This is a genomic window from Sphingomonas sandaracina (genome assembly GCF_036663695.1).
Classification (GTDB): Bacteria; Pseudomonadota; Alphaproteobacteria; order Sphingomonadales; family Sphingomonadaceae; genus Sphingomonas.
Genome location: NZ_JAXOJK010000007.1, coordinates 1 through 57671, shown reverse-complemented (window position 1 = coordinate 57671; position 57671 = coordinate 1). Strand labels below are relative to the sequence as shown.

Annotated in this window: 53 protein-coding genes and 6 pseudogenes (1 of these 59 running past the window's edge); 24 read left to right on the top strand and 35 right to left on the bottom strand. The window is 59.0% G+C overall.

What is annotated here, in order from left to right; all coding sequences use genetic code 11:
- Nucleotides 1–230, top strand: the 3' portion of a protein-coding gene (locus tag U1707_RS17285) for a hypothetical protein (RefSeq protein ID WP_332801298.1). It extends 160 nt beyond the left edge of the window; only the last 230 of its 390 coding nucleotides appear in the window; its start codon lies beyond the left edge, outside the window; the stop codon is at nt 228–230.
- A gap of 33 nt (nt 231–263) precedes the next feature.
- On the opposite strand, the gene U1707_RS17280 is transcribed toward U1707_RS17285, so the two are convergent.
- The 4 genes from U1707_RS17280 to U1707_RS17265 form a co-directional block, all read right to left on the bottom strand.
- Nucleotides 264–1073 (bottom strand): SirB1 family protein, encoded by an 810-nt coding sequence (locus U1707_RS17280; RefSeq protein ID WP_332801297.1) that lies wholly within the window; start codon nt 1071–1073, stop codon nt 264–266.
- 413 nt (nt 1074–1486) lie between these two features.
- Nucleotides 1487–2359: a D-alanyl-D-alanine carboxypeptidase family protein gene (locus tag U1707_RS17275; protein ID WP_332801296.1), complete on the bottom strand. Its 873-nt coding sequence runs from the start codon at nt 2357–2359 to the stop codon at nt 1487–1489.
- 68 nt (nt 2360–2427) lie between these two features.
- Nucleotides 2428–2697: a hypothetical protein gene (locus tag U1707_RS17270; protein ID WP_332801295.1), complete on the bottom strand. Its 270-nt coding sequence runs from the start codon at nt 2695–2697 to the stop codon at nt 2428–2430.
- A gap of 59 nt (nt 2698–2756) precedes the next feature.
- On the bottom strand, nt 2757–2978 hold the full coding sequence (locus tag U1707_RS17265; RefSeq protein ID WP_332801294.1) for a hypothetical protein: 222 nt from the start codon (nt 2976–2978) through the stop codon (nt 2757–2759).
- 218 nt (nt 2979–3196) lie between these two features.
- Here U1707_RS17265 and rpsU point away from each other — a divergent pair, with 218 nt between their 5' ends.
- Nucleotides 3197–3397 (top strand): 30S ribosomal protein S21, encoded by a 201-nt coding sequence (gene rpsU, locus U1707_RS17260; protein ID WP_332801293.1) that lies wholly within the window; start codon nt 3197–3199, stop codon nt 3395–3397.
- Nucleotides 3398–3972: 575 nt separating this feature from the next.
- On the opposite strand, the gene U1707_RS17255 is transcribed toward rpsU, so the two are convergent.
- The 9 genes from U1707_RS17255 to U1707_RS17215 form a co-directional block, all read right to left on the bottom strand.
- A complete protein-coding gene (locus U1707_RS17255; protein ID WP_332801292.1) occupies nt 3973–4305 on the bottom strand; it encodes a helix-turn-helix domain-containing protein in 333 nt (110 codons plus the stop codon).
- On the bottom strand, nt 4302–4649 hold the full coding sequence (locus U1707_RS17250; RefSeq protein ID WP_332801291.1) for a type II toxin-antitoxin system RelE/ParE family toxin: 348 nt from the start codon (nt 4647–4649) through the stop codon (nt 4302–4304). Before U1707_RS17250 ends, U1707_RS17255 begins: the two co-directional genes overlap by 4 nt.
- Nucleotides 4650–4664: 15 nt before the next feature.
- Entirely contained in the window at nt 4665–5726 is a 1062-nt protein-coding gene (locus U1707_RS17245; protein ID WP_332801290.1) for a hypothetical protein, read from the bottom strand.
- Between the two features lie 3 nt (nt 5727–5729).
- Entirely contained in the window at nt 5730–6428 is a 699-nt protein-coding gene (locus U1707_RS17240) for a DUF6118 family protein (protein WP_332801289.1), read from the bottom strand.
- A gap of 9 nt (nt 6429–6437) precedes the next feature.
- The gene (traA, locus tag U1707_RS17235; RefSeq protein WP_332801288.1) at nt 6438–9323 is read right to left on the bottom strand and encodes a Ti-type conjugative transfer relaxase TraA; all 2886 of its coding nucleotides are present in this window, start codon (nt 9321–9323) and stop codon (nt 6438–6440) included.
- A gap of 670 nt (nt 9324–9993) precedes the next feature.
- Nucleotides 9994–10161 carry a hypothetical protein gene (locus tag U1707_RS17230; RefSeq protein WP_332801287.1) on the bottom strand — a complete coding sequence of 56 codons (168 nt, stop codon included), beginning with the start codon at nt 10159–10161 and terminating at the stop codon, nt 9994–9996.
- Between the two features lie 1846 nt (nt 10162–12007).
- Nucleotides 12008–13207: a replication initiator protein A gene (locus U1707_RS17225; RefSeq protein WP_332801286.1), complete on the bottom strand. Its 1200-nt coding sequence runs from the start codon at nt 13205–13207 to the stop codon at nt 12008–12010.
- A gap of 103 nt (nt 13208–13310) precedes the next feature.
- Complete coding sequence (locus tag U1707_RS17220; RefSeq protein WP_332801285.1) at nt 13311–14351, bottom strand: ParB/RepB/Spo0J family partition protein; 1041 nt, start codon at nt 14349–14351, stop codon at nt 13311–13313.
- 62 nt (nt 14352–14413) lie between these two features.
- Entirely contained in the window at nt 14414–15610 is a 1197-nt protein-coding gene (locus U1707_RS17215; protein WP_332801284.1) for an AAA family ATPase, read from the bottom strand.
- 648 nt (nt 15611–16258) lie between these two features.
- On the opposite strand from U1707_RS17215, the gene U1707_RS17210 reads away from it, so the two are divergent.
- Nucleotides 16259–16843 (top strand): recombinase family protein, encoded by a 585-nt coding sequence (locus U1707_RS17210; protein WP_332801283.1) that lies wholly within the window; start codon nt 16259–16261, stop codon nt 16841–16843.
- Nucleotides 16844–17026: 183 nt separating this feature from the next.
- On the opposite strand, the gene U1707_RS17205 is transcribed toward U1707_RS17210, so the two are convergent.
- Complete coding sequence (locus tag U1707_RS17205; RefSeq protein WP_332801282.1) at nt 17027–17533, bottom strand: Ros/MucR family transcriptional regulator; 507 nt, start codon at nt 17531–17533, stop codon at nt 17027–17029.
- 371 nt (nt 17534–17904) lie between these two features.
- Between U1707_RS17205 and U1707_RS17200 the strand changes: the two genes are divergently transcribed.
- Nucleotides 17905–18255, top strand: a complete 351-nt coding sequence (locus U1707_RS17200) for a response regulator (RefSeq protein ID WP_332801281.1) — start codon at nt 17905–17907, stop codon at nt 18253–18255.
- A gap of 10 nt (nt 18256–18265) precedes the next feature.
- Here the strand turns inward: U1707_RS17200 and U1707_RS17195 are convergent, their stop codons facing one another.
- On the bottom strand, nt 18266–18991 hold the full coding sequence (locus U1707_RS17195) for a Crp/Fnr family transcriptional regulator (RefSeq protein WP_332801280.1): 726 nt from the start codon (nt 18989–18991) through the stop codon (nt 18266–18268).
- Between the two features lie 176 nt (nt 18992–19167).
- On the opposite strand from U1707_RS17195, the gene U1707_RS17190 reads away from it, so the two are divergent.
- The 4 genes from U1707_RS17190 to U1707_RS17175 all read left to right on the top strand — a co-directional run bounded on the left by U1707_RS17190 (nt 19168) and on the right by U1707_RS17175 (nt 22311).
- Nucleotides 19168–19449, top strand: a complete 282-nt coding sequence (locus tag U1707_RS17190; protein WP_332801279.1) for a hypothetical protein — start codon at nt 19168–19170, stop codon at nt 19447–19449.
- A gap of 414 nt (nt 19450–19863) precedes the next feature.
- Entirely contained in the window at nt 19864–20424 is a 561-nt protein-coding gene (locus tag U1707_RS17185) for a sigma-70 family RNA polymerase sigma factor (protein WP_332801278.1), read from the top strand.
- Complete coding sequence (locus U1707_RS17180; protein WP_332801277.1) at nt 20421–21455, top strand: sensor histidine kinase; 1035 nt, start codon at nt 20421–20423, stop codon at nt 21453–21455. The genes U1707_RS17185 and U1707_RS17180 overlap by 4 nt, the downstream gene beginning before the upstream one ends.
- Nucleotides 21456–21567: 112 nt before the next feature.
- Nucleotides 21568–22311, top strand: a complete 744-nt coding sequence (locus tag U1707_RS17175) for a Crp/Fnr family transcriptional regulator (protein WP_332801276.1) — start codon at nt 21568–21570, stop codon at nt 22309–22311.
- Between the two features lie 300 nt (nt 22312–22611).
- Here the strand turns inward: U1707_RS17175 and map are convergent, their stop codons facing one another.
- Both map and U1707_RS17165 read right to left on the bottom strand, forming a co-directional pair.
- A complete protein-coding gene (gene map / locus U1707_RS17170) occupies nt 22612–23391 on the bottom strand; it encodes a type I methionyl aminopeptidase (RefSeq protein WP_332801275.1) in 780 nt (259 codons plus the stop codon).
- A 1-nt stretch (nt 23392) separates the two neighbouring features.
- A complete protein-coding gene (locus tag U1707_RS17165; protein ID WP_332801274.1) occupies nt 23393–23599 on the bottom strand; it encodes a ParD-like family protein in 207 nt (68 codons plus the stop codon).
- A 286-nt stretch (nt 23600–23885) separates the two neighbouring features.
- On the opposite strand from U1707_RS17165, the gene U1707_RS17160 reads away from it, so the two are divergent.
- A complete protein-coding gene (locus U1707_RS17160) occupies nt 23886–24785 on the top strand; it encodes a DUF3829 domain-containing protein (RefSeq protein ID WP_332801273.1) in 900 nt (299 codons plus the stop codon).
- Nucleotides 24786–24983: 198 nt separating this feature from the next.
- On the top strand, nt 24984–25436 hold the full coding sequence (locus tag U1707_RS17155; RefSeq protein ID WP_332801272.1) for a HEAT repeat domain-containing protein: 453 nt from the start codon (nt 24984–24986) through the stop codon (nt 25434–25436).
- A 25-nt stretch (nt 25437–25461) separates the two neighbouring features.
- On the opposite strand, the pseudogene U1707_RS17150 reads toward U1707_RS17155, so the two are convergent.
- Nucleotides 25462–25844, bottom strand: a pseudogene (locus U1707_RS17150) (integrase core domain-containing protein); the annotation flags it as partial.
- On the opposite strand from U1707_RS17150, the gene U1707_RS17145 reads away from it, so the two are divergent.
- Nucleotides 25752–26657: an IS110 family RNA-guided transposase gene (locus tag U1707_RS17145; protein WP_332801271.1), complete on the top strand. Its 906-nt coding sequence runs from the start codon at nt 25752–25754 to the stop codon at nt 26655–26657. The pseudogene U1707_RS17150 and the gene U1707_RS17145 sit on opposite strands and share 93 nt — an antisense overlap.
- Nucleotides 26658–27139: 482 nt before the next feature.
- Here U1707_RS17145 and U1707_RS17140 read toward each other — a convergent pair whose 3' ends face one another.
- Complete coding sequence (locus U1707_RS17140) at nt 27140–27349, bottom strand: hypothetical protein (RefSeq protein ID WP_332801270.1); 210 nt, start codon at nt 27347–27349, stop codon at nt 27140–27142.
- 495 nt (nt 27350–27844) lie between these two features.
- Between U1707_RS17140 and U1707_RS17135 the strand changes: the two genes are divergently transcribed.
- Together U1707_RS17135 and U1707_RS17130 are read left to right on the top strand one after the other, a co-directional pair.
- Nucleotides 27845–31981, top strand: a complete 4137-nt coding sequence (locus U1707_RS17135) for an RHS repeat domain-containing protein (protein WP_332801269.1) — start codon at nt 27845–27847, stop codon at nt 31979–31981.
- A gap of 14 nt (nt 31982–31995) precedes the next feature.
- Entirely contained in the window at nt 31996–32211 is a 216-nt protein-coding gene (locus tag U1707_RS17130; protein ID WP_332801268.1) for a hypothetical protein, read from the top strand.
- Between the two features lie 236 nt (nt 32212–32447).
- Here U1707_RS17130 and U1707_RS17125 read toward each other — a convergent pair whose 3' ends face one another.
- The 9 genes from U1707_RS17125 to U1707_RS17085 form a co-directional block, all read right to left on the bottom strand.
- Nucleotides 32448–32822 (bottom strand): TrbC/VirB2 family protein, encoded by a 375-nt coding sequence (locus tag U1707_RS17125; RefSeq protein ID WP_332801363.1) that lies wholly within the window; start codon nt 32820–32822, stop codon nt 32448–32450.
- A 19-nt stretch (nt 32823–32841) separates the two neighbouring features.
- Nucleotides 32842–33831, bottom strand: coding sequence for a P-type DNA transfer ATPase VirB11 (virB11, locus tag U1707_RS17120; RefSeq protein ID WP_332801267.1), 990 nt, complete (start codon nt 33829–33831; stop codon nt 32842–32844).
- Nucleotides 33831–34508 carry a TrbI/VirB10 family protein gene (locus U1707_RS17115; RefSeq protein WP_332801266.1) on the bottom strand — a complete coding sequence of 226 codons (678 nt, stop codon included), beginning with the start codon at nt 34506–34508 and terminating at the stop codon, nt 33831–33833. Before U1707_RS17115 ends, virB11 begins: the two co-directional genes overlap by 1 nt.
- A 431-nt stretch (nt 34509–34939) precedes the next feature.
- Nucleotides 34940–35626 carry a TrbG/VirB9 family P-type conjugative transfer protein gene (locus U1707_RS17110; protein WP_332801265.1) on the bottom strand — a complete coding sequence of 229 codons (687 nt, stop codon included), beginning with the start codon at nt 35624–35626 and terminating at the stop codon, nt 34940–34942.
- A gap of 14 nt (nt 35627–35640) precedes the next feature.
- Nucleotides 35641–36426: a VirB8 family type IV secretion system protein gene (locus U1707_RS17105; protein ID WP_332801264.1), complete on the bottom strand. Its 786-nt coding sequence runs from the start codon at nt 36424–36426 to the stop codon at nt 35641–35643.
- Nucleotides 36423–37664 (bottom strand): TrbL/VirB6 family protein, encoded by a 1242-nt coding sequence (locus U1707_RS17100; protein WP_332801362.1) that lies wholly within the window; start codon nt 37662–37664, stop codon nt 36423–36425. The genes U1707_RS17105 and U1707_RS17100 overlap by 4 nt, the downstream gene beginning before the upstream one ends.
- Nucleotides 37664–40030: a VirB4 family type IV secretion/conjugal transfer ATPase gene (locus U1707_RS17095; RefSeq protein WP_332801263.1), complete on the bottom strand. Its 2367-nt coding sequence runs from the start codon at nt 40028–40030 to the stop codon at nt 37664–37666. Before U1707_RS17095 ends, U1707_RS17100 begins: the two co-directional genes overlap by 1 nt.
- Entirely contained in the window at nt 40009–40293 is a 285-nt protein-coding gene (locus U1707_RS17090; protein ID WP_332801262.1) for a VirB3 family type IV secretion system protein, read from the bottom strand. Before U1707_RS17090 ends, U1707_RS17095 begins: the two co-directional genes overlap by 22 nt.
- A complete protein-coding gene (locus U1707_RS17085) occupies nt 40290–40616 on the bottom strand; it encodes a TrbC/VirB2 family protein (RefSeq protein WP_332801261.1) in 327 nt (108 codons plus the stop codon). The genes U1707_RS17090 and U1707_RS17085 overlap by 4 nt, the downstream gene beginning before the upstream one ends.
- A gap of 78 nt (nt 40617–40694) precedes the next feature.
- Here U1707_RS17085 and U1707_RS17080 point away from each other — a divergent pair, with 78 nt between their 5' ends.
- The 3 genes from U1707_RS17080 (at nt 40695) to U1707_RS17070 (ending at nt 42059) form a co-directional block, all read left to right on the top strand.
- Nucleotides 40695–40937: a hypothetical protein gene (locus U1707_RS17080; protein WP_332801260.1), complete on the top strand. Its 243-nt coding sequence runs from the start codon at nt 40695–40697 to the stop codon at nt 40935–40937.
- Nucleotides 40938–41018: 81 nt separating this feature from the next.
- Nucleotides 41019–41129 (top strand): AAA family ATPase, encoded by a 111-nt coding sequence (locus U1707_RS17075; RefSeq protein WP_332801259.1) that lies wholly within the window; start codon nt 41019–41021, stop codon nt 41127–41129.
- A gap of 678 nt (nt 41130–41807) precedes the next feature.
- Entirely contained in the window at nt 41808–42059 is a 252-nt protein-coding gene (locus U1707_RS17070) for a hypothetical protein (protein WP_332801258.1), read from the top strand.
- A 64-nt stretch (nt 42060–42123) separates the two neighbouring features.
- On the opposite strand, the gene U1707_RS17065 is transcribed toward U1707_RS17070, so the two are convergent.
- The 5 genes and pseudogenes from U1707_RS17065 to U1707_RS17040 all read right to left on the bottom strand — a co-directional run bounded on the left by U1707_RS17065 (nt 42124) and on the right by U1707_RS17040 (nt 49133).
- Nucleotides 42124–42372 (bottom strand): hypothetical protein, encoded by a 249-nt coding sequence (locus U1707_RS17065; RefSeq protein ID WP_332801257.1) that lies wholly within the window; start codon nt 42370–42372, stop codon nt 42124–42126.
- Nucleotides 42373–42375: 3 nt separating this feature from the next.
- Nucleotides 42376–45222, bottom strand: a complete 2847-nt coding sequence (locus tag U1707_RS17060) for an RHS repeat-associated core domain-containing protein (protein ID WP_332801256.1) — start codon at nt 45220–45222, stop codon at nt 42376–42378.
- Nucleotides 45223–45256: 34 nt separating this feature from the next.
- Entirely contained in the window at nt 45257–46399 is a 1143-nt protein-coding gene (locus U1707_RS17055; RefSeq protein ID WP_332801255.1) for a hypothetical protein, read from the bottom strand.
- 1271 nt (nt 46400–47670) lie between these two features.
- Nucleotides 47671–47883, bottom strand: a pseudogene (locus tag U1707_RS19060) (IS3 family transposase); the annotation flags it as partial.
- Between the two features lie 605 nt (nt 47884–48488).
- A complete protein-coding gene (locus U1707_RS17040) occupies nt 48489–49133 on the bottom strand; it encodes a recombinase family protein (protein ID WP_332801253.1) in 645 nt (214 codons plus the stop codon).
- Between the two features lie 786 nt (nt 49134–49919).
- On the opposite strand from U1707_RS17040, the gene U1707_RS17035 reads away from it, so the two are divergent.
- The 4 genes and pseudogenes from U1707_RS17035 (at nt 49920) to U1707_RS17020 (ending at nt 53734) form a co-directional block, all read left to right on the top strand.
- Complete coding sequence (locus U1707_RS17035) at nt 49920–50516, top strand: response regulator transcription factor (RefSeq protein ID WP_332801252.1); 597 nt, start codon at nt 49920–49922, stop codon at nt 50514–50516.
- A 338-nt stretch (nt 50517–50854) separates the two neighbouring features.
- A pseudogene (locus U1707_RS17030) lies at nt 50855–50980 on the top strand (transposase domain-containing protein); the annotation flags it as partial.
- Nucleotides 50980–51231 carry a hypothetical protein gene (locus tag U1707_RS17025; protein WP_332801250.1) on the top strand — a complete coding sequence of 84 codons (252 nt, stop codon included), beginning with the start codon at nt 50980–50982 and terminating at the stop codon, nt 51229–51231. The pseudogene U1707_RS17030 and the gene U1707_RS17025, both read left to right, overlap by 1 nt.
- Before the next feature lie 679 nt (nt 51232–51910).
- Complete coding sequence (locus U1707_RS17020; RefSeq protein WP_332801249.1) at nt 51911–53734, top strand: diguanylate cyclase; 1824 nt, start codon at nt 51911–51913, stop codon at nt 53732–53734.
- 462 nt (nt 53735–54196) lie between these two features.
- On the opposite strand, the pseudogene U1707_RS17015 reads toward U1707_RS17020, so the two are convergent.
- Together U1707_RS17015 and U1707_RS17010 are read right to left on the bottom strand one after the other, a co-directional pair.
- A pseudogene (locus U1707_RS17015) lies at nt 54197–54512 on the bottom strand (transposase); the annotation flags it as partial.
- A gap of 105 nt (nt 54513–54617) precedes the next feature.
- Nucleotides 54618–54875 (bottom strand): annotated as a pseudogene (locus tag U1707_RS17010) (M24 family metallopeptidase); the annotation flags it as partial.
- A gap of 77 nt (nt 54876–54952) precedes the next feature.
- Here U1707_RS17010 and U1707_RS17005 point away from each other — a divergent pair.
- The 4 genes and pseudogenes from U1707_RS17005 to U1707_RS19050 form a co-directional block, all read left to right on the top strand.
- Nucleotides 54953–55369 (top strand): IS5 family transposase, encoded by a 417-nt coding sequence (locus U1707_RS17005; RefSeq protein ID WP_332801248.1) that lies wholly within the window; start codon nt 54953–54955, stop codon nt 55367–55369.
- A complete protein-coding gene (locus tag U1707_RS19055) occupies nt 55261–55698 on the top strand; it encodes a transposase (protein WP_443025723.1) in 438 nt (145 codons plus the stop codon). Before U1707_RS17005 ends, U1707_RS19055 begins: the two co-directional genes overlap by 109 nt.
- A 188-nt stretch (nt 55699–55886) precedes the next feature.
- Nucleotides 55887–56837 (top strand): GGDEF domain-containing protein, encoded by a 951-nt coding sequence (locus tag U1707_RS16995; RefSeq protein ID WP_332801246.1) that lies wholly within the window; start codon nt 55887–55889, stop codon nt 56835–56837.
- A 337-nt stretch (nt 56838–57174) separates the two neighbouring features.
- Nucleotides 57175–57527, top strand: a pseudogene (locus U1707_RS19050) (hypothetical protein); the annotation flags it as partial.
- Between the last annotated feature and the right edge of the window lie 144 nt (nt 57528–57671).

Sequence of the window (57671 nt, the reverse complement as noted above, 5' to 3'; positions counted from 1 at the left end):
TCAATCTGGATCCGAGCGGCGGTTGGCACAGCGAACTCGTTCACCGGCTTCCCGGCGAGATCTACCATGTCGATGCCGCGCATATTCACCGCATCGTCGAGCTGCCAACCGGCGAGTGCTGGACTCTCGTTCGTGCTGGTTCCCGTGCGCGGGAAACCCGGTTCTGGCGGTTCGGGGACATGGTTCAGTCCCGGGCCTGGCATGAGCGACGGTGGACGCGCTTTGGATAAGCCGTCACGGCGAGAGCCAGTCCACCGCGACGTTCAAGACGGCGTTGGCCGGGGAAGGGCATCGAGCGCTGCCGATACCTGCAGCCGCAGATCGTCGTCCCGGGTGATCTCCAGCATCGCGCTAAGGCTGCTGCGGGCGCCGGCCACATCTCCTGCGACCAGCTGCAGTCTGGCTCGCTCCCACCAACCATGGGCGTGCGTGGGCGCCACGATCGTCATGCGCTCATACAGGACCAGCGCGCGCGCGGGATCGCCAGCTTGCTCGGCACGGGTCGCTTGATTGAGCAGCAGTCGAACAAGCGCCGATCGGTTCGACAAAGGAAGCATCCCGTCGGAAAACCGTGCCGGGCCGGTCATCTGCTCCAACAAGGCTTCCACCTGTCCAGGGGCGGCGATGCGACCGTCGTTGAAGGGATCGATGATCAGCGCATCCGATGCGTCGCCGAGGCGGACCAAAACATGGCCGGGGGTATTGAGCGGCATAGCCGACCAACCCAAGCGGCGTGCCATTGCCACATAAAGGATGGAGAGACTGATCGGCAGGCCGAGCCGTCGATCGACGACGGCGATCAGATCTGCATTCCGGGGATCGTCGTAGTGCGTGCGGTCGCCGGAGAAACCGAACTCTTCAACCATCACGCTGCTCAGTGCCTCGGCCTGAGCGGCGGTGCCTGCTGCGTCACCTTCGGCAGCGCGGAGAGCTATTTCTATGTCGGTAAGCTCGTCGATATATTCATCGAGATCGACACCGGGATGATCGAGCGCTGCAAGTTCTAGGGCGGCCAGATCGAGCTCGATCTCCGTGTCTTCCATGAGCCCGAGATGAAGAATGGTGTTGGTCATAGGGCGGTAGATGGGGGCTATTCCGATCGTTCCTATGACAGCGCAGGATACGGTTAGCCGGTCCCCCGTCTACGATATGAGCGCCTCGTCGTGCGGCACATGGGGGTCTGCCTCGTCCCTTGCCAAGTGGTTCAGGAAATTGCGGATCTTGGTTCGTCGGCGCTTCATCGGCAAGCTCAGCGTCGACGCCGAGCATCCACCATAAGGAACAACGGGCAGGATCACGGCGTAGGGCAGTCAGCTCGCCTGCGCGCGTTTTTACATCGCCGCAGGACTATGCGACCCAGTCATTACCAAGTGCCTTGCCCGGACATTGTATTGGATGAGGCAGGTATGAGACAATTTAACATAACATTTATTATCGATCCGATTTGCACTGGTGACCCTGAAGCTTCGAAACCGCGTTCATAACGCTACCGACGTCGTGTTCGACGCGCCTTCGATCTCGACCCGGTAAAACCCAGCTCGATCAGATTGGCAACGCGCGCATCACGCGCTGAAACACTGGTCTCGCCCAGCACGACGACCACGATACGCCGACCTCGACGCATCGCCGACGCTGCGAGATTGTAGCCAGCGTCGGACGTGTACCCGGTCTTGATGCCGTCGACGCCCGCAACCCGACCGAGCAGATGGTTGTGATTGCCAATGCGGCGCGATCGCCACTGGATCGAACGCCTGCTGAACCGGGCATATTGCCGCGGAAATCGCCTGACGATGGCGCGCGAGAGCTTCGCTATGTCGCTCGCCGTCGTCACGTTCCCCGCGCTCGTTAGCCCGGATGCGTTTGCAAACCGCGTGTTCCGCATCCCAAGCTGGCGAGCCTTTGACGTCATCATTCTGGCAAATTTTGGCTCACTGCCAGCAATGCGTTCGGCCACGGCAACAGCCAGGTCGTTCGAAGAGATTGCTGCGATAGCATCCAGCGCCTTGCCGACCGTGATCCTCCCACCTGCGGCTATGCCTAAATGCGTAGCCGGCTGGCGGGCGGCCCGGCGGGATATCGGCAAAGGGTCACTTGGTCGTAAGCGGCCATCGGCAAGCGCTTCGAACGCGAGATAGAGCGTCATCAGCTTGGTCAGCGACGCCGGCCGTCTCGCCGCATCCGGCGCCTGCGAAAACAGAACGGTACCGGTTGAGGCATCGACGACGATCTGAGAGACGCGTGATCGGGCATATGCAGCCTGCACAGGCAGGCCGAATGCCAAGCTGGCAACGATAAGACCGATCTGCAAACGCCGTAGGGAACTGAAAAACATGCCGAGGTTGGTATCCTCAATGAGCATTGAAGATGCCAACTCTCACCTGACTGCTGCCTTAAGCGGCACGCTTCGAAGGGCGCCTCGGAGCGCCGCTACTCGAGGTCACTTTCGGTCACTGTTATCAGGTTGGCCGCTGGCCGAAGCTCAGCAAGATCGGCGCAGATCTCGAGAATTTCGTCGCTAAACCGCACGAACAGTTCCAGGGCGTCATTGTCTGGTTCGTCGCCGCCCACTTCACGCAACACGGCGTATTTCACGGCAAAATCGCGGTCGTCGCTATCCATTTCGGCCGTAAACTCGACCTGCTTTTCGCTGTCGTTGTCGACCAGACTGTCTTGGTCAATCGTGAGACGGTTCGCCATGTATCACTGCTTCCTTGGTTGGCAGGCTCCCCTGCCCCAAGGCTACGCGACGCGCAAACTCAGCAAAGGCTGATCCCCCGGTACGTTGCGTCCTCAACGATGATCTCGGCAGTTCCCGGCCCGACGATCGTGTTCACCTTCCCAAGCGTCGTATCGATCGTATCTCCCGGAAATACGATCTCGACCACATGGGAATTGGCGACTGGGAGGCCATCGGCGTCGATTACCATCGGCGCCGGCAGGAGCTGAACACGATAGGCAGTTACGTCGGATTTGGTCATGAAGCCTTCTGTAGCCTAGTGGATCAGTGTCAATGCCGGGGAACTGCAGCCTAGAAACCGTTCCAGCATGGGGCAGCATTACATAGGCGAGATTAAACGCACTCGCGTAAGATAACTGCCTTTAAAGCCAGCAAGTTAATCACGCACTTGGCACATCACCCAACGGCTTATAGGAGTGACCGTCTTAATCATCGACGCAATCCCGAAAGTCAGGTTTCATGCAGGTCATCGTCCGCGACAACAACGTCGACCAGGCTCTTCGCGTTCTGAAAAAGAAGCTGCAACGCGAAGGCGTGTACCGAGAGATGAAGCTGCGCCGCCATTTCGAGAAACCGTCGGAGAGGCGAGCTCGCGAACACGCAGCGGCCGTTAGCCGGGCGCGCAAGGCCGATCGCAAGCGCGCGGAAAAGGATCAGTAAGCCCAGGGTTTAGTAAGACCGTCACGGTATTGGTGCGTTCTGTTTGTTTAGGCGCCGGACAATGGAGACGAGCGTCGCCGTTGCAGGGTCATGGATCGGCTTGGCGGAGCCATTCCTGCATCTGTCCGGCGCCTCCCCCTCCCTCCTTGAGCCATGCGTCCATCGGTTAGCCTAGGGAAAGGTCAGTCACGATGACGCCTATTCGTAGTGAGGACGCTGCACGGCGTCAGAATATAAGACGGACCCAGATACGCTAAACGCATACGAGTCGGGTCAGACGGCGCAAAATACCTCAGAGCGTCCGAAAACGCATCTTGGCAGATGCGAACTCGATCGGGTGTCGAACCGTCGCATAATAGTGACACTATGCTGTCGTTTCAAAAAACGTAAACTGGGTGCTCACGAGTACCGATAGATCATAGCGTGAGAGATCAGCTGACGCGACGAATGCGTCGGCTCCCTTATCGCTCACAAGATAAGGCAAGGGCTTTCCCAGACCGGTATTTCTACTCCCATCCGCGACAGGTTCGCTGGAACGGTAACTGCCACCAGTCATGTTTGCCATCTCAGCCTCGCTATGCCGACAATGCCACTGGCTGTGCCGCCTGCGGCCGGGCTCGAACCGACACGGATACCTCGACCTCGCGATCGAGACGGCCAAGAATCGAAATGAGACGGTCAATTGTGAACCGACCTAGATTGACGTTGCGGATACGCGAAAAATCGGCTGCGGCGATGCCGGTGACACCGTGGGCAGCGCGGACGCTGAGCTTGCGCTCGTCCAGCGTCTTGATGATCTCCGCCGCCAAAAGCGCCTTTGTCTGGCGGACTTCCGGGTCAGGCAGGTCAAGATCAAGGAACACATTACCGCTTCCTTCGATGATGGTCATATCGTCGTCGCTGGTCATCGCTTCAGTTCCTCTTTCAGACGCTTGATCCGCTCCGCCACGACATCGATCTCGGCCTTCGGGGTGGCAATTCCGCTTTTCGACTTCTTCTGAAAGGCGTGGACGACGTAGATCGACTCGCCGATCTGAAGGGCATAGACGACGCGGTAGGCATCGCCACGCTCCCGCAATACGAGTTCCCAGACACCCGACCCGAGACCGGTAAGCGGCTTGGCAATCCCCGGTGTCGCACCATCGGCAACGATCGTTAGCGCGTCGACCGCCTTACCTTGAGCCGTCTCAGGAAACCGCTGAAAGTCCCTGAGTGCACCTCTCACCCAGTTGATCTGTCGCGTGTTCCTCATGCTATCGCTCTGTTGTCATATATGACAACACATGTCAACTTCTCCGAAGTTACTGTGGACTGCATGTGAGGATCCAAGGGCGCGTACCACTGCGTCGTCGGGTTGCTTGTCATTCATCGCCGGCAGGCTCTTCCTCCGAGGACTCCCCGCCGCAAGCATTGCGGTTATCCAGTCGCTGCCCTGCTTTGTAGGCGTTCCGCGCTTCGCTGAACCCCAGCCCGCAGCTGCCACGGGGGTAGTCTGGGCAACGACGCCGCGGGCGCCCAGCGCAGTCGCATAGGCTTCCCGATAGCGGCGAAGGTCCGCCGGACCTGACGACAGCGCCCGGCCATCTTCGTCCCGATATTCGATCAGCATTTTGACGAATGGACCTTCATGTTCGCCGGCCACCCACACCCTGTCATGTCCCGCGAACACCCTGCCCGCTAAGGCCAACACGGCCGCTTCGTTGACTGCAGGGTCCGTGCCTACCGGCATCGAGAACGTAAGTGCTAACGCGATTACGGACTGTTCATGTCCGTTTCCCCCGGCATCGATAAGCTGCCAGCCCTCCACGAAATCCCGCACCATGTCCGGCCAAAGATTCCGCGGTTCGGCATCCGCGTCGTAGGAATCAGGATAACGCGGCTGACCCTGGTCGAACATCCGGAGCAGATGGCGCTTCAACGCCTTGGAATCGGATATGCGCTGCACCCGGACGACGGCTTCTGGCGGACCTGGCGCTACGTCTTCGGCCCGGTCACCCACCCTTTGACCTCCCGTCAGCCGGTCGATCGCCGCCTGGATCGCCGGCCACTGCGCCAGCGAGTGGCGGGGATCGCACACATACTCCTCGTTCGCGGGCGGCCCTACGCTCACAACCATCCGCCAGAATACCAGCGCCCGCGGCACCCACCCGGTTGCGGCGGGGCCGCGCGTGATCCAGCCATTCTCGTCCGGCTCGGGTATTTCGAAACTGCCATACAGCCAGTCGCCTTCCTCGCCAGCCGCGGGCGGATTTGTCCGTTCTCCGTTGCACAGCGCCTGATCCAACATCGCCAAGAGCGCAGCGCGGTCTTGTTCGGACATATCATCCATGTCTCAGCCCTCCGGCTTGATCTCGATTGCACAGTGCACAGTCTTCCCTGCCCGGACAGCCCGCTTGCGACAGACCACCAGCGTCTCGCGATTGGCGGTCGCTAGCCGGTTGCCCGCCAAGATTCCGGCGAACGCCTGTGGCGACGCCGCCCGCATCAGGCGCTGTCCGCCTTCCCACATCGGCATGCGTAACGTGCGCGCGGCCATCCGCTCCGGCCACAGCCAGTCGGGCGGCATGGCCCGCGCGAGTGGGCCCGCCAGCGTCGCCCACACGACCATCCCCAGCACCAGGCCAAGCACGAGCCCGATCAACCCGACATGACGCACCCGCCTGCCCTGCTCTTCCGCCATGACATGCGAGTCCAGCTGACGACCGAGCTTCGTTGCGACCTCCTCGATCACCTGCCGGGCAGCGGCGATGGCACGGCGATCCTCGCTCCGCCCCGCAGTACCGACCTCTATGATCTGCCGGCCGAATTCATGCGGAGTAAGCGCTAGCGCCGGACTGTTTACCACCGCATCGATGCGCTGCGCCGTCGCGGAGAGGTTCCGGGATATGATCCCCAGCGTCTCGGCATAGTCCGGCGTGTCCGACGGTTCGGCGCGCTCGGCCGCCAGCCGCTCGACCGCGCGACGCATCAACGACACCTCGGCACGAAGGTCCTCGAATGCCCGTGCCGCCTCGTCTTCGCCGTTCGCCATCCGCCCCTCCTATCGGCTCAAATCATGATCCTGCTGCCGGTCGCGCTCCAATTGCCTCTGGCGATCGAGCACCTGCTCGATCGACGGCGCCCTCTCGATGCGGATCCCCAGCTCGGGTGCGCGGCGGGCCAGCTCTTCCTGCAGCATGGGGTCGTGGCGGAGGTCGTCGACCATGACGGCCATGCGCTGCGCGACAGGCCCCATGCGTGCGTCACCGCGTTCGGCCTCCAGCACCCGCCAATCCTCCATGAACCGATCGGCACGCAGTGCCGGATCGGCCCGGACGCGGGCTTCCTCGGCCAGGGCACGGGACGCCGCCCGCATGTCGCCAGCCGCGACATCCCGGGCAAGCTGCGGATTGCGCGCGAACGCCGACGCAAGATCGCTGCTGCCGAGATAGCGAGCCCTGTCCAGCGCCTCGCCGGCACGCGCCAGCGCGGTTTCCTGGTGCGGCAACACCGGCAGGTCTTTGTCCTGCATACGGGCGATATCGACCGCGGCCCGCGCATAACGCTGGATCGCCTTCGTCTCACCCGGCCGGCTCGTGCTTTCGGTCACATGGTCAGGCACCTCCCGTGGCTTCGGCCTGAACCCGGCGAACATCGAGCGCGCCTTCGCCTCCACCTTCTCGATCACCGCTCCCGCCCGCTCCGGCAGTCGGATCTCGCGCCTGTCGGCAAAAGTACGAACCGCCTCCTCAGGCTCGACCGCATAGTCGGCCGCCATGTCCTTCGACCGGTCGCGTGACAGCACCGCGGCGAGCTTCGCGTCGTTCGCGAAGTCGTCGCGCCCATAATGCAGTTGCACCCCGTCCCGGTGCCGCGACAGGGCGACATAGGCCGCGTGCCGGTCCATGCCCGGCGTAGCGAGCACGTCGACGCGGTCGACCGTCACCCCCTGCGATTTGTGGATGGTGGCGGCATAGCCATGATCGACATGGGCATAATCCTTGAGGTCGAACCCGACCTCACGCCCGTTATCGAGACGCACATCCATATGCTCGGCCGATACCGCGTCGATCGTGCCCAGCGTGCCGTTCTTCACCCCCAGCCCGCGCTCGTTGCGCAGGAACATGATCCGGTCACCGGTCGCGAACTGCCGCTCGCCACGCTCCGCCTGCACGGCAACGTCATCACCCAGGTCGCCAGTTGCCCGCAGCCGCTCGCGGGCTTCGCCATTGAGCGCGAGCACCTCGGCGTTGGTATGGGTGAGGATCATACGGGTCGAACCCGGCTCTGCCTGCCGCTGCCTGTCCCAGCCCTCGACAAGTGCGGCTCTGGCCGCCTCGCGCGTCTCCGCCGCGTGCACCATGCCGTGCTCGCGGTACGCGCCGATCGCCTCGGATGTCATACCGGTTGCAAGCCACCGGGTCGCGTCGCGCTGCCATGCCGCGCGCTGCCGGCGGATCTCCGTAATTTCGGCAGCTCCATGACGCTCGCTGATCGACCGGAATGCCGCCCCCGCCTCGATCGCCTGCAACTGCTCGGGGTCACCCACCAGCACCACCTTGGCACCGGCCTGGTCCGCGGCCGACAGCAACCGCTCCATCTGCCGCGTACCGATCATGCCGGCCTCGTCGACCACCAGCACGTCGCGGGGCCCGAGCTGTTCACGGTCCCGGTCCCAGGCATATTCGAGGCTGGCGATGGTGCGCGACGTGATGCCGGAGCCCGCTTCCAGGTTCTCCGCCGCAATCCCGGACAGTGCGGCGCCGCGCACCGTGTAGCCGGCATCCTCCCACGCCTCGCGCGCAACCCCCAGCATCGCCGACTTGCCGCTGCCGGCATAGCCCACGACGGAGGCCAAGCCTTCGCGTTCGGTTATCCGCCCGAGCGCGTCCCGCTGCTCGTCGGACAAGGTAAGCCCCCTGCCCTGCGCCTCATCCAGCGCGCGCTGGACGCGCGTTGCAGCGACGAAGTGATCCCTGCTCCCGACAAGCCGGTCGGATGCCCGTTCCAGCCGCGCTTCCGTTGCGATCATTTCACGGCTCGTGAACCGCTCGTTGCCACGCCCGTCCCTGCCCAGCGCGACGAGGTCTGGCGACGTCTTTGCAGCCGCCATCACCCGGTCATACTGATCCTTGCCCTCCGAATGCCGGAACGCGAACATGGCAAGGTCGCGGTTGGTGAACGTCGCCTGCGTCCGCGTGATCGCATCGAGCGCGATATTCGGGTCGGCAATGATGCGCTCGCCATTCTCACGCGCGATGCGGTCGTGATCCTCGAGCCGCTCGGCTTCGAGCCCCTGCCCCGGCCGCCTTGATGCAGCCGGCCCGATCTTGTGTTGCGGCTCGAGCTTTATGCCCTGTTCGGCATAGGAGCGATGGTCGATCCGCGCATCGATCCCGAGCTCCGCCAGTCGCTCGTTGACGTGCGCACCCCACGCCTCCCGCCAGTGCTGCAACAGTTCGTTCCGATTCCAGTCGCGCTCCTTCTGGCCAAAGCCGTCAGGCCCCACTTCACGCATCGCCAGCATGACATGTGCGTGCGGCTTCGGGCTGCCGTCCTCGGCCTTGTCCCAGTGTACATTCAGATCCGCGACCATGCCGCGCTTCACGAACTGCTCCGCGACAAAATCGCGCGCCAGCGAAACGCCCTGCTCGCGGTTCATCTCGCGTGGAATCGAGAACTCGATTTCCCGGGCAAGCTGCGCGTCCTTGCGCTTCTCCGTCGCCTCCACTTCGTTCCACAGCGTCGTGCGATCCTGCAACCGCTCGGGCGCGCCTTCCGGCAACATCACTTCGGAGTGAACAACGCCGCTTTTGTTCGTGAAGTTGTGATGCCGTTCCAGACGGTTATCGAACAGTTCCGAAGCAGAGCGATACGCAGCCGCAGCAACGGCGCTCGATCCCTTCGCGCGGCTGATGACCTTGGCGGAGAAATGGTAGATCGCCATGACGCCGCGTCTTTTACACTTCTGAGCGCACGTCGGCAACGACGTATAAGCGCGCACTCACGACCACTTCGTTTGGTCGCTCATGACTTGATGCTTTAACGCGTGACAGGCATAGTCTGCCTTTGTGATGCGCCATGCAGGTCGAGAAATGCGGACCCGTCTCAAACCAATGTCCAAGCCGCAACGCCGTATCCCCGGTGATAACCCGCAAGCCCTTCATCATATGGGTTAGCCGGTTAGCTGGAACATTGTTTTTCCTGAAAGCTCGGCTGCTTTCACATCTAGGATTGCCCGCTTTTCACGCAAGATCTCACCCGGACAGATTAAGGCAGCTTCATCGCGGACCCTGCTTGCAGAGGCTGTTAACTCGACGCTCACCGGCTTTCCGCGGGATCCTGTACGCTTTGCGGGAGGAGAACTGGAACAACCTCGTCGCCCTCGCGGCGATAGCGAACTAGTTCGCGCCATCGGTCCGAGTGATGTTTGATCGTGTGACGATGGGGTGTATCGTCTTCCTAAGTGTAAGCCCGACGACCTGCGGTAGAGAGCTCCCGCACAGCAAAATCACCGTCGCGCTCCAGCTCCTCGACGATCACATCCCCAAGTCGATCTCGTCGCCGAAAGCAATCGGATCTAGCATTAGAATTTCCTTTCGATGACGGTCATCCCATCAGCCGGATTTAATATCAGCGAAGCGCTGCCGAGCTTGCCCGTACACATCGGTCGAAATTGATAACGACGCCGCCTGGCGATCACGTAGATCGCCCAGACGGACGAGCACTTCGTAGGCGCCGTCTTGGCCGAGTTCGATAGCGGGTTCCTCCAAGTTGCGTACCATGCTGCCTCCTGGTTTTGAATGGAGGCAGACCCGGCTCGATGAGCCGGGCATTGGAAACCCTCCACAAGCACAAGGCGATGCCACTTTCGTGCAAGCCACGGACATGCGTGACAGCCGCCCGGCCGAATAGTTCGACCGGTGCTTGTGATTGTTGGGGTTTCGACGCCCCACGGAGGGAATTTGGCCGTGCCGCGCGCTCTTGATTGCGAAAGCGGCCGTTGCGCGCAAGACATGCTTGAGGAAGCAACCTGCGCAATGATGCCAGTTAGGAGATTGCCCATGCTGTCCGTCAGCGCCTTTTCCGTTGCTGCGGCCATATTGGTTATCGCTTATCGAGCCAAGACGATCAGGCCATGGAGCGATGCCCTCCCGAGTTTTTCGCATGCCCGCGGAGCAAGCCGTCTAGAGTGCCCTGCTATGCGACCTTGCCAGCCGCGATCGAAGAAATGAAGCAGTCTTGGTTTTCTTGAGCGAAGCGACTCAGACGCGGCGGTGGTCGCCGATGCAACGGTCCGTACCGGCAGTGTCAGCGATGCGCTATCCGCTGGTCTGCTCGCCGCTTCTGATCGCTTCTATGCTCCGCCTCGGGTCACCTGAGCGGTCGCATGCGATACGCTCGGCAGTCCGGCGCATATCGGCCGCAAGCGGCATCCGTTCGAGCGGCTAATCCGGCAGGCCCGTGAGCGGGCGTAGGCCCTACCCTCGCCGATAATCCACCCGATTGGGCTTGCTGACTACGCCAATGCACTAGGGCTACCACATCCCGACGCCGAGCTGGCGATGCTGGATGAGGAACTGGCCACGATCGCGCTTTACCCCGAAACACTGGATACCACGCCGTTTCCGCGAACAGGGCGTTAGTATCGCTGTAGCGTCCAACCTCGCCCTGCCCTACGCGGACCCGCTGAACGCCTTCCTAGGCTATCTGGTGGTTGTTCTGGTACTTCTCTTCGACACTGCAAGGATCAAGCCATACAGGGCGTCCTACGCCGGCTTGACGATGCCTGGAATGAGATGTCAGTGAACGGTTGATGGTAAGCGACACCCGGCGCGACGATATTGTCGACGCGGTCGAGGCTGGATGGCGTGTTCGGGCCGCACCTTCTATGCCCGCCGCTTCATCGCCACTCGCGGATTGGGTGACGGCTATCCCGGTCACCGCATCGCCGCGCAAATGTCGCCGCATGAAAGCATCCGTAATCGCCATGTAAGACGCAGGCGGCGTGTATGTGCTTCAAAGGCCGGCCGACACCTGGAGAACCTCGCGCGAGATTGATCCGCTGCCATTGGCGGTCAGCTACAACGCCACGATTGCCCGGTTTCAAGGACGGAGCCACTCCATTCTGCAGCGATCTGCAGGCAGCCTGTGATTAAATTATGCGGCTGGATACAGATACGACCTGATCCATTATCAAAAATATAGAAACTCACTGGTTAGAGGGTTTATACCTAAGGTTAATAAGTTAAGCGGCCTCTTGCGCGGCTAAAATGCTGTGTTCGTCGTAGGTTAGCTCGCCGCCGCTGTTCCCGATGTGTCGTATCTCCGTTCCTGGAGTGTCGACCATGAGGTTCCCGAAGGATCGACTCTACGTTCCTGAAGGAGCGAACTTTGTTCCTGGAGTGTCGAAAGCCCGCCCGATCACGTGGTTTTGCGAGAGGAATTGAATCAGTTCGGCGAAGATTGTTCGAAGCGACGTTCAATTGCGACAGGTACCCAAGCGTTAAGTGGCAGGGACATTTGCGAGCACGACACTTCGGGAACGGTTGAGGCAGCCTGAGCGGTTTTGACGTACGCGCGGTTCCCCTGCCCTCCCAAGCCAGAGGCGGTTCTTAGGACGAAGAATTGCTAACGCCCAAGTTCGTGGCGGTGTTTTTCATGAAAGCGCCGGACGAAGCCGATGAACGCCGCCTGATAACTCACCGGTGTGCGCGCGCTGTCCGCCCCAACCCACGTACGAAATTCATCGTGCAACGTCTGGTAATCCCATCCCGGGCACTCCGCTCGCAGCGTTGCCATCGTTGCATCTGTGATTTCGCCAGCGGTGGCGCGGGTCGCGAGACTGGTGCGCGATCGTCGCAGCAGAGCTGTTACGTCCATCGTCTCATTCGCGTGGTCGCCTGTGGCAGAGAGATTGGTTGACCCTGGCCTTGATGCAGCCTTAGCGCCCCCTGCCCCGTGCGCCGCCACGGTCTTTACAGGACGCTCGACGTCGCTGCGGCGTTGCATCCGCAGTGATGGCTCACGCTTGCCAGCCGGCGTTTCCAACGCGAGTGCATAGCCCGGCAGTTCGTTACGTTCGACGATCTTGGCGATCTCGAACTTGAAGCGGCGATATTGCCCTTCGGCGCCCGACTTCTCGAACAGCGTCGGCATGGCAATGGCGAAGCCGACCTCGCCTGCCCCGCCAGCATGCTTGCGCGCAACGCGGTAGAGCCAGCGCTCACGCCCGCCGGTTAGGTCGAAATAGGCACGGTCGATCGACAGCACCCCGCCCTGCATCATCACACCTTCCCAGAACCAGTTCGACACCTCAATTGTCATCCCGCGCGACCGCTCTGTCTTTTCGTCGACCAGCTGGGTCCAGCCGTCGAGCCAACTGAACGTCGCCTCTCGGCGGTTCTCGGCGCGGATGTTGGTCTTAATCGTGGTCGACACCAGACGGTCGAGCGCCTGGCCGAGCAGCTCATACGCGCGTCCCGTCGTGGGTCGCCCGATCGCGCGGAGCATGTCGTAAGGCATAAGGTGGAGCTTGCGCGGAACGTCGTTGACTCCGCGCCGGGCCATGTCCGCGAGCACGCTCGCGCAATAGATTAATATGTCCGCGTCCCAGATCGTCGCCATCCCGTAATCAGGGTTGCCCGATACGTGCACCCATAGCTTGCCGTCGGGGCTGTGATAATCAATCGGCTTGACCCGCTTCGACTTGGCAAGGCTGAAAAACGGACGTTCCATCATCTCGCGCTGGTCGCGCAGCGGCAGGTCGGCGAGATAGGGTAGGAACAGGTCGAACTGCTCGGACACCCTCTGACGATCGGCGCGGGTCATGCCGTCATGCCCTGAGTGTTTCCCTGAGGAAACACCGTCGGCTTGGTGGCGGCAACCGTCCGCGTTGATATGGAACGCAGCGTGTTTCCCCGGGGAAACACGCTCATCGCTGAAGTCCGCGGCCTTCGGCCTCTAGATGCACGAGCGCCTGCCGCAGCGCGTCAACCAGCTCATCGTTCCCTGCGCCCGACCCGGCATGGAGCCGTATCGTCACGCCCTGCCGGTTGCTCGATTGGATGCTGAGCCCGGGGCGGCCATGCGGTGTGGTCCATATGAAAGGGGGGACGGCATCGGCAAGATCGCTTGGCGCATCAAGCAACCGCCGCAGCACGTCGGCGGCAGGGTAGGGGGCCGCACCCCGATCGAGCCGCGCGGCCTGTTCACGCGCGAGATCTCGGGCAACACCTTGGATAGCCTTTGCAGCCACCTTGTCGTCGAGTGCTTGTGCTAATGTATAAGCAGGCTTGAGTTGCACGTCGGCGGGGGAGGCGAACGCGGCGATCACCGCGTCGGGGATCCGTGCGACCTTGACCATCTTCGACAGCCAACCCTTTGACACCTTGAGCCGCTCCGCCATCCGCGTCAGGTGGTTGCCGTAATGCGCCTTCAGCGCCTCGGCATAATTGCGGGCGCGCTCGAGATCTGACACATCTTTCCGCGCGCGGTTCTCGAGATCGGCGAGCCGGAAAGCCGCTTCGTCGTCAAGGTTGGCAACCTGCGCTACGAACTGCATTTCAGGATAGGAATGTGCGCGTAGCCAGCTGATCGACCAGTGGCGTCGCGTGCCTGCGATCACCTCGAAGTCATGTGCAGGATCGCCGTTGACCCGGCGTATCACCGCAGGAACCTTCTGTCCGCCTTCGGCGATGATGGAATCGATCAGCTCGCGGCAGCCTTCTTCCGTCAGATGCTGGTAGCTGCGCGCATTACCAGGCCAGATTCGCACGCGCGCGGGGTCAAGCAGAAGCTGAGTCACCTGTCGCACTTCCCCGCTGGTTACGCGCGCTAGCGCAGTCTCGCGGTTTAGCAGCGTTGTCCCACGCGTCCGCTCGGGCGCCAACGGGACAGGGGGAGCGCCGGTTTCGGTTTCGGCTGGTTCGTCGGCAAGCAAAGCCGCGAGATAATCGGATTGCTTACGCGCCATGCGGCACCTCCCGCATTAGATAAATTAGGCACATTGCCGTGCAGGACAGCGCCAATTCTGACTCACGCGACATGAAGTAGATCCTCCTCGCGTGCGGGCTCGACCCGGCCCCAACCTTGGCGGACGAGTTGCTCGATTTGCCCCATGGCCTCGTCAAGATTGGCCCGGCAGCGCTTGTGCGTCTTGGGCGTGCCAATCGGGCGTTCAAGTTCGTAGATCGTCATCATGCGCATGGCGGCGTGGCTGATCTCGGCGGATTCCAGGATCGGCACCGGGAGTAAGGCCGGACCGAAGCTCTGTTCCATAATCGTGCGGACCATTGCATGGCTGGGATCATTGCTGTCAAACTTCGAACATATAAGCCGGAGGAAACTGTATTCGACCTGGATTCCGGCATGCGCGAGCTGCTGTAGCACTTGGTTCATCATCGACAAGAATTGGACCGTCGAGCAAAAATCGGGCGTCGTCGCGGCGAGCGGGACGAGCAGCGCATTTGCCGCCTGCATCACCGCGAGGCTGATCGTCCCCAGCGCAGGCGGGGGATCGAGAAGCACCACATCGTAATTGCGCGCGAGGTCGGCCAGCCCCTGTTTGAGTTTGCGGAAGCGCGCGGCGAGCACCGACTGCCCGTCCGATCCCGCCGCGGCGAGTTCATATTCGACGTCGAACAGTTCAAGGTTCGATGGGATAAGATCGACGTTGGGCCACGGCGTTGATTTGACCGCATACAGCAGATCGGCCTGGGTCGGGTCGATCGACAGATAGGGGTAGAGCGTCTCTTCTCGTGTAATATTAAAATGGGGGTTAAACCCGAACAGTGTTGTCGTCGTCGCCTGGCTATCGCAATCGACCACCAACACCCGGTACCCTTGCACTGCGAAATAATGCGCGAGGTGGCAGGTGACCGTCGACTTACCCACACCACCCTTGAAATTCTGCACTGCGATGATCGCGGGGATATCAAGCGGTGCGCGGGCAGGAGAGGCTCCCAGCACTCCGCGCATCTGGAGCAGCTCCTCGACTGAATAGCCAAGCCTCCGCCCATTTTCACCTGCCGGGGCAGGGGGGAGGCGTCCGTCGTCCTCAGCCATGCGGATCCGATTGGTCGAACAGCCGAGCAGTTGCGCGGCCTCGGCAATCCCAAAACGTACGTTGAGGCCCTTGCGACTTTCGGGCAAGAATGCCTTGCGCCGTAGACGTTCGATCATCCGCTCGCCCGCATCTGCGAGTTCGCCGATATGATTGACGATGACATTCATAAACCGGTCCGATCGCTCGTTTGAAGCATTCAAACGGAATCATACGCATATGGAATTCAAAACGTAAGAGTGGACGCAAAAAAGGTCCATATGGAGCCATGCTTGAAATTAGGGCGCTATGCTGCGATCTTGCAGGCGCTATCTGCGCAAGATTCGTCATTAGCGAATGCCTGATCCCGGCATCTTGCAACACGCGGACGACCAGTCGGACTCGGCATCGTCGACTGCGGTGATCATGTCGCATCAACTTCTATCGAACGGTGATGCTTATCCGGGGGCAGCGACTTACATTTGTCGCGCTACCAAGCGATCGATGCGGTTGATGTCGGGCGACTGTTGCTCATGCTTGAGGCGTTCGACGACACTCTCGCACCAGGACACATCATCCACGCCCCGTCGTCTCAGCTCCCTTCAAAGACCTGACGCCTTCTCGACGTGGTGACCAGCAGCCTACGAAGGGCGCTAAGTTTTTTGCTTTGATGTAAGCCGTCGTACGAAACTGCGACGTTAAGTCGATGTTCTCAAAAACGATCGTTTCTGATGCGCCATCATGTGAGAACCTGTAGCAGTCGCTGCCGACGTCTCAAAACACTTTCGCGTTTCGGCAGTGCCATGTTAGGCATCAGACATGGGTTTTGAGAATGCTTTATGCTGATTGGCTATGCACGGGTGTCCACCCCAGAACAGGATCTTACTCCACAGCTCGAAGCGCTGCGGAGTACGGGTTGCGAGCGAATCTTCTCGGATAAGGCCAGCGGAGCAAAAGCCGACCGTGCCGGGTTGGCCGACGCGCTCTCCCATGCACGCACCGGCGACATCCTCGTTGTGTGGAAGCTCGACCGGCTCGGGCGCACGATGAAAGGGCTGATCGACCTCTCGACCGATCTGGCGGCAAGGGGGATAGGGCTAAAGTCGATTACCGACGGTATCGACACCGAAGGCACGGCGGGCAAGCTCGTTTTCCAAATTATGGCGGCGATGGCCGAGATGGAGCGTGACTTGGTACGCGAGCGCACGACGGCTGCGTTGATCGTCGCACGGCGTGAGGGCAGGGTAGGTGGCCGCAAGACAGTAATGACGCCCAAGCGCCTCGAGGCCGCGCGAAAACTTCTGGTCTCTGGAATGACTGCCCGCGAGATTGCCCCGACCATCGGCGTCTCGATCGCGACGCTGTACCGCCATTTGCCCGCGCCAGAACAAGAGGCAATTCATGCGGAAGAGAATGTCGCTTAGCAGCGGGGGGCTGAAGCCTGCCGCACGCACCATGAATAGTCTAGATAACTTGACGATATCGGGGGTAACGCAGACGCTTCCTTGATCATCACGTAGATGCGCGCGAATCCAAATTTATACTAACGAACTTATTCCATTAGTCACAGGCTGGCTCCCCGTTTCCCAGGAAGCCAGCTCCGTGGATTATTCCGCTGCGGCTTCCTCGGCCTTGCGCTTGCGCGGAGCAGGAGCGGGCTTGGTGTCTGCCTTAGCTGCATTCGTCTGGCCAGGCTTGCGACCCAGGCCAATGCTCTTAGCCATCGTGCGACGTGCTTCTGAATAGGTAGGAGCGACCATGGGATAGTCAGCCTTCAGGCCATAACGCTCGCGATACTCCACTGGCGTCATGCCGTTAGTGGCGAGGTGACGACGCAGCGTCTTGTACGGCTTGCCATCGATCATGCTGATGATGTGATCGGGGCTGGCAAGCGACTTACGGGCCGTTACTGCCGGGGTGTACTCTTGAGCAGGTGCTTCGGGCTCAGCAGCCGTCGCGTTTCCGCCGACCAGCACCGAAACAGTTTCGTACATTTTGTTCAGGAAGGCCGGAACGTCGTCAGCATTGGTACGCGTGTTGGGATTGGCTAACCAAGCGATTGTCAATTCCGTGGCGAGTTCAACGGGGTTCAGGTCGAGGGTAGTGTCAGACATAGAAGGGCTCCATTTCTGGAGGCGTCACTAGGTATTTGATTGGTCTCTGGCAATCTAAGAATGCGCGAGACTATCTATTTGTATTAGCTACATAAAACGGGCCCATAAATATGCTCCCATGAGTGCCATTTGAGACATTGGCCAAATTCACTTTTCGATGGCGCCGACGCCAGCGACCGTTTGAACCTTGGCCGGTGTATTGCGTACCCCTGACGACGACTGATCTCATCCGCAGATGGTTACCGCCCTACTCGTATCTGTCGCTCAGCCTGGGCGCCCAATAAGACAGACGTTCTGCATTATTCGTGTAGGAATGATCCGATTTCATTGCAGGATGGTTGTAACAGTCGTTTTCTGGATTTGTAACGCCTATGTGCCACGTGCTGATTATCGAAGACGAGTGGCTAATCGCAGACTACGTCGAGCACCTGGCCCGTGAAGCGGGCGCGACCACAGTTGATATTGTAGACTGCGAGACTGATGCCGTACGCTCTGCAGACGGCAGGTGCCCGGAAATCATTCTGTCCGACGTCAATTTGCGTTTTGGCACCGGTCCCATCGCGGTTTGCACGATCCAGGAGAGATGGGGTCCAATCCCTGTTATCTTTATCACGGCCACACCCGCCGACTGCGTTCCACGCCACGCGCAATCGGTCGTGCTAACCAAGCCACTCAATGCAAACGCATTTGCTGAAGCTTTCAACAGGCTCGTTCCTTCCTGACCGGACAGAGTCAGCCTTGAGTGGCCCTCAGCCGACGATGAAGATACCCCTCGTCGAAACCTGCAATCCTGATCATCAAATTGGGATCGATGATATCCAGGCTTCCACGTCGCAGCGCCATAGCGCCAGCTAGACGCAGTTCCTTGAGTACCCGGTTGATGTGAACGTTGGTCATACCCAACGCGTCGGCCAGCAGGATCTGTGACATCGGCAGGGAAAGGGTGGCTTCGTTGGTGAGGCCGATATTGCGTGCCCGCAGGTAGAGTTCGCACATCAGATGCGCGACACGTTCGGTACTGGTCCGCCGCCCCATACTGGTAATCCAGGCGCGCATCGTGCCCTCGTCGACAAGCTGCGATATATACATGGCCTTCGCGATGCCGTGCCGACGGTCCATGAGCGTGTCCATATCGGTCCGCTCTATGGTGGCCACGCGGGCGGGCGTGATGGTCTGGATGCTGTGATCCATCTCCCCAAGCAGCCCGATATGTAAGTCGCATGCGTCGCCCGGCATGAGAAACGCCAGAACCTGACGCGTACCGCTCGGCAACACCTTGTACCGGCAGGCCCACCCTTCGAGCATGACGAACACGGGTCCCGGACGATCACCTTCCCGGATCAGATCCTGCTTGGCCGCGAAGCGTCGTGATCGCGCTGTTGCGAGGACAAGCTCAGCGACATCCTCCTCGTCCAACGTGGCAAAACCACATAACTTGTCAGTGAAGCGGTTTGCCATTCACCCTCCTCACACGAATGAGTAGGTTATTATATTGTCAGGTGTTGTAGACGAAAGTTAATCTCAATGGAGTTTGAGCCGGTAGGGTTCTGATAGGCCTACTGCATCGTCAGCACAAAAATAGGCCCTGACGACTGTGAGCTTTGCAACGCTCTCGCCTAATGCGGAGCACTGCCATGACCTTTTTGATCAACGACAACGAAGGGCTGCACCCCGCGGCACGGTTCGACGAGCCCGATGCACATGGGCAGGCGGCGATGCTACTTGTGGAAAGTCTGATCCACACGCTGGTCGCCCGGTCCGTCATCAGCCTGGAAGATGCGATCGAGGTCACCACCGTAGCATTTGACGTCAAAAAAGAGATTGCCGTAGATCTCGGCGATACAAACGATACGATGGATAAATCTGCCGCGCTGCTCTCAAGAGTCCTTCAGAGCCTGAGCAACGATTTAATCTAGGTAATTGACTTCATTAACTTGTTAAGCATCTGATATGCCGCATCATTATTCTGATTTTAATAGGGTTTTTTAGGAGAGCGCCCTAATCTTTGTTAACCTATGGTAACAATATTATTGTCGGCGCTACTACGAACAGATCTCGGGAGATAGCTCGCATAAGCGAACCTACATGCCCTGTGAGACGGTGATAATGGAGGAAGCGATGCGCATCGTATTGAAGCCGCAGGCACCCCTAGCACCATTTATGGCGGGTCCCCGATACCGAACTTTAGAAGAAACGGAACGGGGGATTGGCACATGATATTTATCCCATCGGCTCCAGGTGCTCCGCCTGCGACATCACCCACGTCAGATAAGCCGATATTCAATCCACAACGGCGTTCAGGGGAGGTCACGGACTACCACCGTGCGCGCTTGGCCGATGCACTCGTTCGTACCGGTGATGGAGATCGCGATGCGTTCCGTGAGGTTTATACTCTCAGCTCCGCCAAACTGTTCGGTATCTGCTTCATGATTTGCGGCAACCGACATGCGGCAGAAGACGTCCTGCAGGATGTCTACCTGAAGGTGTGGCGGTATGCCGGAGCCTGGGACCCCGCCGTTGGGTCCGCAATTGCTTGGCTCGCTGCCATTGCCAGGAACAGATCAATCGACTGGTACAGAAGCCACGCGGCCCGCCCGACCGACCCGCTCGACGACGCACCTGATGTGCCCGATGCGGCGCCATGTGCCGAAACCAGGCTGCTATCGACGGAAATGTCTGAAGGGCTGTTGGCGCGTCTGGCGATGCTCGATCCCCGCACCCGCGCCGCTATCGCCGGAGCGTTCTTTCAGGGCTTCAGCTATGCTGAGCTGGCGAAGCGCGATGATGTGCCGCTGGGAACGATGAAAAGTGTGATCCGCCGGGGATTGGCGCGACTAAAAAATCAGTTCGATCTTTTCGAACCCGCACCGGCAGGGAGGATGCGTCTGTGACCGCTTCTGCTCAACTCTCACCCGACGCGGCAAACAGCCTGTCAAAGGCGCTGGTCCTGTCGTCGCAAGCGCCTGTACTCCTGCTCGATGAAGCCCTGACGATACAGGATGCCAGCCGCTCATTTTGCAATGCCTTCCAGCTCGACCTGGCGAAATTGGCAGGTGTAAAGCTAGCTCAGGTCGGACAGGGCGAATGGGACAGCCGTCAGTTGAACGCGCTGCTCAAAGCTACCGTCGACGGCAGAGTCACGATCGACGGATACGAGATGGATCTCGTTCGCCAAGGCCAGGCACCGTGCTGCCTGGTTCTGAATGCCCAGAAGCTAGACTACGCCGATACAGACCACATCCGTGTCGTCCTGACGGTTACAGACATCACCGCGTCCCGGCTGGCGGCCAAGGTGAAGGACGATCTCGTAAGGGACAAGGAAGTGCTGCTGCAGGAGCTGCAGCACCGCGTGGCCAATAGCCTTCAGATTATTGCAAGCGTCCTCATGCAGAGCGCAAAAAGGGTACAGTCGGAAGAGACCCGCTTGCATCTGCACAGCGCCCATCACCGTGTGATGTCAATCGCCACGCTGCAAAGGCAGCTGTCCACATCGAGGGTCGGGGAAGTCGAGCTGCGGCCATATCTCCATGACCTCTGCCAAAGCATCGGCGCATCGATGATTCCCGATCTTGACAAGCTCTCGCTGACCGCCACGGTAGATGATAGTCGTACCGATCCGGATACATCGGTCAGCTTGGGACTGATCGTAACCGAGCTGGTCATCAATGCCCTAAAGCACGCGTTTCCCGGTGAACATGACGGCGGCAAGATCGCCGTGGACTACCGTGCCCAAGGCACAGCGTGGAGCATGACGGTAAGCGACAATGGCGTTGGAATGCCGGCAAGCACGGGTTCGGGAAAGCCGGGACTCGGAACCGGAATTGTCGATGCCTTGTCAAAGCAGCTGGATGCCAGCGTCAAGGTAACCTCGACATCGGCTGGGACGCGGGTTTCAATCACACACGCCGTCATAAACAATTGATAATGTCTCAGATTAAGCTGGCGTGGTATGCTCGCTCATTGTCAGGCGAACTAATGGGCTCTGACGGCTGGAAGATACGTGCGCTTCCGCCCTGTGCTGGCGGGAATTCATGATGCACGATTTAGAAGAAGGCCCGCTCGCGGGCATGGCCGATAAGCTGGCAACTCAGGCGATCCTATCGGACGAGGATCGCGCCGCACTGCTCAAACTGCCCCATGCCTCACGCTCCTTTGAACCGGGAAGCTATCTCGTCCGCGAAGGCGACGTTACCAATACATGTGCCGTACTCGTCAGCGGCTTTGCCTACCGGCACAAAACAAGCAGTAACGGCGGTCGTCAGATTGTCGGCATCCTGTTTCCCGGCGACCTCCTGGATCTGCAACAGCTTCATATTAATGTCGCTGACCACAATATTCAAACGTTGACGCGGTGCGAAGTGACGAAAGTACCGCAGTCGGCCCTACGCGCGATTATCCGCGACCGCCCTTCGATCAGCGACGCTATCGTTACCAGTGTCCTGATCGAAGGATCAATCATGCGAGAATGGTTGTTGAATATTGGTCGACGGGATGCACGGACCCGCGTGGCGCATTTCTTATGCGAGTTCGTTGTGCGCCTGAACCGCCAAGATTTGGTATTGAAACATACCCATCACCTGCCCATGACGCAGGAGCAACTGGGCGATGCGCTCGGGCTGACGGCTGTTCATATCAACAGGACCTTGAAGGTCCTAGAAACGGAAGGTTTCATCACGAGGGATAAGCAGCAGGGATTTGCTTTCCCAAAATGGAAGAATTTATGCACCACGTCCGACTTTAATAGCCGTTATCTCCATGGCATTATGGAAATAATATGAGCAACAATGATATTGTTTTTAGTCAACCACTAAATCAATTAAAGGTGGTTTATATGACTGGTATAATTTGCAAGATCGCGGGAACGCTTAATACCACTTTCGGAAAGATCAAGCAAAACGCTGACGGACAATCCTAAGATAAGGAGGGAACCAAACAAGAAGCACTAGCATCTTCACCCGCCTAGTAGCATCGCAATCACCATTCCCATTTCCCGATCGAATTTCAAGAATGTCTGGGTTGGGACGGAAAGCGGTCCGGCGCTTTCGGTACTACAGGCAGCGAAAGCAGACGTTCCGGTGTTAAGCCACGCGCGCCGACATCGACTTCTCGTCATGCCGAAGCGTCAGAACCTCCACGCCATCGCTTGTAACCGCGACCGTATGCTCGAATTGGGCCGACAGTTTTCGGTCGTTGGTAACGACCGTCCACCCGTCATCCTGTGTAGAGACCTTCCGGGTGCCTTGGTTGACCATGGGTTCGATTGTGAACACCATTCCTTCGCGTAGCCGCGCACCCGTTCCCGGACGCCCGAAGTTCATGACTTGCGGCTCCTCGTGCATCTCGCGACCGATGCCATGCCCGCAGAATTCCCGCACGACCGAGTAGCCATGCTTTTTGGCATGACGCTCGATTGCAAAGCCAATGTCGCCAATATGGGCGCCGGGTCGAACCTGGCCGATGCCCTTCCACATTGCTTCCTGAGCAACGCGTACCAGCCGCTTCGCAGCTGGCGGTGCCTCGCCAACCAGATACGTCTTGCTCGAATCCGCGATGAAGCCATTCTTCTCGAGCGTGATGTCGAGATTGATGATGTCGCCGTCGCGAACGATCTCGTCTCCCTTCGGTACGCCATGGCAAACGACATAATTGATCGAGCAGTTCAAGACGAACTCGAAGCCGTACTGCCCTTTGCTGGCCGGGCGTGCCGCGAGTTCCACGGTGATGAAGTGCTCGACCAGATCGTTGATCTGTAGCGTCGACATTCCGTCTAGGTCCTGCTCGTCGAGCATCTCGAAGACCGAGGCAAGCAGCTTGCCGGAGACGCGCATGAGCGCGAGTTCGTCAGAGGTCTTGACCATGTCAGGCAGCTTCGGCTTCGACGAGGCGAACAGGACCGTTCGCCAACTGTGCTTTGACGATCTCGTTGAACGACAGGGTCGGGTTCGTTTCGGCAAGCATACCGATCTTCAGCCAGAACTCTGCCTGAGCATTGATGGAGCGGCACATAACAGTGCTGGCCTTGCGAGCATCCTCGTGCAGCCTATCGTCAATTTTCACAATGCCCATGTCCGCCCCCTGCATCAAACACTATACGAAGCATGTATAGATCGTAAGCTCTGTCGTCAATCTGACGGGATGAACGGACGACTGCTTTCGGGAGTGGTAATTGCCCAACAGGACGTTCGGGTGTGGGCGTTCTTGTCCGATCCGGCTTTCTCGAAAAAGATCCGATTTTGGGAATGTCCGCGTGCCCTTGTCATGCTTGAACAAGCATATCGGATAGCATCGCAAGAATATTGCGCCATGCTCAATCCGGTGGCAGGCGGACTGCCGAAACCATCAGGGAGATACCATGACGTCGGCCAAAATAAATATTGCGTTGATCGTCGCTGCTGCGTTGAGTTTGAGCGCGTGCGACAAAGCACCTTTTAGCGGCAATGCCAGTAGCGGTGGATTGTCCGAAGCCGGCGACGCCGGTGGGCAGCTCGAGGGATATATCGAGGCACATAACCGGCTTATCGGATCGTTCGGTTACTATGAGAGGTCGGGGCTTTATCGCAAGGCCGACGTCGCCCATGCATCGACCGAAGGCCAGTTTCTCGTCTCAGACGGCTGGATCTCGAAAGGCATCGACGCGCTGAAAGAAGCCCGCGCAAAATCCGGTGCCGCGGCTGATCTGAACGCCGCGGCGGATGCGCTGATCGTGTCGCTGACTAAAGTTGATACGCACCTTGCCGATCTTGCAACCTACTACGACAGCAAAAAGTTTCTTGAGGACAACCTTGCCCGTGGCAAGCGCGAGGACCCTCAGATGCTGGCCGAACTCACCGTCGCGGACAAGGACATGGACACCTTCAACCGCTTGCTAGAACGCGACATCGCCAAACGGGATCAGGTCGTTCTGGAAAAGCTGAAGAGCGAGGGTGACCTGCTTGCCTACAACAGCAAGCTGGCACTGATGCATTCCAACGCGTTAATCTCGATGTTTAACACTGCCGATGACCTGCGTAGTTCCGCAATCTTCGCCCGCGCAGACGCCGAAGTGGCGGTTATCGAAAAAGCCATCGACGATGCGCATCAGCAAGCCGCTAAGGTTGGAAAGAAGGACCCGTCCGAGTTGGACGCGCTGAAGACCATGATCGGCTACTACCGGTCACTTAAAAAGAAGCACGAAGCGTCTGATGCTGAAGGCATGATGCGGAACTACAACACCGCTGTCGATGCCGCTAACAGACCCATGCCGTCGAGCTGATTCACGGGATACAGGACGGTCGATCGGGGCCGTCTTGTAACGGATTAGTAGCCCAAGCGAGACTCCCGCAAGGCCAGGGCGGTCGAGACTACCGGCACTATTCTTGATGAGGATCGATATTTGGGAAAGCCGGGATCGGTTAAAACGCCCACTTGCGGACATTTGCGGCGACGGCATAGTGCCGCAATGGACGAACCATTGACCACATTGATAGATCGGCTGGACAGCAAAAGTTGCTCTCAGCAGGAGGACGCTTGGATTGCGATCCGTTCTCGTGGCGTAGTGCTCATACCCGAGTTCAAAAGCGCATATGCTCGATTTAAGAAGTCGGAAGGGAGGGCTGCTCTTGTATTTTATGCAACTTCATTCGCTCGCGTAAGTGAAGATGCTTTTGATTTGGGGAGGTTCGCGCTCAAAGATCCATCTAAATTGGTTCGGGATAGGGCTTGCGGACTGCTTGCATACTCGTTGCGGGCGGATGCTGTTGGGCCTCTGACCGAAACGGTAAACGACCCGGCTTTATCAGTTCGTCAATCGGCCGAGGCCGCGTTGCTCGCTATCAGGACAAAAAATCACCATCTGTTTGTCGACCCGACCCGCAGCGGGAAAATTTTTTGGGTGGTGAACCCACAGGACAAGTTGCAGGCTTAGCGAGACTTTGACCTGCTCCCCGTTTTCAGGCCGCTGATAACTTAGCTTCGGTGTCCATATGCCCCTGGCGGGGGCGGTTCGTAAACTCGGCGGGAGCCATCCCGCCAAGACTGCTGTGCGGACGCACGGTGTTGTAGTCCGTCCGCCATGCCTCGATGATCCGTCTCGCCGCAGCCAGCGAGGGGAACAGGTGTTCGTTCAGACACTCGTCGCGCAAGCGACCATTGAACGATTCCACAAAGCCATTCTGCTGCGGCTTCCCCGGGGCGATGTAGTGCCACCGACCCCCGCGTCCTGACACCAGGCGAGGACGGCATGACTGGTCAGCTCGGTGCCGTTGTCGCTGACCACCATACACGGCAGCCCACGACGCTCGGCGATGGCGCTCAGCTCTCGAACAACCCGCCGATCTGTCTGGACGCGCGCCATGCCAAAGCGGGGCTGAGCGTCCAGGTGAACAAGACCGATGAGAATGACGCGCTCGGGTTGGCCCAGCTCGTACGGACAGGCTGGTATCGAGAGGTGAAGGTGAAATCGCTCGACAGTCATCTGGTGCGCGGCGTCCTCGGAGCTCGAGCGCAACTCGTCAGCACGCGGATTCATCTAACGACGACGATCCGCGGCTTGCTCAAGAACGTTGGGGTATTTGTCGCGGTCGGGCACCGGCAGACATTCGCTAGCGCTACCGAGGAAGCGATCCGTGCACAAACCGGGCTCGCAGCGATGGTCGCGCCCCTGGTCGCCGCCTGGCGCGCCATCACCGAACAGATCCGCGCATATGATGCGCTGTTGCGGCGCCGAGCGGCACACGACGACACGACGAGGCGCCTGATGACCGTTCCCGGCGTAGGGCCAATCGTTGCGCTTGCCTTCGCATCGATGGTGGATGAACCGGGACGCTTTGCCAAATCCAAGAGCGTCGGCGCCTATCTCGGCCTTACACCCAGGCGCTACCAATCGGGAGAAAAGGACGTAACCGGCTCGATCTCGCGCACGGGTGACACCCTCGTGCGTTCCTACCTGTTCGAGGCGGCTAACGTGCTCATGACGCGCGTCAAACGCTGGACCGGGCTTAAGGCTTGGGGCGTCAAGCTCGCGCGGCGGATCGGTATGAACCGCGCTCGTGCCGCGGTGGCCCGAAAAATGGGCGTGATGATGCACAAGATGCTTATCACCAACACCGATTTCCGGTGGGGCAAGGAGGAAGCCGTAGCTGGCTGAGCCTTCTCCCCACGACCAGTTCCGCCAGCGGCGGAAAGATGTCCCTGCCGGGACGAAGCTCGTGGTGATCCCGTGGCCTCTGTTGGGGCAAGACCCCGAAATACACCTTGGGACCTACGACGTCTGAAAGCATGATGAGGCGGCCTTCATGGTCGACCTCGAAGAGAACCGTGACACCGGCAGGAATGTTGAACCGCTCAGGTGCGACCGTCGACAATCCCACTTGCCCGCAATTAGAGAACAGGGGCCTTAGCGGGTTTGATCGACGATGATTGATCAAGATCTCATCCGCGGATTGGTCACCGCTCTTCCCGTATCCGTCGCAGGACATAAGCGGCGTCAGGGTCGCGCAAGCGACGCAACTTGTTCGTCGTTTTGCTCATCATGGATCCACCTTCTCAGGAGTTGTTGCTTCCGACAAATCCGGGGCGGTTCAGAATGATAGTTAGCCGTATTCTGGATGATCCCGTCCTACCAGCTCTTCAGCAATTGCTGATCACTGTGACGGTTGCCGCGCCGCGGTTGATGTTGCCGTCACCGGCGGCAATGGCGATGGTCGCGGTGGCAGTCGCGCTGTAGCAAGCACTGCCGGCGCCCGGAATATTGATGTACTGATATTCATCGGAAGGCGCGAAAGTCAATTGGCCGGTTCGACCAAGCCCGTCATCGTAGTTTAGCGTGACGGTACCCAAGCACGTTCCGATCCGTTGCACAGGGACGCCAAAGCTGAATTCGCTGTTTCCGCTGGCATCTTGGATGCTGAACCCGCAACTGCCTCCAGGTGAAGCCTGCCCCCTCGTCGAGACTAGGCGTGTCCGGTTAGATGCATTGTCATGGGTGATATCGACTGTCGCACCAGACGATGGACCGCCTGCTCGGACCACTCGATTTAAATGTCCAAGCTGATCATAGGCATAAGTCACCGTTTCGGAAGCGGCTACCGGTGAAATACCACCGACAATCAGCATTAAGGTAAGAACAGTGACCCCCCGCATGGCATAATCCCCAATATTTTTGATTGATTTGAGAATTGCATCTTATTGTGACAATTTTATTGCTTGGATGCCAAAATAGCGTGATGGGCGCCGCAGTGTAATATCCATGACACATATTTCTACAATCATGCTCATTAACGGGGGTAGGTCTCGCTTCGGCGCGATAATTTCGATCACATTACGGGGGGCATTATGAAGACGCGGCTGCTTTTTCTGCTTGGTGCATCGATTCTTCCGGCTATCGTGTTGATGCCGGTAGCGGCAGTAGCCCAAACGGCAGACAACCAACCCATTCCGCCGGAGCGATACCAGCGCGATGCGCGCGGCGTCGATCTTGTCACCGGAAAATTCTACTTCTCATCATCCGAACTGGACATTGGGGACACCGCCGGTGGGTTCGGCCTATCTTACTCTCGCGTCCAGCGCGATCGCGGATATGACGACAATTATCAGACCGGAATTGTTTCTCAGGGCGGGTATATCATCGTCTCGCTTGGCAGCACCAGCGACAAATTCAGTCCAGAACTGGGTAACAGCGTCAACGGAACCGGCGCGGTTCTGTCGTCGAACGCCGAAGGCTATATTTACACGACGAGTGACGGCGTCGTGTATCAATTCAGTGCGTCGGTACGATCGGAACTCAACCGGATCGCCTCGCAGCGTGTCGTTAGCATCTCCTACTCCAATGGCCGGAAGGTTGAGATTGCCTACGAGACCGGCCTGATAGGCACACTTCAGGTTAGCCGCCCCTCGACGGTATCGAGCAACGATGGGTATCGCCTGCTATTCGCCTATCGCGGCGGTGGAGAACAAGACGGTCTCGACGAAGGAACCGTGGGCAGATGGATGACGCTTGCGGGCGTGATCGCATCCAATACCGCCGAGCAGAACTGCACTATCCAGACCTGCTTCCTTGACCATCCGACGTGGAACAGAGCGCGCTACTCAGTTAGTGGAGGTACCGAAACGCGCACCGATGCCGAGGGGCGCTTAACTGACATTATCTACGACGCCGCGAGCCGTATCGTCGCTATCAAGCCTGCCGGCTATCCTGCGAATTTCATCACTTTGGCGTATGACGGGGCCAATCGGGTCACGAGCTACACAAAGGGCGGCGCCACTTGGCAATATGCCTATACTGGCACGGCCAGCGAGCAAACCACGGTCATAACCGCGCCGTCCGGCCTTCAGACAGTAGTGACATCCTTACCCGATCGCCAGTTGCTAACCAGTGTGCGAACCGGAACCGGCGGTACGACACGCTATGAATATGATGCGAACAACCGGCTGAGTGCTGTGATCAGCCCGGAAGGCAACCGAACGAACTATACGCGTGATGCCCGTGACAACGTCACCGGCACAGTCGTCGTCGCAAAATCAGGTGGTGAGCAGATCTCGACATCTGCGACTTTCCCGGCATCGTGCACATCGGGACCCTGCGATACCCCCCTGACCACGACGGATGTGCGCGGACAGACCGTCAATTACGAGTATGGCCCACACGGGCAAGTCACCAAAATCGTTTATCCGTCAGCGGGCAATGGTGCTCCCAGCCACCAAAAGACATTCGATTACCAGCAGTTCTTTGCATTTGTCCGGGATCCCAGCGGCACGCTGGTCCAGTCGTCGTCGCCGATTTGGAAGCTTACCCGAACAGCGGAGTGCTCGACTGCAACCGAGTGTCCTGGTGCTGCCAGTGAGACTGTGATGGAGATCGCTTACGGTGCAGCGGGACAGCCCAATAATCTTCTACCTACCAGCGTGACAGTACGAGCAGGTGACAATTCGATCACCAGTACACTAACGATCACCTACGATCTATACGGCAATGCCGTCGCGGTTGATGGCCCGCTGGTTGGCAACGCCGACACTGTTACCTCGCGCTATAACCGGATGCGCGAACTGATCGGGCAGATTGGCGCCGCACCTGCTGTTGACGGGTCCGGTGCGCGCCGGGCTCTTCGCATCAACCGCGACGATGCTGGTCGGGTGAATTTGGTCGAATCCGGTACGGTGAATGGCGTGTCTGAGAGCGACTGGAGCAACCTTGCCGTCTCGCAAAGCGTCCAAACAGAGTTTGATGCCACCGGTCGTCGCATTGCAGAAGTAACCCGTGGCGGCGATCTCTACCACATCTCCAATTATGCCTACGATGCCGACGATCGCGTAAGATGCGCTGCACGCAGAAGCGGTCCTGGTTCTGGTGACGCTTGCGTAGTGCTCAATGGCGGTAACAGCCCCGACGACGTGCGCGAAAGCGTTTATGGTGCCGATGGCCGGGTAACCACACAGCGGCGCAACGGCATCGACGTATCAAGCTTTGGCTATACCGGGAACGGCCAGATTGCCAGCGTAGCCGACGGCAAGGGCAATGCGACGACCTACCAATATGACGGGTTTGATCGTCTGCTTCGGACGACCTATTCTGACGAAAGCTACGAATATATAAGCCGTAACGCCGTTGGGGACCCTACAAATATACGCAAGCGCGATGCGTCAACTATTTCATACGAACATGACGCTCTTGGCCAAACGACATCTGTCCTTCTCCCGGGTGGAGGGGCGAACAGCAATCTATCATTTAGCTATGACCTGCTCGGTCGCATCGCGTCAGCGTCCAATGGCAACGGTCAGGCGCCATGGACGAACAGCACGACGCTCTCCTACGACGCATTGGGAAATCTGACGTCCGAGACAAGCAATCTGGGCGGAATCGGTCCGCGCACGACCGCGTATCAGTCCGACGCGGCGGGTAATCGGACGCGCATTACTTGGGCAGACGGCTTCTTCGCGAGTTATGAGTATCGTCCCGACAACGCTCTGCAACGCGTGCGCGAGAATGGGGCGACGGTACTGGCCGAGTTCGGCTATGATGCATTGGGTCACCGCAATGCTCTCTCACGCGGCAACGGCACGTTGACCACCTACAGCTATGATGCCTTGTCGCAATTGACGGGGCTTGTCCATGACTTAGCAGGCGACAGTGCCGACGTCGTATACGCAAACACCTTCGATAAGACCTCCCGAATTACGATTCAGACGCGCTCGAACGATGCCTATGCATGGACCGGTCAGATCGAAGCCGACCGAAGCTACTCGGCCAATCCGCTGAACCAGTATACACAGGTCGGTGCTGGGGCATTGGGGTATGATGGCCGTGGCAATTTGACGTCGGACGGCAATTCCGGAACGACATACAGCTACGACGCCTTCAACCAGCTTACTGGATCGAATCGTGGCGCGCAGCTCGCATACGATGCGCTGGGCCGTTTGTCCTATACGGCAGTCAATGACGGTGGAATTACCCGTTTTGCTTATGCTGGCGATCAATTGATTGCCGAGTATGACGCAAGTGGAAATCTTGTCCAACGCCATGTACCGGCAACTGGCAACGACGATCCGATCGTGAGCTATGGTCCGCAAGGGCGCAGCTATCTCTACGCGGACGAGCGCGGCTCTGTCGTTGCCACGGCCGATGACGCTGGCAACGCGACCCAAATTCTGTCCTACGACGAATATGGTATCCCAGGGAACAGCTACAGCACGCGTTTCCAGTATACCGGGCAGGCCTGGCTGCCAGAACTCGGCATGGCCTACTACAAGGCGCGGATCTACTCGCCGACCCTTGGCCGCTTCATGCACACCGATCCCATCGGCTATGACGGCGGACCCAACCTGTACGCCTATACCGGCAACGATCCTGTCAATAACACCGATCCAACCGGACTGTTAACAGCCCAGGAAATTGTCGTTTACGGGGGAGGTGGAGGCGGAGGCGGTAGCGGAGGCGGCGATATTGTTGTTACAGGCACGCGATATACAGGTGGCTTCGACTTTGGCGGCTCGTGGCAAAATAACTTTTTTCAATCCTACGGCGATCGTCCTGGATTAAACCCTGGCGAGCTAGGAGGGGGCGCTGTAGCTGGGGAAGGAGAGGAAATTACAGTCACTGCGCCGCAGAAGGATATAGTCGTCGTCGGTCGGCGAGTGGCGCAAGGAACCTTGGGCCTTGGGCTGAAGATATTTGGAGGTCCTTTATCAATTCTTCAGCAACTAGTATCGTCTACCAGCACGGCCTGCATCGCAATGGAGGGATGTAGCGACCCAAATATCATGAGCGTGCTAGACAAGAATCGAAATAAGACTGTAGAGGAAGCTCTTCGTGAGCGTAAAGGCTCAATCAAGAACGCGCCGCTTCCTAAGGGCTCGCCGAGCTGGTCTGACATTGGAAAAACAACGCTCGGCGAGATACAGGCTCGGGCACGTGCCGGTGAGCCAGGATACAAGACGATACACAAACTACTTAATGATACTAGGTTCATCCGATGACAATGATATTTAACATGATGGAACGGCTCTCCCGCGCAGGGATACATTACCGCCTTGAGACATACCGAGATGGACTTATTATGATCATTGCCAGTGTCCCGGGTCGTCGATTTGAAATTGAGGTGTCTAAGGAGAACGAGGTTGAGATTGAAACTTTCCTTTCAAACGGCGAGATCAAAGGAGAGGATGCTTTTGATAAAATCATACAAGAATATACAGACACACTATAGTCAAGGATACTTCGTAAACCATCGTTGAGCTCGATGCTTATAGAGCGTTCCAATGCGAGCGTACTAATTCTCAGGCACCGTGGATTGGTTCCAAATAAGTAAAAAAGCGCGCATTGCTTGGTTCGCTGAACGCGAGATTTGAAGCTCCGTGACAATCGCTTCACTCCGTATGCCGATGTGGAGACTGGCAATCACTAAGCATCGTTTGCGCATGTAGTAGTAAAAAAATCTTTAGTCTACCGGACCGGGACGGAGGCTCCGGCATATGGATCGTAGACAGACATGGGAGCCGGGGCTGGCGTTGGAGCGGGGGCAGGAATAGCATTTTGAGGCGGGCCCGGACTCTCCGGCATCGATGTGCCGCCTGCAAATGTTGCAAGCGCATATAAACGCGCTGCGATAACTGGCGCGCCGAAGAGGATGAAGCACCCCATCACCACCGTAGCGCCGCGCCGCAGATCGACCCTTCCCGTCAGCAAAAGAAAACCTAGTCCGGCGACGGCGATGATTGCAATCGCCGTTGCGGTGCTCCCAAAGAGAGCGCCTTCGATCCAGCGCGCAGCGGCAACCAGCGATGAACCTTCCCCCGCATTTGAAGGATAAACTGTCATCATGCGGTCCTCGCCCCTGTCACCGTTGCTGCACCACCTGCGCGACGTAGCGCTGCCCGGCCCGCCGGCCCAGCTGAACGAACAAGCCAATCGTATTGCGGACGTAGTCGCGTACATCCTGCCTGTTCAGCCGTGTCCCACCCTGTAGGATCAGTAGCGCAAGCTGCTCGACCGCTCCTTCGGTGCTGTCAGCATGAATCGTCGTCATTGATCCAGGATGGCCCGTATTCACGGCACGCAGGAACGCATAGGCTTCCGGACCGCGCAACTCACCGAGAATGATACGATCGGGCCGCATACGAAGTGACGCGGAGACGAGGTCGTCCGCGCTAACCTGCGCCTCCCCCAATGCGCCGCGTACTGCCACTAAGCCTACTGTATTAGGGTGGGTAATCTGGAGTTCAGGCGTGTCCTCGATCGTGATAAGACGTTCATGCGCGGGAATTTCGCGGATGAGCGCATTCAGGAATGTGGTCTTGCCCGTCGATGTGCCACCCGAAACCAGAATGTTTCTCCGGGCAAGAACAGCCGCCCGCAAGGCACCGGCGATGTTCGCCTCGGCAAGCAATCCGGCAATTTCTTCATCTTGCGCGGCGTGGCCGGCATCGTCATCGGTCCGGGTCGCTGAGAACGCGCCCGAGCCAAGGTAATCATCAAGCGACAGGTTCGCCGAGACATGCTTTCGAATCGCAAGGGCAAGGTGCGCGCGTGTGGCGGGCGGTGACACGACCTGAACGCGCGCACCATCTGGTAATGCAGCGGACAGTAGGGGGTGTTCACGGCTAATCCCTTGATGCGACCAGGCTGCAACCTGACGCGCGAGACGTTCGAGGACGGCTGCATCAAGCGCGGGCGCGTCATGGCGTTCGATCGTGCCGCCAAGGGTCTCGGCCCAGACCTCTCCCGGCGCATTGACGTAGATGTCCGACACATCGTCGCGCGCAAGCAGCCCGGCGAGAGGCGCCAGATAGCTGCGCAGGTAGCGCCACCCTTCCACCTCGACCGTCATTACGGACCGCTTCGCGAAGTCGTAAAATCGAGATCGCGCGCGACGAACACGCTGACGCTGGTACCGGGTGGTACGGTAAGGGTAGGGCGTATCTCGTTGGGGCGCAGAACACTGCTCGAGATCCCTTGCGTCGAGCCCGGCAGAACCACGACCGTCCCGTTGTTTCCGCGTGATGCGAGGTTGACGCCAATATCGAGCGACGACTGAAGGATCGCTCCGGCAAAATGCTCGAGGAAGTGCGAGTTCACCTTCGCGCGTACGCCCCCGCGTCCAACCGTATCGGCTGCCGGTGAGCCGATATCGATCGTCATGCCGTCGGGACGGATCAGACGCGCCCAGGCGATCATCGCGCGTTTCTGGCCCGGCGCTGTGTCCGCCCCGTATTCGCCAACGAGCCGGCTACCCCGCGGGATGAGTACCTGGCTGCCATCGAACCCCCGAATGTCACGCTGGACAAGGGCCCGCGCATAACCTGGCCGCGTGGAATCAAATCCTGTCTCGAGCACGACAGGAATGAGCGTACCCTGCGGTACCGTCGTGGCACGATTGGCGAGCATCCCGGCGCGGGCGCGTTCAGTCGTTGCGCCGGCCTGGCTGGGCAACCCAAGCGGATTGACGAACTGGCGCGCGCTGCCAGGTTGAGCAGCGCCGTTAGCTGCTTGCGTGGTGTCGACCACCAGGGCTGCCCCCCCTGCGTTACGCGGCGGCGGTGACACCGGAGACGGTGCATTAAAGACCGGAGGGCCATATGTCGGCGTCGGCGCCGGTTGCGGCCGGAAGACCGCAGCCGGAGGCACGGGTATGGGTGCCGGTCGCTGCTGTGGCAATACCTGGGACGCAGGAGCAACCTCGGGAGGTTCAGGCGGGACATACAAGGTTGGTGGAGCAGTCGACGACGGGATGTCGGCAATACGCTCGCTGATCGCCGGCGCGCTGAGCGACTGGCGACGTGCATTGAGCGCCGTGAACAGCAGAACCCCTGCAAGTACCGCGACAACGACAATGACCGCGATCGGCAACCCTGCCGGAGGACGGGTGACGACAGGACGTACGTCGCGTTCGGCAGCAGGCCGTGGAGGCTGGGCGGGGGGCTGCCCCGATGGCGGGATCACCGCTTCTTCTCCCTGGGTAGCGGCGCCCGGTCGGCACGCGCGTTCTTCTTGTCGATCCTAAATATGAGCCGGGACGCTACGCCATCGACGACATAGACGCCCTGACGCATATTGCCGTTGGCGAGCACTTCACGTCCAGCATCGTCGATCGTGTAGGTCGCGGGAAGCGGAGCATCGGGTGCCCACTCGATGAACGTGTGTATATTGTCGTCGTGGATGGCAGCCGGTTGCAGGGCACGCGCACCGCTCAGCCGGTAAAGCCGTTGTTGTTGTGGCATCTGCACGGGTGTGAACCCGCCGGATGAAGGTACCGCATAACGAAACCGTATTGTGTAGGGCGTTGCCGTGTTCCCCAAGGCATCGGAGAGGTCGAACGCATAGGACCGTACGTCGGTGAAGACGGTGAGATTCGTTGTCACATTCGACTGGAGCGGCTTGATAAACAGTCGGTTACCGGCTTTGTTCGCCGTGACCTGCCACGCGGCGCTGTCGCCCACAGCCGCACTTTGCACCGTCTCGTCAGGTGCCAGCTCGATCGTCACCTGGTAGCCGGTTGCAACCTCTACTGCGACGACCTGGTCGGGACGATAATCGACCGACTGGATCCGCGGGTCGCCGCCCGTCGGTTGAGGGTGCATCTGCGCAGTGGCAGTGCCACTCAGCAGGCAGGCAAAAGCCGTCATACCGAGGCCAATCCTCATTGCGCCTGCACCCTTTCGGGCATGACGGTCGGCGCGAATGTACGAGGACTGGCCGGACCAATACCCTGACGGGCACTGCTATCAACGGAGGCTGGTTCGACTGACGGCAGGACTTCGGGGTTGCGGCGGTAACTGGTCACGCGAAACCCAAGCGGGTTGATCATCCGGTCGGCGACACTCATTGGCGCCCCTGAATAGCTGTAGCGGACAATGGCTACCCATGATCCGAGGATACGCGCCTGTCCGCCTGCATCCTTGCGACGCGTGTCGAAGCGAACGAGTGCGGCATTGCGTCCGAGCGGCGAAACGCTTTTGACCTCGACGTCGATCGTGGTCGAGCGTGGAAGCCGGGCAAGCGGGCTTGCCGGGTTGGAGGCCTGCATGGTCGTCAGATAATCGGCGCGGGCCTGTCCGCCGGACCACAACGCCACCTTGCGGTAATCGCTCTGCAGCGCGGTATAGTCATAGCCCTCGCGGGCGATGACATACTGGACGAGGAAGGACTGGGTGAGGGCTGAATCGCTGGTGACGAGCTGGCCATCGACGGGTTTGAGCGCCTGTACGTATCCGGTCTGGCGGTCGACCAGCAGGGTGTAGGGTTCGACCGTCTTTAGCGGGACAAGTGCGACGAGCGCGATGGCCTCGAATATCGCAACGGCGGAGGCTGTGCCGGCCACGATCCATGCACCCGTACGCGATCGCCGCAGCGTGTCGTTCCGGTCACGGGCCCAACTGTCCCCTTCGGCAAAATACGCCTCCAGTGCCGCCTTGTCCTTCTTCATGCGCGTCGATCCCGAAGCCGGCTGCTCGCCGATATGCGTGTCGTGGTCCGCCGTTGGAACCGCTGTCCGATTGGCGTGCCGGAGGTCGGTCCGCCTGCGCTTGCAGCCGTAACGGATCCGCTGCGGCTGCCCATCGCCGAACTGCCTGCAGCAGCGCTGCCTGGCCCACCGATTGCAGCCTCACGCCTCTGTGTCGCAGCGACGGCATCGGCAACGGCCACAGCGCGGGTCCGGCTTTCAGAGGGCGTGGGGGCTGAGCCCGGTGCTGCCGCGGTCGTCGTGGACGATGCGAACGTCGAGCTGGTATCACGCTGGCGATCGGCAGACTGGTGGGATGTCTCTGCGGGGAGGCGCAGGCCGTGAGCAATCCGGGCGGTGACGACAAGCAACCCGGCCAATACGCTGCCGAAAACAAGGGTAGTTGCAAGCAAGGTGGCTGGCACACCCGGAATCGCGATGCCGGAAGCCCGCAGCCCCACGAGATCGGTCAGCCACGGCTCGAGCAGTCCCAATTCGATACCGAGCAGGATAGCTGTCACTAGCGCGCCCAGCGCTGCGCCGATGAGCGCGCGCAACCAGCCTTCGAACAGCCCACGCGTGCCGGCGAACAGCAGGAATGCTATGAAAAGCGGCCCCAAGGCGAGCAGGAATCCTGCCGTAAGGCGCGTGAGCGCAAACCCACCGGCCGCGGTCCCCAGGAACACGATACGCGCGGCGCCAAGCGCAAAGGTGTCGAAGCCTGCCCACAGCGATGGCTCGATACGCTGGGCGGGGTCCTGTGCGGCCGGATCGATGAGAGGCGTGCCGACGCCGTAGATCGACAGCGTCCGGAGCGCCTCGTCAACGCCATCGAGCCTTGCAGACAATCCGCCTGTGGCTCCTGGTAGTTCGCTCACACCGCCAATTTCGCCCGCAAGCTCGCCAGGCGTGCGCAGTACGACATCGTAGATCACCGTATGATAAGCGGGCCAGCTCGTCGCCAGCGCTAGTACGATCCCGATCTTGACGAACGAAACGACGCCTTCGCGCAAGCTCGGCATCTCGCCGAGCAGCATCCGATACCCCATGATCGCTATGTAGATCGTCAGCAGCGCAACGAGCAGCAGCGAGGCGGTCGAGCCCGAAGCAGCCAGAGCGGCATAGCCTTGGCTCCCGAGATTCACCGCCTGGCAGTCGATATAGCCGATGAGGCCACTGGCGAACTGACCGGCTGCGGGTATGGTCTGACAGACAGCCATCACGCCCGCTCCAGCAGCAGCGGCAGCCACGCTTCGGGATCATCGCCGATTTCGTTACGAATTTCGTCGAGCAGCCGCACCGTACGCTCGCGTCCCGACAGGATGGTCAGCAGGTCTTTATCGCCAGCAAGGCTCAACCGCGCAACGACGCTTTCATTACCGTGTTTGATGAGAAAACACCGCGCGCTGTCGGGTAGCGAGCGGACCAGCTCATATTCGTGGGAAGTAAGCCCAAAGCCATCGATATAGTCCGATGCCTGCGCCTTGGGATTGGCCATGAAAATTTGCGTTGCCGCCTGCTCGATGATCGCGCTCGCGATACGGCTTTCCAGGGCATCCTGAGCGCTCTGCGTGGCGAAGCCGACGATACCGTTGCGTTTGCGGATCGTCTTCTCCCAGTCCTTGATGCGACGGACGAATACCTCGTCATCGAGCGCCTTCCAGCCCTCGTCGACGACGATTATGGCAGGGCTGCCGTCCAGTCGCTCCTCGACACGGTGGAAGAGGTACATCATGGCAGGGGTGCGCACCGTTGGATCGTCGAGGATCTGGGTCATGTCGAAGCCGATCGCCCTGATCGCGAGATCGGTCCTGTCCTCGGACGCATCGAACAGCCACGCGCGCTCGCCCTCGCCCCACCAAGGCCGCAGGCGCGACCAGAGATCGCCGGCGACGGGGCGTCGGTCGCCACGGAACAGTTCCACCAGATGCCGCAGCCGGCGCGTCCCGGGTGGTTGGGCAAAGTTCGCGTCGATCGCGTCCTTGATGCGATTGATGTCCTCGAGGTCGGCGTTTCCGGCGAGCTGGGCGACCCAGTCGATGAGGAACTGGCGGTTGGCCGGCGTGTCCTCCAGCTGAAGCGGGTTGAGGCCGGAGGATATGCCAGGCCGGAGTACGTCATAACGCCCACCAATAGCACGAATGAAGAGTTCGGCGCCCCGATCCTTGTCGAAGAAGACGATACGCGGATCGTACCGGCGCGCCTGCGCCAGAAGGAAATTGAGGACGACCGTCTTGCCAGAGCCCGATGGGCCGATCACGGTGAAATTACCCAGATCGCCGCGGTGGAAGTTGAAATAATACGGTCCCGCCGCGGTGGTTTCCAGCAGCGTTACCGCATCACCCCAGTGATTGCCCGTTGCCGTACCCAGCGCAAAATTGTGCCCGCTCGCAAGCCCTGCAAAATTTGCGGTCGATACCAGACCACGACGCGCGATATATTTGAAATTGCCGGGAAACTGCGCCCAGAATGCTGGTTCGAGAGCGATATCCTCACGCACGGCAATGACGCCGAGATCAGCAAGGGTAGCCTGGACCTCTGCAATAGCCGCATCGACTGCGACCGGCGTGCTCCCCCGCACTCCGATCGTCATGTGGTGCTCGCCAAAACCGGCGTGGCCGGCCGCCACGTCGTCCTTGGCGGTGCCGAGGCTCGTTCTCAGACTTATCGCCTCGTCCTCCGCCGAACGCATCCGCCTGAGCGCAAGGTTCATGCGGCCAAGAGCCGCCTGACGTTCGACGAAGCCGAACGACTGGCTGATCACGAGTTCGAAGGGTAGCCGGAGCAGCTCATCAAACATGCCGGCGCTGGTCTGGCCGGGATAGTCCTTGATGGACAGGAGACCCTGAAAATCACGGGGTTGATGACCTGTTGCGCCGAACTCGATCGTCTCCTGTCCAAAGCTCACGCGGCGATAAGGAAGGTACGCGCCGATATCCTGGGTCGGCAGCAAAACAGGGCGCATTTCGCCGTTGAACAGCTGAGACAAAAACTCGATGGGTTCAGAGCATGGGCCCTCCGGCGTGTCGTACGTGCCCAGCAGCTGCGGCTCGTAGCTACCGAGCGCTGCCAGCAGAGCTTCACGGGCGGTGTCGAGCTGGCGCAGATCATGACCGGTCTCACCGGCTGCAGCAGAGCGGCTGAAAAGATCACGGATGCCATCGAGCATGCCGATCCGCCCCTGGAGGGGGCGGCGAACCAGCGTCAGGTAGAGATCGTTGACGTAGAGCTGCCGCTCCCCGAGCCGGGCCTGCCAAGCACTGTCCAACCGCTTCGAAAAGTCGTCCGGAAATTCGCCGTCCAGTGCCACATCGACGCGTCGTCGAACGATGTGATGATACAGGGCGAACCGCGACGTGCCGATGGCCTGCAACATGCCGTCACGCAGGCGTTTGCGGTAATTGAGCTCGTCGGTATCCGCAGTCTCGAACAGCAGTCCACGGAGCGCGATGACCTGCATGAGCAGGCCATCGCGTGTCTCCAGCGTGTGTTCATTGACGTGGCGCGCGTAGGGCAAGTGTTTGCCGGCGGGGACCTCGCGACCGACGACCTTCGGGTCGCCGCTCAGGGGCGGTAAGAGTTGCATCGCCAGATCGCATGATTGCGGATACGCGGGCACCGTCCGATTTTAGTGAGCCAAAGGTCGAAGAAGCGGGGTTCACGAACGCAAAGGACAACTCCTGTGAGATGAATCACAACTGCGATCACTATGACCCACGTCGTTCGAAATACAAGGAAAAGCTCGGTCGCGACCACTGCGTTCGCCGTGAAGTAGCTGTAAGTGACGCCTGCGAACATCTGCGGACGGGTCAGCGCGACGAACACCTGATCGCGTTCGATGTCGCTCATTGCCCGCCAAGCTGTGCGGTCGACTGAATCCCACCAACAATGCTTGCAGCGCCAAACAGAATGAAACAGCCGATGATGACGGTTGCCCCGTAACGCCAGTTGATGCGTCCGGTCAGCATCATAAAACCAACCGCTGCGACCGCAATAACCGCGACCACCGTTGCAACGGTGCCAAGCAGAGTACCCTGCAGCCAATGGACAGCCGACACGATAGCACCGGAACCAGCGGGGTCGCCGATGTCCTGAGCCCACGCCGGGGAGGCACTGCTTATCCCTACCGCCGCACCCAGCGCCGCATGCCGCCAGTCAATATTGCAACGCATGTATTCGTCCTTACTGGTCGTATCTTTCGGCTACCGAATGGTACGTGTATAAACGACACTAAGGACCGGCGTAAGACCGTGCAACTGTCGACAGCCAGCTTTGCCGCCATCCAGGGCAGCGTCTGCACCGTCAAGACGGCACGGTCCTGCGCGTCCAAGCCGACGCCGCCAAGGCGCGCGGCTACACCGTCCGCGCGCTCGCCCCCAACGGCGGCTATGGACGAACTAGCGCGGGCGATCGCGGGCGAGCCGATGACCGTCGCCCTGATGCTCACCGCCAGTCCCGCCACACCGTGCGGCGACAGGAAGCCCGAAATCTAGATCGTCGTTGAGGCCAGCATGTCGGATGCCCGCGACACCGAGGCGCTGCTCCCCCAGGCGCGAGACTAGGGCGCGCGCGTTGTGCTGGTCGGTGACGTGCAGCAATTGGGTAGCGTCTCGGCAGGCCGTGCCTTCGGCCAGTTGCAGCACGCCGGCATGGAGACGCCCAAGCTCGCCGAAATCGTCCGCTAGTCCAACCCGGACACCAGGCGCGCGGTCGAAGCGCTGCTCGTCGGCAACGCCGAAGCCGCATTCGCCGCACTCGACGACGGGGTGGTAAGGTCATCCAGCAGGCCGACCACGATGTGCGCCGTTCGCGGCTCGCCCGCGACTTCACGCGCCTGTCGCCCAAGGACCGAGCCCGTACGCTCGTCCTAGACCCGACCCGCGAGGGTAGCCAGGCGCTCACCGAGGCTATCCGCGCCGAGCTGTTCCGCGACCGCACGCTGGGCGAGCGCGCGATGACCGTCACGGTACTCGAATCTGTCTGCCTCACCGACGCCGCGCGCGCCCGCGCCGCCAGCTACCGACCCGGCACCGTCGTCATCTTCCGTAAAGGTCGAGAGGACGGCACGCTCGCCGCAACACCGGCTACCGCGTCGAGTCTGTTGACGCCGAGGGCGGCACCGTTCGCCTGCTCGACCCCGAGGGGCAGGCGCTCACCTGGTCCCCCGGTGACGGCAGCGCCGCCAATGCCGATGCATTCACCGAGGTCGACCAAGAGTTCCGCACCGGCGACCGCATCCAATTCACCCGCAACAACTATGAGGCCAAGCGCCTCAACGGGCGCACCGCCGAGGTGGTCGCGATCGACCCCGACGAAGGCATCCTCGTCGTCCGCTCCAAAACGGCAAGCGCCAGGCCCTTGACATGGCCAACGTCGCCGACCGTCACATCCGAATAGGCTGGGTCAGGACCATCCACAGCGCCCAAGGGGCCAACTGCGAGCGCGTCATGGCGCACCTCGAATCGTTCCGCAGCAACGTCGACGCCAACATAGCCTATGTCGCCGTCTCCCGCGCCAAGGCCTCCGCGATCATCTACACCGATGACCGCGAGCGGTTGGTGGGCGCGATCGAAGGGCGCAGCAGCGCGAAGTCGGCGCGATCGACGAGACGCTGATGCGGAACGGAGCGACGATTGCCATCCCCGTGCCCTCCAAGGCTGTGGGGATGGCGATCGGCAATTAAAGGCGACGGACGTAGATAGTATCTACGTGATTGTTCCTTGCCCAATCTGAAGCCGAGGAAATCGCTGCCTCATAGCTCGCGTCGCTATCGCCTTTTGAAATATAAAGCGTCTCGTTTCCTTCACTCGATGAGCCAAAACCTGTTCCGAACCACTCCCCAGTTTCGTCTTCTTCAATGAGCACCCATTTCCCTCCTTCAGGAGGATCGCTATCATCCGATGATAGCTCAACAATTTCAGCATTCATTTTTTAACACCTCGGCTTAGGTTTTTTCTGATTCTGCTGCCACTCACCGTAAGCATCCATGACATCTGCTGGACTCATATCAGGATTGTTTCTTCCACCCCCAGAAAATCCCTGCTGTTGCTTATACACTTGATGGAACCAGCGCCTAAATTCACGGTTATTTAGCGCCTGCCGAGCCTGTCCTGGAGTTACACACGGACCTGCACAAGCCGGCGTAAACACCACATCATGCACCGCATCAAGTGCCGTATCGATTGCATCGCCAGCTGCTGCACCCAAAGCGAACGAAGCTGCATCAAACGCAGTGCCGACAGCGCAAGTTACCTTCTTCGCTGCGTCCTTCACCATTTGCGGCGGCGTACCACTTGATCCCTGTGATGACGAACTATGAACGCCCTCATAGTTTTGAGCATCTGGAGTTCCACTACAGGTGGTGTAGACACTACCTGAACTCGAACCTGTAACTGTACCAGATGCTGAATTAGCATTGTACGTGCTACCGCCAGTATAACCCGGACGGAATCCGTTGGTGCAACTGATGGCCATTCCGGAAGGGTCAGTTAAATTTATCGGATCGCTTCCAACATAATTGTACCAGTTTAATCCGTCAGCATAACCAATCGGATCTGTCTGCATAAAACGGGCAAGCGTAGGAGAGTAAACGCGGGCCTTGTAATAATAAAGCCCAAGCGTCGGCAGCCAAATCTGGCCGGTATACCGGAAGCGACCTTGGGTCTTGGAAGACGGAATGCCGGCGGGATCATAGCTGTTCGTAGCGATGATACGGCCACCGCCATCTGTGATCCGAAGAATCGAGCCGCGTTCGTCGCTGTCGAGATAGCGCTTGTCGGTTAGTCCTGTGCCTTCATACCAGACCATCGGTTCGTCGGGGCCGGGCCCGTGCAGATATCGCCGCAAGAGGTTTCCGTTACCATCGTATTCGCCGATCATGTCATTACCATCATAGTCGAAACGGATACCTTCGGCAGTCGAATAGACTAATCGCCCCAGTGCATCGTACACGAATTGCTGCGCTTTTCCCCCCAGTAACGTGGCGAACGCCATCTGGTTGAAACTGTCGTAGCTATAACTTCCGCTTGCCGATCCGGTTAGGTTCCCGCGCCGATCGTAACTGACCGCATTTCCGCCAACAGCGGTATATTGATTGAGACCATTGGTCACATAATCTCGAGTGACTTGGTATCCTTCACTCCAGGCATAGACGTCATTGTCGATCGAGCGCTGTCCAATCTGACCCGCGGGATTATACTGACCAAGCGTGATCGTTGCCCCCTGATCCCCAAAGGCCAGATTCTTTGAGATCAGATGCGATACCTGATCGTAAGCATTTCCCTGGCCTGTGCCGTTCGGGTACGTCCGCACCGCCCTCAAGCCGAGATCGTTATACGCAAAGCTTGCGAGACGCCCGCCGCCACCTTCGCGGACTCCGGCAAGAGCACCGTCTGCATCATAGTCGTACGTATAAAACAGCCCGGTATCGGGTAGATCCATACGCATGCGCATGTTCGCTCCATTGTACCGGTAGCTTTTCTGTTTGGCTGCTCCACCGTTCAACTGAGATGTTTCGGTCAGCTTCCGTCCGACCGCGTCGTAGGTAAAGCTGGTGCTTGTGCTGAACCCGGCGCCACCGCTCGATGCCGATAAGAGGTTGCCGACCAGATCGTAGCTGTAGTCGCGATTGGCGTTGCCAGCCACGTCGGAAGAAAGATGAATGGCGGTTCGGCGATTTAGCGCGTCGTAGACGAACCCAATAAGGCGGGCGTCACGCTCCCGTCTTACGGTTACATTACTTGCCGCGTCGTAGGTCAATTGCTCGTAGTCCGACCCGTCGGTGCTTGGATAATAAGTTAGGGACAATCGATCGAAGCCGTCATAGACGTAGCTGGTAGTCATCCCGTTTGCGGGCATGACACTGGCAAGTTTACCATTTGGCGTATAGGCATACCGCGCCTCAACACGAGCGGCGCCGGTGCCATATCCCGTGGTCACGCTTACCGGCCGGTTAGCGCCGTCATACGTTGTCAGAGAAAGCCGGTCGGGTCCAAACCTGCCTGTTGCGGACAGCCTGCAATCTGGCAGCGCGTTGTACACATCGCGGTTCATACGCTGCATGGTGCAATAGAGACGTCCGCCAGCATCGTAATTATATTGGGTTGCATCGTCGGTACCGGAACTCGCTCCCCAGGTCGACACTAGGGCTTTTCGCGCTTCTGAATCGTAGCCTGTAACTACACGTTGCAGCATGGAAAACGCTTGCCAGTCTGCGTCTGAGGTGCCGCTAACAAGGCCGGTTTCCACCATCGTGATCTGCCCATCGCTGTTATAGCTCATGCGCTGCGCACGTCGCCTGCGGGGCCCGCCAGCATCTGGATCGGGGCCGACTACGCCAGTAAGTTCACGGTCCGGTCCGTAGCGCAGAAGCGTCCGATCATCGGCGTCTGCGCGTGGCGCGTCGACTACAGTCGTATTTCCAGCGGCATCATAGCTGTAGCCCGTAATCGACATGCCGGGGTTTGTCCCAGATCCGATCGAATTGTCGGAAGGCAGCAGATTCCCAGGTGTCGTACCGTCCTGGGCACCGTAATTAAACGACTGACGAACCTCGTCATCGGTACCAGCGCAACTCGCCTGGGTGCGACATGAGGATATGCGCGTGACCCGCCACGCCGGGACGCCAGATGCTGCAATATTCCCGACCGCATTACGGTAGTTCGCCTGGACTACATCGTACCGGTACGTCGTAACGGGCCGAACGCCCCCCGAGGTCGGCGCCGGCAAAGTCACGGTCGCCACGCCACCGTTACGACCATCATAAACGTAGTCGGTCACCCGCCCCAGCCCATCGGTGGTTGATGTCGGCTGGTTACAAACTAGTTTGGTTAGCGTTTACCTGAACCTCAGTTGATCGAATTACGAATAGATTTGGATCACCGACGGTAGTACTGACCAAGTTTAAACCGCCAGGATTGGTTGTTACCTTGACAACCAGATTGCCGGACGCATCGCGGGACTGTTCGTATAGATCGTAGACGCCGTCATGATTTACCGCCGATACGGACCCTCCAACCAGGGAGTAGGTGGTATGTGGAGTGCTGGCTGTCGGGCGTTGAACCGTCAAACTGATTGCATTTAAGACATACTTCCAAACCCGGCCCCCAGATGTCGTCACTTGCGTCACATAACCGTCGCTTGATGACGATGACGCATAAGACATGGTAAGCGGCGTTTGGTTCGGCGTCGAGCATGACCCGGCTAACGGATCACAATAATCATAGGCCAGATTGATGCCCGATATAGATAAAAGTCGGTTAAAGCTCGGCGCAATGCTGGGATAATCAATGGTATCAGCAGCGTAATTGTAATGGAGCTGGTAACCGGATGAATTAGTGACCGACTGTAGACGAACGCGGGTCTGCCTCGACTTGCACACATCATCATTCGTTGTGCAATAACGTGAGTAGGTCCATGCAAGGGTTACTTTTTCTCCAGTAGGGTACGTAATCGTGGATGCTCGAGCTGCCGCTAGGGACTCGAATGTCGATTTGCCAATCACGTCGTAATTTATGATTGTGCCATCGGCACTTGTATATATGTAACCCTGTCCCGATTGAGTTAAAGTAGCCCCCGTATTGCTTGCAGACGCAAACGCAGAGCCGGATTTGACAAACCTCTCCGAAGTCTGCCCAAGGCCGACATTATAGTTGGCGCCACTGATGTAGATTACCAAGCCCCAGTTGGTACCCGCACCGCCAGATGCACCGCCATTGTCCGACTCATTGCTTGCATAGCCAGCGGTACCGCGAACCGATAGGCCGCCACGACCTGACGGACCGATCGCTAAAACTGGATGCGGCACGAACGGCCGCCCGCTTACTCTATCGACGTAAAGTGCATCCAGATTTTGCCGCTCAGGCGGCACCGCATCAGTGACTGACTGTGCCTTTGCCGTTGACGAAAGCGCCGAGCCTGCGAGCAGCAGCCCCATCGCAAGTTTGCGACCTCTCATTACCACCCCTTTATGACCCTAATGTTCTGTTCTGGCCTCGCAACAATACCGAAGTCGCCACGAGTCAACCGATCTTAGTCGGCGCCGAAGATATTATCTAAAAAGATGAGCTGCAGTGCTACTTCGACAGGTAAAACTATCCGGGCACTCTTCCGAACCGACTATCTTCGCCAGTGATTTTGGGGCTTGAGCGGTAAACAATCATTCGAGCATAGCTGCTTTGGCGGGCGGGCTGCTGACCCAGTGCCTGGCGCTTTGGAGGTGCTTGCGTAGCGCAACTCGGGTGACGCCCGCTCACCCGCTTGCTCAAAGATGATGACGCCTTCAGGACCGCTCAAAATACTGCTAACGAGACTATTGGACATGCTAACGCAGTGTACTGCTGCCGACACACAAGCCGCTGTCCGACCAGGCAAATATAAGCTCAAGCTCCGACCCTTTTATACCAAAAATCACTGGACATTAATGACCACCAGTACCCGCTTGCCAAATGGGCGTCCGAGACGTGTCGTACAGTACGACGTTTCCATCATCCTGGACGGCTAGTATTGACCCGAAGAAGTTTTGGCCTGTACCGGTGCTCCAAGGGGCAGAGTTTGATGCAGTATAGAGGACCAGGTTACCGTCGCTTTGCATGACCATACGATTAGCGCCTGTGCCATAAGTCTCTGATGACCATAGCGCCTTACCTTGAAAATAAACGACGAGGTTTCCATCAGCTTGCATAGCTAATATCGTTCTTCCGTCCGGCGACGATATGGATTGGCCTGCCGGGAGCGTTATGCGAATGTCTCGACTATAGAAGGTTGATCGATTATCGACAGAATCAAAGTAAATGTCGTCGCGCCGGCCATCCATTGGTCCAACCGAACGACCTACGCCAACCAGTCGGCCGAACACGTCGTAGCCATAACTAGTAGTCTCAGCAGACGCAGGAAGCGGCATGCTCAAAAGCATTGCGGTCGCTAAAATAAGTCGCACGAAGCCCCCTGCAAGCGATTGTTATCGACCTTTCGTTCATGGCCGGGGCGTTAGCAAGCGATTTCATCGGCCACGGTGGCGAAAAACCCGGCGCCAAACCGCGCGGCCTGCAACACCCAACTTTCCGCGATCCTCGCCATCGTCTCAAGCTAGGACTCGAAGCTGACCTCTATCAGCACATCTCCATCTCAACTTTCAAACATTTATCGAGGCGCTCACGAAACAGGCAGCAGCGTAGTTGCGTCGACCTAACAATGTAGCAGTTTCGATACTAATCGGGGCGATTTGAACGACCAATGCTTGTTGGGTTGCTGCGGGATCGGCATCGGCGCCCGCGTGCCCAAAGCGCGGTTCCGGCCGCCACGCTTGCGCACCGTACTCCCGCTCCTCGCGATACAACCGATAGACCGTTTTCAGTTTCATGCCTTTCCGTTGCGTCTGAGCAGGATCGCAAGATGCCGATAGCCGAATCGGCGCCGCTCATTTGCGATCTCACGCATCCGCTCGCGGACAGCAACATCGTTCACGCGAAGCGGCTTATATTGCCATGCCGGCCGATTGCCCCCCCATCAGCCTAGAAGCACGATGCTAGGAGAACCCGTCAGCCATCAGTTTCTCCACCGCAGCGCATTGCCCTGCAGACCTGGTCAGTTTTTCCCAGCAGATCCTTCAGTGCCGACACGTCCGGCATCGACTCCGCTAGCAGTTTCTTCAGTCGTCGGTTCTTATCCTCTAGGGTTCGCAACCGCGCAGCGTCGGACTCGGCAGCCCGCTGTACCGCGACTTGCAACGTGGCGTCGCTAATTCCATGCTTCCGCACAGGTCGGCGGGCTACATGTGGCCTCATGTCAGAGGATCACGCCGATGACTCTTCTTAGTCGAAACGGCCCAGCCGTATCGCCTTAACTTAAATTCTAACTTTGCCGATGGCATGATCGTTGGAATCGGTCATTCTGGGTATACCCTGCCTGACAACCTCATTTTGACTGATCGCTGGCGCCCGTGAACATGTCGTATTGATACCACCCAGATTAGACAGTTGGGCGAGAGGTGCTCACTCTTCTAAATGCTGGCTTGGTAGACCGGCAGGCGAGGGGGGGGCTCCGTGTTAGCCGTCCCCTTCCGACGCAAGCTCGACCTTAAGCAGCCGGCGATCGCGAGCGATCTTCGCGAGCAGGGTGCGGCTGCAGCCTGTCGCGTCCATAATCTCCCGCCAGCTGCGGCCGTTGCCCAACAGCGAAGAAATCGCGGCGTTGCGGGTCTTGTTCTCTGGACGCCCTTTATAAAGTCCGGCTGCCTTGGCCTTGGCGGTACCCTCGGCCTGACGGCGACGCCGATCTTCATAGTCTTTGCGTGCGACCGCGGCGAGGACGTCGAGCATCATCGCGTTGACCGCGGCAAACATGCGGCCGGTGAACTCGTCGGCCGGCGCCGTCAGGCTCCACGAAGTCGGCAGATCGAGCGCGACAATACGAACCTGTTTGGCGTCGATCAGGCTGCGTAGCCGAAGCCAGTCCGGCGAGGTGAGGCGGGACAGTCGATCGACTTGCTCGACCAACAGTACGTCACCGGGTTCGCAGTCGGCCAGTAACCGGAACAGCTCGGGCCGATCCAACTTGGCGCCGCTCTCATTCTCAACATAGCGCGCTGCGATCCGCAGGCCTTGCTCAACCGCAAACGCATCAAGGATGCCACGGGCACGTGACGCGTCCTGTTCGGAGGTGGAGGCGCGGAGGTAGGCACGTATGAACACGGCTTAGTCCTCTATACGTGGTGCTTGTTTGTCCAGTCCTTTTTGAGTGATCTTCGCGACTATAAAGTACCAGCTACCGGCCAGTCCTCAAAAGGCACACTCAAAAGGAACCAGCGCTAAATCGATCAGTGTCGTAATCTGCAGCGGAGCGGGACAGGGGGGCCGGCAATCGGAAGTGCCCCAACGTGGACCTCTCGCAGCCATTTTGGCTTTCCCGAAACTCCATCTCCATGAGGCCATTCCGGGGAAATGATTTCGGGAACAGATTCTGAGAAAAGCGCGGCACATGAGGAGCGGGGCTGACTGAACAACGCCAGTTATCCCACTAGCCCTCCCTCGCGAGAAAGCCGGGTCGGACCAAAACGCCCAATGTAGGACGCTCAGCTTGGCGACCCCCGGCCCGAAAGCAGTCATCCGTTAATGCCAATCAGTCCCATTTTCTCATCCAACGAAAAGCCGTCGCGGGTGATGACATGGCCAGCGCAGCGCCTATCGCCGCGGTCGAGATCCGGCGCTCCAGAGGAGGACGTGCGGCTCTTTCCGAGCTTTCCTCGACAACGCGGGCTCGGCGTCCGCCAAAATTTACGAACCATTGCGGCGAAGGGGATATAGAAACAGAGATGAGGTAGTCGGCAGCCCCGGAAACAAGCAGCGGGCCTAATTAACCGGACGGGTGCAAACTCACTCCGGACCTACCCATCGAGAGAAAGCATTACAGCCATTGGAGAACGCGACCCGGAGATGGTAGCCGGGACGAAAGAGCCTTGCGGAGAGAACGTCACGTCGATGCCGAAACATGAAGCCAAGGCGCTGATCGCCTCGATTCGAATATCGCCCCTCGCTACCGTGGTCACTGATCCTGCCCTGCCGGATAATCCGATCATAGCAGTTAACCGAAGCTTCGAATTACTTACGGGATACCAGCAATCGGATTTGTTGGGGGTAAACTGTCGAATATTGTCCGGGAAGGGAACGGATCGTCATAAATCGTCACAGCTTGGGGTTGCGGTTGAAATGGGTACATCCGTATGTGTCGAGCTTCTTAATTACCGGAAGGATGGTTCGAGCTTCATAAACGCGGTGATGATCGCTCCTATCCTTAACGAAAATGGTCAACCGGGCTATTACGTCGGCACACAGATGGAAGTGCTCGACGGTGGCAACGACGGGCGATCCGGGGCAGTGTCGGCGTTGGCTGAACTTACCCCTAAGCAGCGAACCGTGCTGAAGCTAATGGTTCGTGGCATGCGAAGCAGGCAGATCGCAGTGGAGCTTGGACTCACGGAGAAGACCATCAGGATGCACCGTGTCGCTCTCGTCCGTCGCTTGAACCTCGCGTCGACCATGGAAGCAGTGCGATTGGCGGTGCAGGCAAAGCTTTGACTGCCCAACTCTGCTGACAGCGTGCCATTGCAATGAGAGCCGGACTCCAATATGGACATAAGTCCATATTGGAGTCCGGTCAGCCGGGCAGGAGATGCACAAATGCGCGCAAAAGATCTCGCCGGCCGCGCCTGTGGACCAGCGTCCATTGACATGCCTGATTTCATTGGCCTGAGCGATGATTAGAGAGCATCTTGAGGATGCATTGGTTGAGGCTGAGGCATCTGCGCTAACCGCTGTCGCTGCACTGATCAGTGAGGCCCTAGACGCCCTTGATAACGCGTCCGATTCATTAACCGAAGGCGCATGATTTTCGGAACACCTCGAGTGAGCAGGTGCCGCTCGCGTGGCTTACCGACGTACTTGTCGGCATCGCTGATCTACCGCAGTCCCGGCTTCACGAGCTGCTGCCTTGGGAATGGACCCGCCTTCGCAAAATGCCGCTCGTGCAAGAGGCTGCCTGATGACCGATCCTCAACCCGAACCCGAACTGATCGAGTCCTCACTGAACCGGTCGATCGAGCGAGGCGGCAGGCGATTGGAAGTCCACATCGTCCGTCTAGCTACCGAGCGAGGGTGGTCTCTCGAAGTGGTCAACGATCACAACACCTCGATCGTCTGGGACGACCAGTTCGAAACCGATCGCGACGCTGATGCAGCCTTCCAGAGCGCGCAGGCCGAAGAAGGTTTCGAGGCCTTCCTCGACAAGGAATGACACGCCAGCCCGGCTCCACGAGCCGTCAACCTGCGGCCTCTATCGGATGCGTACATGTTGCATGCTGATCGACAGTTTGAATTCACAGTCGATGACGGGGGGCTTCCGGGGGTATTTCTGCCGAAGGTGACGGTAGTGCGAGGTGTACTACCGGCATCGGCCCACGAGCGCTTGCTGCAAGATGGCCAAGATCTCGATGAGGGCGGCCGCCAGAAGCTTTTGCATCGGGCTGTTCGTCGAAGGTTTATAATCAACGGCGCCGAAATCGGTTTGATTGACGTTAGTCCGTCGGACATCACGGCTGTGCGAGAGGATACTGACGAAGGCCAGGCCCCATGGCAGAGAGCAAACGGTAAGCGGCACGCATCGTGAAAGGGCGGCAAGGTTCTATCTCAACCGCCATCGCGGCCGGTTGCTTCGAACATTGCTTCCCATAGCAGACTTTCGCGGGCGCGACGCCTGCGGTGCGAGAACGCAGCGTTAAAGTGAGCTTGCAGTTGCATCACATCGCGAAGTTAAACCAGTGTCTGCATTTGGGGAGCGAGGGAAGGGTCGTGAACGGCTGGATCGGGGTCCAGTAGGTGCTTATCCTTGTGGGTATGGCGCGGAATTCAGAAGCTCGGCAGTGTTCGCAAAACCTGTTAACCGTCTGATAGTCGGGACTCGCTAATGTTGCTGCATGCGTTTGGTAGCTATCACGAACTGGGCATATGGGGCGACAGTCGTCTTAACCCTGACGTCCGGCGCCACAATGCTGCTTGCCTCCTCGGCACAGCAGCAGGAGCGGGCCGCTGTCGGCCAGCGCTACGCTCTTGATCGCGCGACCTCGACAATCGAGGATGACGTACTCGCACTTAGCGAGCTTGCTCGCCAGTACGCCATCAACGGCGACGCGTCTGACCTGCTGGCATACGAGGAAGTCCGGCGTGAGCTGGGAACAGTCGAGGCCCGGACGCGGGGTATAAGGGATGCCGGCGCGGGGGCGGACGAGCTGCATAGCCTGCATGAGGCCCTGGGGTGGGCGGACTCCCTTCAGGTACAGCAAAAACAGGCGATCGTAGAGCGGCGTCGAGGCGACGCCCTTGCTGCTTCTCGCATCCTGTTTGCCCCCGAGTATGAACGTGAGCTCGACCGATCGCGGGCAGCGGTGGAACGGTTCCAATACCGGCTTGATCAACGCACCGCCGACAACCTGCGCGCGGCGGAGAAGGCTTCGCGAGTCTGGCGCTCGGCCTCAGAGGTCATGTTGGCCGTCACAGGCCTGCTGTTCCTATGTGTCCTCTACTTCGTGTTTCGACGACGCATCCTGCACCCCGTCGTCAAACTCAGCGATGTCATCGGTCGGTTGGCGGCGCAGGATTACGATGCCGAACCGCCGCAGTACGACCAGATTGATGAGATCGGGGATATGGCGCAGGCGCTGCGCGTGTTCAGGGAAAACGGGATCGAACGCCAGCGTCTCGAACGCGAACGCGACGCAGATCGTACTGTCCGAGACCTTCTGTCCCGCATGACGCAACGGATGCAAGGCTGCGATACGGTCACGGAATTGATGGACGTGGTCAGGCGTTTCGCGCCTGAAGTCGCGCCGGAGCTGGCCGGCAGGCTTTACCTGTTCGATGCCAGCCGCAACATGCTTGTCGAGGGTTGCTCGTGGCTAAAGCCGCTGCTCTCTGCTGCCGAGTTCTCTCCGCTAGCTTGTTGGAGCCTGCGCCGCGGCGCGGCGCATCGTCCCTCAGGCATCGGTTTCGATGTCCCTTGCGGCCACCTTCTTGGGGGGGGCGCCCCGCCTGAAACCCTGTGCCTGCCGCTTTTAGGGCAGCACGGCACGCTTGGCATGCTGTATCTCGAGCGCCGGACACATGGCTCGTTGACACCGCTTAACGAGGCCTATCTTCAGTTGCTCGGTGAGAATGTCGGACTTGCGCTAGACAACTTGCGGCTGCGTGAAGCGCTGCGATCGCTGGCAATGATGGACCCTCTAACGTCGCTGCCTAATCGGCGCCAACTTGAGGAGGTGCTCGCCAGCGAGCTTGCGAAGGCGGAACGAACGAGTTCTGCCATCTACTGCGCAATGGTCGATGTCGACCATTTCAAACGCTTCAATGATGAGCACGGGCATGATGCCGGTGATGCAGTGCTCCGCGCCGTCGGCCAAATTCTGAGGGAAACGGTGAGGGACGTCCAACTGGTGTTCCGGTACGGGGGCGAGGAATTCCTCATGCTGCTACCCGATGTGACAGAAGAGCTTGCAGCGCGACGAGCTGAAGAGATCAGGAGCCGCATCGCCGGCCTGCGCCTGAAACACGAGGGCAGAGATCTCGGACCGATTACGGTGTCCGTGGGTCTTGCCTGCGCGCCGGGACACACTGACTGGCAAAACCTCGTGCAGACCGCTGATGCTGCTCTGCTTCGTGCGAAGCGGGCGGGCCGCAACCAAGTGATTACCGCGGTGGCGCGAAGCATTACACAGCGTGAGATCGCGGCTGCCCCTCGAGTTTGATTAGGCTTGGCATTGTGAAATAAAAGCACATTATATCCGAGATATGCTAACGTTTAGCAGTAAACAGCCGATGGGGCGAGTGTCTTTAACTGCGGAACAGGTACGGCTTGTGAGGCAGAGATTTGCTTGGATCGTGGCTTTCGCCGCACTCCTACTCGCAGCTTTTCTATCATTGGCTCTTCCTAGAGTATCCGTTTGCGCGAGCACTTTTTGCGACGATATGACCCATCAAATCATCGCGTTTGCGAAAACAATCCACGCTCTAATCGATAACGTAGCAGATATTGAACAGTTAGCTCCGAGTTTGTCGTTATTGGCTGTGGATCGGCGTGGAAAAGGGCTCTGACGCACATTTGATGATCTTAAAGCCACGCGGCGCCGACCAATCGCGCTTCGAGTAGGTCCAGTTTACCGCGTCCGTACATCTGGCGTTTGACCAACTTGAGCTTGGTGATCTGTCCTTCGGTCTGCCGCTGTCAGCAGGGCGGGGTTTGTGGTCATGGCGCCGACGGATCGGCGGATTTGGCGCATCGACCGGGCGGACCGCCTCGAGGAATGCGTGGCTCGCATTCTCCATCAGATGCCAGCGGTCTGCGACTTGGACTGCGTGCGGCAAGGCCTTCGCGGCAGCCCGCGCATACGCACCACCAAGGTCCCGGGCGACGACTGTGATCTGCGGCTAGGTAGTAAGCCATGCCTGAGCCGTTGCCGGTTCACGATCCGGGAGCAGGCTGATCGGCTTTCGCCGCTCCAGATCGCAGATGATCGTGCCGTATCGCGCCAGGTCCTCGGGTGTGACGATGGCCAACGGTCGTGGCGGCTCGCGCCGATGGGCAAGGATGTTGAGAATGACGTCGTCGCTGGTGATACCCGCCAGCAGTGCTTCCTCGTGCATTTCGCGTCCGATACCGTGCCCGCAAAATTCACGCACGACCGAATAACCATGCTTTTTGGCGTGGCGCTCGATCGCAAAGCCGATGTCGCCAATATGCGCGCCCGGTCACACTTGGCCTATGCCCTTCCAGATTGCCTCCTGTGCAACTCGTACAAGTCGCTTCGCAGCAGGCGGCGCGGTACCGACCAAATAAGTCTTGCTTGAATCCGCGATGAAGCCGTTCTTCTCAAGCATGATGTCGAGATTAGGGCTCAAACCCGATCAGGCTATTGATTTGAAGAGGGCTTCCTGACTCACAGAGCGTGTGACGATGGAGGCGGTAGATGGCGTTGTTCTGGTTATCGGACGAGGCATGGAAGGCGATCGAGCCGCATCTGCCGAAGAACCAGCCCGGCGCCCGGCGGGTCGATGACCGACGGGTGATTTCGGGGATTATTCACGTGCTGAAGGTCGGCTGCCGGTGGTGCGACTGCCCGGTGGACTACGGTCCGTCGACGACGATCTATAATCGCTTCAACCGCTGGTCGCAGCGGGGGTTTTGGGTGAAATTGCTCGCTGCTCTGGTCGACGTGGGCGTCGTGACAAGAAGCACCGCGATCGACAGCACGTACATCAAGATCCAACGCGCTGCATTTGGCGCAAAAGGGGGCGCTCCGCGCAAGCGATCGGGCGGTCCCGGGGTGGCTGGACCACCAAGATCCATGCACTCACCGACGTCGTCGGTCGTCCCTATGCGCTGATGCTGACGCCGGGCAAGGTCAGCGACATCAAGGCAGCGCCCGCCCTTCTCGAACGCGCCGGTCGCATGCGGTACCTACTCGGCGACAAAGGCTACGATGCCGATAGCCTGCGCCGTTCGCTCCGTGGGGCAGGCGCCATCCCCGTCATTCCCCATTCGGTACGACAAACAGCGATACTGCGGCCGCCACCTCGTCGAGAATGCCTTCTGCCGCCTAAAAGACTTTCGCCGCATCGCTACCCGTTACGACAAGCTCGCCGCCAACTTCCTCTCAGCCGTAGCTCTCGCAACGGCCGTCGCCTTCCGGCTGTGAATGAGTCTGATCCCTAATCAAGGCTTCTTGAACAGGTTCACCTTCTTGGCGGCCACGGATTTAGATAAATTGTGTTGGCGTTCCACTCAATGACCATATAAAATGGTAGGATCCTATGATTGTAGTTTTTACAATTAGTTGACATGGAACGCCGCTTTTATACCATGCGTTGCAACCATCAGACGAATTTAAGGCAAAGATCGGCATGAAGGCGTTCTTTGAGCAAGCGCGGAAAGCTCTCGATTTCCTCGAACGCCATCATTTATATCCGGACGCCGAAAATTATGAATTTGCGCTCCGCTATATAAAAGTTCCAGCGTCAGAGTTGGCACGCGAGGTCAACGAACAGACGTATGGAGGCTTGCGGCTGACGTCCGATGCAATGCTGAAACTCGTCGAGCGCCATTCATTGCGGAACCTGAATACAGCCCTTGATGAACGCGAACGAACCGTTGCGCGCCAAGCAAAGGAGCTCGGCACACTGACGTCGGATGCCCATGATCTCACCGAAGCGCTCGGCCGTGATGTAGGAACGATGGTGGAGCAGGCGGAGCATTGGCCGAAAAGCACGGGAGAGCTTGTTGCGCGCTTGTCTGATGCAGAGCGCGACTTAGCAGAATTGCGAAACGAATTTCTAGCTTTACGAAATGAGGTCGGCAGTTCCGTCCAGCGACGTACAAACGCCAACCGCGACGAATTGACGCAGGCACTCAATCAGAGCGGCGCGCGAGCGCTGTTCGACCAGTTTGCCGAGCATGGTCGTACCTACGTGATGATGATGTTCAGCATCGACAATCTGATCGGCGTCAACGAGCGGTTCGGGCGTGGGGTTGGTGACAACGTCCTCAGTGCGTTCGCCGCGACGTTGCGACAGGTATTTCCGGAAGAGGAACTGATCCGTTGGACCGGCAACGAGTTCATTATCGTAGCGACCAATCTTGCAACAACGGCCGCTCGTCTACTCGTCGAGGACGCGCTCGCGGCGCTTAGGGCTCGTCAGTTGAAGCTCCGGGGAACCGGAGAATGGATCGGCACGGTTACCGCGTCGGCAGGGATTATAGCCTGCCGTGGCGAACCGCCAGAGGCCGTACTGGCGCATGCCCGTGCAAACGCGCTTTCGGCCGCAGCACGTGGCGGTAATCGGTCGGAAGGGTGACGGCCTGCGACGCAGCACATTGCGCGTGGCAGCGCCACGTTGGTTTGACAGCGCCATCGCCCGCGTTTGTTTTTTGCGAAAGTCTCGCCTCTATATCTGGGGCTGTGGAGGTCGGCGGTAAGTGCCACCAAATTTCAGTGCTAAATGACACGTCGCGCAAGGCGGAACGACGATTCAGGACGATACCATATGATCGACTAAGTCGATTGCCATGATTTCTTGTCCCCTCCCGGCACCAGGGCACGAAGCCATCAGCGCAGCAGGGGCAATTGCGCACGCAGCGCGAAATGCGTTCGATCGCCGACTGACGTGCTAGCGCTCGAGGTTGCATGATAGCCAGCGAGTGGTTGCGGACCTCAGCTTCGACAAACATATCCTGCAGGACGTTCTGGCAAAAAAGCTCTGACGCCTGGAAGACGACGCGAACTCGTCGCGTACGTCCAGGCGTCCCATGCCGTGAGTGAGCGGCGCAGTTGCTAGGCGGCGGTCGTCGGTGCGCTACATCTCGCATAAGCCAGACCAGACACCGCTGGTGATGGGCATCCTTGACCTGGCGGCAACGCGGACACCCGCGAAGCACTGGCGATTGACGTCGACAAGGGGATAAAGGGCGAACAGGTCGTCGCGGCGATGGCACCGATCTCGTCTATCCGCGGCGTGCCCAAGACCATTCGCGTGGACAATGGTCCGTGTGTGGACGCCCCGCTGGATACAAGTGGGTTTTTGAGAGATTTGTTCGCGCAGGTTCAGGTGCTTCCGTGTGTCCGGCCTGTTGATGCAGCCATCATCACGGCTGCTGGCCTGTATGGAGATCGCGGATCGGGTCCAGACCGA

Excerpts from the sequence above, each read along its gene's own strand:
- map (WP_332801275.1), bottom strand. The coding sequence starts at position 23,391 with ATGGTCAAGACCTCTGACGAACTCGCGCTCATGCGCGTCTCCGGCAAG.
- U1707_RS17095 (WP_332801263.1), bottom strand. The coding sequence starts at position 40,030 with ATGCAACTCTTACCGCCCCTGAGCGGCGACCCGAAGGTCGTCGGTCGC.
- U1707_RS17240 (WP_332801289.1), bottom strand. The coding sequence starts at position 6,428 with ATGGCGAACGGCGAAGACGAGGCGGCACGGGCATTCGAGGACCTTCGT.
- traA (WP_332801288.1), bottom strand. The coding sequence starts at position 9,323 with ATGGCGATCTACCATTTCTCCGCCAAGGTCATCAGCCGCGCGAAGGGA.
- U1707_RS17085 (WP_332801261.1), bottom strand. The coding sequence starts at position 40,616 with ATGCGTTGCAATATTGACTGGCGGCATGCGGCGCTGGGTGCGGCGGTA.
- U1707_RS17255 (WP_332801292.1), bottom strand. The coding sequence starts at position 4,305 with ATGACCAGCGACGACGATATGACCATCATCGAAGGAAGCGGTAATGTG.
- U1707_RS17100 (WP_332801362.1), bottom strand. The coding sequence starts at position 37,664 with ATGGCTGTCTGTCAGACCATACCCGCAGCCGGTCAGTTCGCCAGTGGC.
- U1707_RS17215 (WP_332801284.1), bottom strand. The coding sequence starts at position 15,610 with ATGAATGTCATCGTCAATCATATCGGCGAACTCGCAGATGCGGGCGAG.
- U1707_RS17225 (WP_332801286.1), bottom strand. The coding sequence starts at position 13,207 with ATGACCCGCGCCGATCGTCAGAGGGTGTCCGAGCAGTTCGACCTGTTC.
- U1707_RS17105 (WP_332801264.1), bottom strand. The coding sequence starts at position 36,426 with ATGAAGAAGGACAAGGCGGCACTGGAGGCGTATTTTGCCGAAGGGGAC.
- U1707_RS17005 (WP_332801248.1), top strand. The coding sequence starts at position 54,953 with ATGGCGTTGTTCTGGTTATCGGACGAGGCATGGAAGGCGATCGAGCCG.
- U1707_RS17200 (WP_332801281.1), top strand. The coding sequence starts at position 17,905 with ATGTGCCACGTGCTGATTATCGAAGACGAGTGGCTAATCGCAGACTAC.
- U1707_RS17165 (WP_332801274.1), bottom strand. The coding sequence starts at position 23,599 with ATGGGCATTGTGAAAATTGACGATAGGCTGCACGAGGATGCTCGCAAG.
- U1707_RS17065 (WP_332801257.1), bottom strand. The coding sequence starts at position 42,372 with ATGAATGCTGAAATTGTTGAGCTATCATCGGATGATAGCGATCCTCCT.
- U1707_RS17210 (WP_332801283.1), top strand. The coding sequence starts at position 16,259 with ATGCTGATTGGCTATGCACGGGTGTCCACCCCAGAACAGGATCTTACT.
- U1707_RS17265 (WP_332801294.1), bottom strand. The coding sequence starts at position 2,978 with ATGACCAAATCCGACGTAACTGCCTATCGTGTTCAGCTCCTGCCGGCG.
- virB11 (WP_332801267.1), bottom strand. The coding sequence starts at position 33,831 with ATGACGGTCGAGGTGGAAGGGTGGCGCTACCTGCGCAGCTATCTGGCG.
- U1707_RS17250 (WP_332801291.1), bottom strand. The coding sequence starts at position 4,649 with ATGAGGAACACGCGACAGATCAACTGGGTGAGAGGTGCACTCAGGGAC.
- U1707_RS16995 (WP_332801246.1), top strand. The coding sequence starts at position 55,887 with ATGAAGGCGTTCTTTGAGCAAGCGCGGAAAGCTCTCGATTTCCTCGAA.
- U1707_RS17195 (WP_332801280.1), bottom strand. The coding sequence starts at position 18,991 with ATGGCAAACCGCTTCACTGACAAGTTATGTGGTTTTGCCACGTTGGAC.
- U1707_RS17175 (WP_332801276.1), top strand. The coding sequence starts at position 21,568 with ATGCACGATTTAGAAGAAGGCCCGCTCGCGGGCATGGCCGATAAGCTG.
- U1707_RS17110 (WP_332801265.1), bottom strand. The coding sequence starts at position 35,626 with ATGACGGCTTTTGCCTGCCTGCTGAGTGGCACTGCCACTGCGCAGATG.
- rpsU (WP_332801293.1), top strand. The coding sequence starts at position 3,197 with ATGCAGGTCATCGTCCGCGACAACAACGTCGACCAGGCTCTTCGCGTT.
- U1707_RS17270 (WP_332801295.1), bottom strand. The coding sequence starts at position 2,697 with ATGGCGAACCGTCTCACGATTGACCAAGACAGTCTGGTCGACAACGAC.
- U1707_RS17160 (WP_332801273.1), top strand. The coding sequence starts at position 23,886 with ATGACGTCGGCCAAAATAAATATTGCGTTGATCGTCGCTGCTGCGTTG.
- U1707_RS17055 (WP_332801255.1), bottom strand. The coding sequence starts at position 46,399 with ATGAGAGGTCGCAAACTTGCGATGGGGCTGCTGCTCGCAGGCTCGGCG.
- U1707_RS17125 (WP_332801363.1), bottom strand. The coding sequence starts at position 32,822 with ATGACAGTTTATCCTTCAAATGCGGGGGAAGGTTCATCGCTGGTTGCC.
- U1707_RS17230 (WP_332801287.1), bottom strand. The coding sequence starts at position 10,161 with ATGGTACGCAACTTGGAGGAACCCGCTATCGAACTCGGCCAAGACGGC.
- U1707_RS17220 (WP_332801285.1), bottom strand. The coding sequence starts at position 14,351 with ATGGCGCGTAAGCAATCCGATTATCTCGCGGCTTTGCTTGCCGACGAA.
- U1707_RS17130 (WP_332801268.1), top strand. The coding sequence starts at position 31,996 with ATGATGGAACGGCTCTCCCGCGCAGGGATACATTACCGCCTTGAGACA.
- U1707_RS17275 (WP_332801296.1), bottom strand. The coding sequence starts at position 2,359 with ATGCTCATTGAGGATACCAACCTCGGCATGTTTTTCAGTTCCCTACGG.
- U1707_RS17280 (WP_332801297.1), bottom strand. The coding sequence starts at position 1,073 with ATGACCAACACCATTCTTCATCTCGGGCTCATGGAAGACACGGAGATC.
- U1707_RS17070 (WP_332801258.1), top strand. The coding sequence starts at position 41,808 with ATGGCCAACGTCGCCGACCGTCACATCCGAATAGGCTGGGTCAGGACC.
- U1707_RS17135 (WP_332801269.1), top strand. The coding sequence starts at position 27,845 with ATGAAGACGCGGCTGCTTTTTCTGCTTGGTGCATCGATTCTTCCGGCT.
- U1707_RS17205 (WP_332801282.1), bottom strand. The coding sequence starts at position 17,533 with ATGTCTGACACTACCCTCGACCTGAACCCCGTTGAACTCGCCACGGAA.
- U1707_RS17025 (WP_332801250.1), top strand. The coding sequence starts at position 50,980 with ATGACCGATCCTCAACCCGAACCCGAACTGATCGAGTCCTCACTGAAC.
- U1707_RS17190 (WP_332801279.1), top strand. The coding sequence starts at position 19,168 with ATGACCTTTTTGATCAACGACAACGAAGGGCTGCACCCCGCGGCACGG.
- U1707_RS17090 (WP_332801262.1), bottom strand. The coding sequence starts at position 40,293 with ATGAGCGACATCGAACGCGATCAGGTGTTCGTCGCGCTGACCCGTCCG.
- U1707_RS17035 (WP_332801252.1), top strand. The coding sequence starts at position 49,920 with ATGCCGAAACATGAAGCCAAGGCGCTGATCGCCTCGATTCGAATATCG.
- U1707_RS17145 (WP_332801271.1), top strand. The coding sequence starts at position 25,752 with ATGACTGGTCAGCTCGGTGCCGTTGTCGCTGACCACCATACACGGCAG.
- U1707_RS17020 (WP_332801249.1), top strand. The coding sequence starts at position 51,911 with ATGCGTTTGGTAGCTATCACGAACTGGGCATATGGGGCGACAGTCGTC.
- U1707_RS17245 (WP_332801290.1), bottom strand. The coding sequence starts at position 5,726 with ATGGATGATATGTCCGAACAAGACCGCGCTGCGCTCTTGGCGATGTTG.